This window comes from Streptomyces sp. NK08204 (assembly GCF_020400585.1).
GTDB lineage: Bacteria > Actinomycetota > Actinomycetes > Streptomycetales > Streptomycetaceae > Streptomyces.
Map to the genome: position 1 here is coordinate 115344 of NZ_JAINVF010000008.1, position 55737 is coordinate 171080.

General features: G+C 71.1%; 58 protein-coding genes and 2 pseudogenes (1 of these 60 cut by a window edge). 29 read left to right on the forward strand and 31 right to left on the reverse strand.

Features of this window, described 5'->3' with window-relative positions; all coding sequences use genetic code 11:
- Both K7G59_RS15235 and K7G59_RS15240 read right to left on the reverse strand, forming a co-directional pair.
- Positions 1-151, reverse strand: partial view of a CAP domain-containing protein gene (locus tag K7G59_RS15235; RefSeq protein WP_225834410.1) — the 5' end (the start) only. It extends 635 nt beyond the left edge of the window; only the first 151 of its 786 coding nucleotides appear in the window; the start codon lies at positions 149-151; the stop codon falls past the left edge of the window.
- Positions 152-574: 423 nt separating this feature from the next.
- A complete protein-coding gene (locus tag K7G59_RS15240; protein ID WP_225834411.1) occupies positions 575-2095 on the reverse strand; it encodes an MFS transporter in 1521 nt (506 codons plus the stop codon).
- A 622-nt stretch (positions 2096-2717) separates the two neighbouring features.
- Here K7G59_RS15240 and K7G59_RS15245 point away from each other — a divergent pair.
- The 3 genes from K7G59_RS15245 to K7G59_RS15255 all read left to right on the forward strand — a co-directional run bounded on the left by K7G59_RS15245 (position 2718) and on the right by K7G59_RS15255 (position 4079).
- A complete protein-coding gene (locus K7G59_RS15245; RefSeq protein ID WP_225834413.1) occupies positions 2718-2936 on the forward strand; it encodes a cytochrome P450 in 219 nt (72 codons plus the stop codon).
- A gap of 5 nt (positions 2937-2941) precedes the next feature.
- Positions 2942-3499, forward strand: a complete 558-nt coding sequence (locus tag K7G59_RS15250) for an NADPH-dependent FMN reductase (protein WP_225834415.1) — start codon at positions 2942-2944, stop codon at positions 3497-3499.
- A gap of 109 nt (positions 3500-3608) precedes the next feature.
- On the forward strand, positions 3609-4079 hold the full coding sequence (locus K7G59_RS15255) for a DIP1984 family protein (RefSeq protein ID WP_225834417.1): 471 nt from the start codon (positions 3609-3611) through the stop codon (positions 4077-4079).
- A 278-nt stretch (positions 4080-4357) separates the two neighbouring features.
- Here K7G59_RS15255 and K7G59_RS15260 read toward each other — a convergent pair whose 3' ends face one another.
- Positions 4358-5008, reverse strand: a complete 651-nt coding sequence (locus K7G59_RS15260) for an HAD family phosphatase (RefSeq protein WP_225834419.1) — start codon at positions 5006-5008, stop codon at positions 4358-4360.
- Between the two features lie 243 nt (positions 5009-5251).
- Here K7G59_RS15260 and K7G59_RS15265 point away from each other — a divergent pair, with 243 nt between their 5' ends.
- Both K7G59_RS15265 and K7G59_RS15270 read left to right on the forward strand, forming a co-directional pair.
- On the forward strand, positions 5252-5629 hold the full coding sequence (locus K7G59_RS15265) for a hypothetical protein (protein ID WP_225834421.1): 378 nt from the start codon (positions 5252-5254) through the stop codon (positions 5627-5629).
- A gap of 450 nt (positions 5630-6079) precedes the next feature.
- Positions 6080-6565: a 2'-5' RNA ligase family protein gene (locus K7G59_RS15270; RefSeq protein WP_225834423.1), complete on the forward strand. Its 486-nt coding sequence runs from the start codon at positions 6080-6082 to the stop codon at positions 6563-6565.
- Positions 6566-6749: 184 nt separating this feature from the next.
- Here K7G59_RS15270 and K7G59_RS15275 read toward each other — a convergent pair whose 3' ends face one another.
- From K7G59_RS15275 to K7G59_RS15285, 3 genes are all read right to left on the reverse strand, one after another.
- Positions 6750-9128, reverse strand: coding sequence for a lamin tail domain-containing protein (locus K7G59_RS15275; RefSeq protein WP_225834424.1), 2379 nt, complete (start codon positions 9126-9128; stop codon positions 6750-6752).
- A 135-nt stretch (positions 9129-9263) separates the two neighbouring features.
- Complete coding sequence (locus K7G59_RS15280; RefSeq protein ID WP_225834426.1) at positions 9264-9482, reverse strand: hypothetical protein; 219 nt, start codon at positions 9480-9482, stop codon at positions 9264-9266.
- Positions 9483-9865: 383 nt separating this feature from the next.
- The gene (locus K7G59_RS15285; protein WP_225834428.1) at positions 9866-10333 is read right to left on the reverse strand and encodes a MerR family transcriptional regulator; all 468 of its coding nucleotides are present in this window, start codon (positions 10331-10333) and stop codon (positions 9866-9868) included.
- A 90-nt stretch (positions 10334-10423) separates the two neighbouring features.
- Here K7G59_RS15285 and K7G59_RS15290 point away from each other — a divergent pair, with 90 nt between their 5' ends.
- Positions 10424-11941 (forward strand): MFS transporter, encoded by a 1518-nt coding sequence (locus K7G59_RS15290; RefSeq protein ID WP_225834431.1) that lies wholly within the window; start codon positions 10424-10426, stop codon positions 11939-11941.
- A gap of 75 nt (positions 11942-12016) precedes the next feature.
- A pseudogene (locus K7G59_RS15295) lies at positions 12017-12277 on the forward strand (GNAT family N-acetyltransferase); the annotation flags it as partial.
- 46 nt (positions 12278-12323) lie between these two features.
- Here the strand turns inward: K7G59_RS15295 and K7G59_RS15300 are convergent.
- Positions 12324-12522 (reverse strand): annotated as a pseudogene (locus K7G59_RS15300) (IS630 family transposase); the annotation flags it as partial.
- Between the two features lie 172 nt (positions 12523-12694).
- On the opposite strand from K7G59_RS15300, the gene K7G59_RS15305 reads away from it, so the two are divergent.
- A complete protein-coding gene (locus tag K7G59_RS15305) occupies positions 12695-13597 on the forward strand; it encodes an aminoglycoside phosphotransferase family protein (protein ID WP_225834434.1) in 903 nt (300 codons plus the stop codon).
- 226 nt (positions 13598-13823) lie between these two features.
- On the opposite strand, the gene K7G59_RS15310 is transcribed toward K7G59_RS15305, so the two are convergent.
- Positions 13824-14198 carry a hypothetical protein gene (locus K7G59_RS15310; RefSeq protein WP_225834436.1) on the reverse strand — a complete coding sequence of 125 codons (375 nt, stop codon included), beginning with the start codon at positions 14196-14198 and terminating at the stop codon, positions 13824-13826.
- Between the two features lie 31 nt (positions 14199-14229).
- Positions 14230-14859: a TetR/AcrR family transcriptional regulator gene (locus K7G59_RS15315; RefSeq protein WP_225834438.1), complete on the reverse strand. Its 630-nt coding sequence runs from the start codon at positions 14857-14859 to the stop codon at positions 14230-14232.
- Positions 14860-14905: 46 nt separating this feature from the next.
- Between K7G59_RS15315 and K7G59_RS15320 the strand changes: the two genes are divergently transcribed.
- On the forward strand, positions 14906-15370 hold the full coding sequence (locus tag K7G59_RS15320; RefSeq protein ID WP_225834440.1) for an SRPBCC family protein: 465 nt from the start codon (positions 14906-14908) through the stop codon (positions 15368-15370).
- Between the two features lie 160 nt (positions 15371-15530).
- Here K7G59_RS15320 and K7G59_RS15325 read toward each other — a convergent pair whose 3' ends face one another.
- Positions 15531-16790: an MFS transporter gene (locus tag K7G59_RS15325; protein WP_225834441.1), complete on the reverse strand. Its 1260-nt coding sequence runs from the start codon at positions 16788-16790 to the stop codon at positions 15531-15533.
- A gap of 48 nt (positions 16791-16838) precedes the next feature.
- Entirely contained in the window at positions 16839-17597 is a 759-nt protein-coding gene (locus K7G59_RS15330) for a GntR family transcriptional regulator (protein ID WP_225834443.1), read from the reverse strand.
- A 372-nt stretch (positions 17598-17969) separates the two neighbouring features.
- Here K7G59_RS15330 and K7G59_RS15335 point away from each other — a divergent pair, with 372 nt between their 5' ends.
- The 9 genes from K7G59_RS15335 to K7G59_RS15375 are packed head-to-tail and all read left to right on the forward strand — an operon-like array spanning position 17970 to position 24791.
- Positions 17970-19460 carry a hypothetical protein gene (locus K7G59_RS15335; RefSeq protein ID WP_225834445.1) on the forward strand — a complete coding sequence of 497 codons (1491 nt, stop codon included), beginning with the start codon at positions 17970-17972 and terminating at the stop codon, positions 19458-19460.
- On the forward strand, positions 19447-19992 hold the full coding sequence (locus K7G59_RS15340) for a hemerythrin domain-containing protein (RefSeq protein WP_225834447.1): 546 nt from the start codon (positions 19447-19449) through the stop codon (positions 19990-19992). The genes K7G59_RS15335 and K7G59_RS15340 overlap by 14 nt, the downstream gene beginning before the upstream one ends.
- Entirely contained in the window at positions 19989-21077 is a 1089-nt protein-coding gene (locus K7G59_RS15345) for a hydrogenase expression protein HypE (RefSeq protein WP_225834449.1), read from the forward strand. Before K7G59_RS15340 ends, K7G59_RS15345 begins: the two co-directional genes overlap by 4 nt.
- Before the next feature lie 37 nt (positions 21078-21114).
- Positions 21115-22917 (forward strand): nickel-dependent hydrogenase large subunit, encoded by a 1803-nt coding sequence (locus K7G59_RS15350; RefSeq protein WP_225834450.1) that lies wholly within the window; start codon positions 21115-21117, stop codon positions 22915-22917.
- Positions 22910-23458, forward strand: a complete 549-nt coding sequence (locus tag K7G59_RS15355; RefSeq protein WP_225834451.1) for a NifU family protein — start codon at positions 22910-22912, stop codon at positions 23456-23458. The genes K7G59_RS15350 and K7G59_RS15355 overlap by 8 nt, the downstream gene beginning before the upstream one ends.
- On the forward strand, positions 23455-24054 hold the full coding sequence (locus K7G59_RS15360; protein WP_225834452.1) for a DUF5947 family protein: 600 nt from the start codon (positions 23455-23457) through the stop codon (positions 24052-24054). Before K7G59_RS15355 ends, K7G59_RS15360 begins: the two co-directional genes overlap by 4 nt.
- Positions 24054-24260 carry a hypothetical protein gene (locus tag K7G59_RS15365; protein WP_225834453.1) on the forward strand — a complete coding sequence of 69 codons (207 nt, stop codon included), beginning with the start codon at positions 24054-24056 and terminating at the stop codon, positions 24258-24260. Before K7G59_RS15360 ends, K7G59_RS15365 begins: the two co-directional genes overlap by 1 nt.
- A gap of 10 nt (positions 24261-24270) precedes the next feature.
- Positions 24271-24429: a hypothetical protein gene (locus tag K7G59_RS15370; RefSeq protein WP_225834454.1), complete on the forward strand. Its 159-nt coding sequence runs from the start codon at positions 24271-24273 to the stop codon at positions 24427-24429.
- A gap of 5 nt (positions 24430-24434) precedes the next feature.
- A complete protein-coding gene (locus K7G59_RS15375) occupies positions 24435-24791 on the forward strand; it encodes a hydrogenase maturation nickel metallochaperone HypA (protein WP_225834456.1) in 357 nt (118 codons plus the stop codon).
- A gap of 24 nt (positions 24792-24815) precedes the next feature.
- Here K7G59_RS15375 and hypE read toward each other — a convergent pair whose 3' ends face one another.
- The 8 genes from hypE to K7G59_RS15415 all read right to left on the reverse strand — a co-directional run bounded on the left by hypE (position 24816) and on the right by K7G59_RS15415 (position 33354).
- Positions 24816-25889, reverse strand: coding sequence for a hydrogenase expression/formation protein HypE (gene hypE, locus K7G59_RS15380; RefSeq protein ID WP_308295043.1), 1074 nt, complete (start codon positions 25887-25889; stop codon positions 24816-24818).
- Positions 25882-27003, reverse strand: a complete 1122-nt coding sequence (gene hypD / locus K7G59_RS15385; protein ID WP_225834458.1) for a hydrogenase formation protein HypD — start codon at positions 27001-27003, stop codon at positions 25882-25884. Before hypD ends, hypE begins: the two co-directional genes overlap by 8 nt.
- Positions 27000-27329 carry a HypC/HybG/HupF family hydrogenase formation chaperone gene (locus K7G59_RS15390; protein ID WP_225834461.1) on the reverse strand — a complete coding sequence of 110 codons (330 nt, stop codon included), beginning with the start codon at positions 27327-27329 and terminating at the stop codon, positions 27000-27002. Before K7G59_RS15390 ends, hypD begins: the two co-directional genes overlap by 4 nt.
- Positions 27330-27332: 3 nt before the next feature.
- On the reverse strand, positions 27333-29678 hold the full coding sequence (gene hypF, locus K7G59_RS15395) for a carbamoyltransferase HypF (RefSeq protein ID WP_225834464.1): 2346 nt from the start codon (positions 29676-29678) through the stop codon (positions 27333-27335).
- Complete coding sequence (gene hypB / locus K7G59_RS15400) at positions 29675-30385, reverse strand: hydrogenase nickel incorporation protein HypB (protein WP_225834648.1); 711 nt, start codon at positions 30383-30385, stop codon at positions 29675-29677. Before hypB ends, hypF begins: the two co-directional genes overlap by 4 nt.
- The gene (locus K7G59_RS15405; protein ID WP_225834466.1) at positions 30385-31002 is read right to left on the reverse strand and encodes a hydrogenase maturation protease; all 618 of its coding nucleotides are present in this window, start codon (positions 31000-31002) and stop codon (positions 30385-30387) included. Before K7G59_RS15405 ends, hypB begins: the two co-directional genes overlap by 1 nt.
- Positions 31003-31122: 120 nt before the next feature.
- Positions 31123-32820 carry an enoyl-CoA hydratase-related protein gene (locus K7G59_RS15410; protein WP_225834468.1) on the reverse strand — a complete coding sequence of 566 codons (1698 nt, stop codon included), beginning with the start codon at positions 32818-32820 and terminating at the stop codon, positions 31123-31125.
- Positions 32821-32982: 162 nt separating this feature from the next.
- Positions 32983-33354, reverse strand: coding sequence for a low affinity iron permease family protein (locus K7G59_RS15415; protein WP_225834471.1), 372 nt, complete (start codon positions 33352-33354; stop codon positions 32983-32985).
- Positions 33355-33854: 500 nt separating this feature from the next.
- Between K7G59_RS15415 and K7G59_RS34730 the strand changes: the two genes are divergently transcribed.
- Complete coding sequence (locus K7G59_RS34730) at positions 33855-33977, forward strand: hypothetical protein (RefSeq protein WP_263976331.1); 123 nt, start codon at positions 33855-33857, stop codon at positions 33975-33977.
- A 320-nt stretch (positions 33978-34297) separates the two neighbouring features.
- Here K7G59_RS34730 and K7G59_RS15420 read toward each other — a convergent pair whose 3' ends face one another.
- A complete protein-coding gene (locus tag K7G59_RS15420) occupies positions 34298-34777 on the reverse strand; it encodes a carboxymuconolactone decarboxylase family protein (protein WP_225834472.1) in 480 nt (159 codons plus the stop codon).
- 205 nt (positions 34778-34982) lie between these two features.
- On the opposite strand from K7G59_RS15420, the gene K7G59_RS15425 reads away from it, so the two are divergent.
- Complete coding sequence (locus tag K7G59_RS15425) at positions 34983-35918, forward strand: RNA polymerase sigma-70 factor (RefSeq protein WP_225834473.1); 936 nt, start codon at positions 34983-34985, stop codon at positions 35916-35918.
- Between the two features lie 127 nt (positions 35919-36045).
- Here K7G59_RS15425 and K7G59_RS15430 read toward each other — a convergent pair whose 3' ends face one another.
- Complete coding sequence (locus tag K7G59_RS15430; RefSeq protein ID WP_225834672.1) at positions 36046-36207, reverse strand: hypothetical protein; 162 nt, start codon at positions 36205-36207, stop codon at positions 36046-36048.
- Here K7G59_RS15430 and K7G59_RS15435 point away from each other — a divergent pair.
- Positions 36161-37516 carry a phosphatase PAP2 family protein gene (locus K7G59_RS15435; protein WP_374114235.1) on the forward strand — a complete coding sequence of 452 codons (1356 nt, stop codon included), beginning with the start codon at positions 36161-36163 and terminating at the stop codon, positions 37514-37516. The two genes, K7G59_RS15430 and K7G59_RS15435, sit on opposite strands and share 47 nt — an antisense overlap.
- Positions 37517-37614: 98 nt before the next feature.
- Here the strand turns inward: K7G59_RS15435 and K7G59_RS15440 are convergent, their stop codons facing one another.
- Positions 37615-39699 (reverse strand): SpoIIE family protein phosphatase, encoded by a 2085-nt coding sequence (locus K7G59_RS15440; protein ID WP_225834650.1) that lies wholly within the window; start codon positions 39697-39699, stop codon positions 37615-37617.
- 751 nt (positions 39700-40450) lie between these two features.
- On the opposite strand from K7G59_RS15440, the gene K7G59_RS15445 reads away from it, so the two are divergent.
- From K7G59_RS15445 to K7G59_RS15455, 3 genes are all read left to right on the forward strand, one after another.
- Positions 40451-41653 carry a polysaccharide pyruvyl transferase family protein gene (locus K7G59_RS15445; RefSeq protein WP_225834475.1) on the forward strand — a complete coding sequence of 401 codons (1203 nt, stop codon included), beginning with the start codon at positions 40451-40453 and terminating at the stop codon, positions 41651-41653.
- A 3-nt stretch (positions 41654-41656) separates the two neighbouring features.
- Positions 41657-43066, forward strand: coding sequence for an FAD-dependent oxidoreductase (locus K7G59_RS15450; RefSeq protein ID WP_374114232.1), 1410 nt, complete (start codon positions 41657-41659; stop codon positions 43064-43066).
- 147 nt (positions 43067-43213) lie between these two features.
- On the forward strand, positions 43214-43834 hold the full coding sequence (locus K7G59_RS15455; protein ID WP_225834477.1) for a hemerythrin domain-containing protein: 621 nt from the start codon (positions 43214-43216) through the stop codon (positions 43832-43834).
- Between the two features lie 57 nt (positions 43835-43891).
- Here the strand turns inward: K7G59_RS15455 and K7G59_RS15460 are convergent, their stop codons facing one another.
- From K7G59_RS15460 to K7G59_RS15475, 4 genes are all read right to left on the reverse strand, one after another.
- Positions 43892-44578 carry a hypothetical protein gene (locus tag K7G59_RS15460; RefSeq protein ID WP_225834479.1) on the reverse strand — a complete coding sequence of 229 codons (687 nt, stop codon included), beginning with the start codon at positions 44576-44578 and terminating at the stop codon, positions 43892-43894.
- Complete coding sequence (locus K7G59_RS15465) at positions 44578-44982, reverse strand: hypothetical protein (protein ID WP_225834481.1); 405 nt, start codon at positions 44980-44982, stop codon at positions 44578-44580. Before K7G59_RS15465 ends, K7G59_RS15460 begins: the two co-directional genes overlap by 1 nt.
- Positions 44979-45698 carry a YqjF family protein gene (locus tag K7G59_RS15470; protein WP_225834483.1) on the reverse strand — a complete coding sequence of 240 codons (720 nt, stop codon included), beginning with the start codon at positions 45696-45698 and terminating at the stop codon, positions 44979-44981. Before K7G59_RS15470 ends, K7G59_RS15465 begins: the two co-directional genes overlap by 4 nt.
- 209 nt (positions 45699-45907) lie before the next feature.
- Complete coding sequence (locus tag K7G59_RS15475) at positions 45908-47299, reverse strand: MFS transporter (RefSeq protein ID WP_225834487.1); 1392 nt, start codon at positions 47297-47299, stop codon at positions 45908-45910.
- A gap of 125 nt (positions 47300-47424) precedes the next feature.
- Here K7G59_RS15475 and K7G59_RS15480 point away from each other — a divergent pair, with 125 nt between their 5' ends.
- Positions 47425-48018: a helix-turn-helix domain-containing protein gene (locus tag K7G59_RS15480; RefSeq protein WP_225834652.1), complete on the forward strand. Its 594-nt coding sequence runs from the start codon at positions 47425-47427 to the stop codon at positions 48016-48018.
- 11 nt (positions 48019-48029) lie between these two features.
- Here K7G59_RS15480 and K7G59_RS15485 read toward each other — a convergent pair whose 3' ends face one another.
- Both K7G59_RS15485 and msrA read right to left on the reverse strand, forming a co-directional pair.
- Entirely contained in the window at positions 48030-48437 is a 408-nt protein-coding gene (locus tag K7G59_RS15485) for a GMC oxidoreductase (protein ID WP_225834655.1), read from the reverse strand.
- Between the two features lie 523 nt (positions 48438-48960).
- On the reverse strand, positions 48961-49470 hold the full coding sequence (gene msrA / locus K7G59_RS15490; protein WP_225834490.1) for a peptide-methionine (S)-S-oxide reductase MsrA: 510 nt from the start codon (positions 49468-49470) through the stop codon (positions 48961-48963).
- A 171-nt stretch (positions 49471-49641) separates the two neighbouring features.
- Between msrA and K7G59_RS15495 the strand changes: the two genes are divergently transcribed.
- On the forward strand, positions 49642-50442 hold the full coding sequence (locus tag K7G59_RS15495) for a thioesterase family protein (protein ID WP_225834492.1): 801 nt from the start codon (positions 49642-49644) through the stop codon (positions 50440-50442).
- 135 nt (positions 50443-50577) lie between these two features.
- Here K7G59_RS15495 and K7G59_RS15500 read toward each other — a convergent pair whose 3' ends face one another.
- A complete protein-coding gene (locus K7G59_RS15500; RefSeq protein WP_225834494.1) occupies positions 50578-51585 on the reverse strand; it encodes a GlxA family transcriptional regulator in 1008 nt (335 codons plus the stop codon).
- A gap of 97 nt (positions 51586-51682) precedes the next feature.
- Here K7G59_RS15500 and K7G59_RS15505 point away from each other — a divergent pair, with 97 nt between their 5' ends.
- The 3 genes from K7G59_RS15505 (at position 51683) to K7G59_RS15515 (ending at position 53579) form a co-directional block, all read left to right on the forward strand.
- On the forward strand, positions 51683-52501 hold the full coding sequence (locus tag K7G59_RS15505) for a dienelactone hydrolase family protein (protein ID WP_225834496.1): 819 nt from the start codon (positions 51683-51685) through the stop codon (positions 52499-52501).
- Positions 52502-52531: 30 nt separating this feature from the next.
- Positions 52532-52678 (forward strand): hypothetical protein, encoded by a 147-nt coding sequence (locus K7G59_RS15510; protein ID WP_225834498.1) that lies wholly within the window; start codon positions 52532-52534, stop codon positions 52676-52678.
- 337 nt (positions 52679-53015) lie between these two features.
- Positions 53016-53579: a 2'-5' RNA ligase family protein gene (locus K7G59_RS15515; RefSeq protein WP_225834500.1), complete on the forward strand. Its 564-nt coding sequence runs from the start codon at positions 53016-53018 to the stop codon at positions 53577-53579.
- Between the two features lie 22 nt (positions 53580-53601).
- Here the strand turns inward: K7G59_RS15515 and K7G59_RS15520 are convergent, their stop codons facing one another.
- Positions 53602-54225, reverse strand: a complete 624-nt coding sequence (locus K7G59_RS15520) for a phosphatase PAP2 family protein (protein ID WP_374114233.1) — start codon at positions 54223-54225, stop codon at positions 53602-53604.
- Positions 54218-55570: a diacylglycerol kinase family protein gene (locus K7G59_RS15525; protein WP_225834503.1), complete on the reverse strand. Its 1353-nt coding sequence runs from the start codon at positions 55568-55570 to the stop codon at positions 54218-54220. The genes K7G59_RS15520 and K7G59_RS15525 overlap by 8 nt, the downstream gene beginning before the upstream one ends.
- Between the last annotated feature and the right edge of the window lie 167 nt (positions 55571-55737).

Consider the following 55737-nt stretch of genomic DNA (forward strand, 5'->3'; position numbering starts at 1 on the left):
CCGTGTTCCCGGCAGCGCTGTAGTGACGGTCCCCGCCGTTGTCCGGCCAGGCGCCACAGGCCATGGCAGCCGTGGGCACGCCGACGACGCCCATGGCTACGGCCGCGACGATTATTCGCCGGTGGTGTTGCTTCTGGCGGTGCTTCCCCATTGCGTGACCTCACTCCATGATCGCGAGCGCCCCTCGTGCCGCGGGCCCTGCGCAGAATCGGCTGCTGAACTGCGGAGACGTTCTGCGGGTCGCCATTCTTAGAAAGGACTCGCAAAGAGTGCAACGCCCCTTCGTGCCGCCTCGCCGCCCAGTTTTGGCAGGGTCATGCAGGGGGCTGGGTGTACGCGCCCCGGCTCATATTTCCTTTCGCGAACCCTGCGGTCCCATCAGAAGCCCCTGAACGCCGGGGACATGAGCGGGACGTCCGGGCGTGCGGAGCGCCGCCGGCCGCGACGCCGCCCACCCGTGGACCAAACCGGACATATCCCGTTTATTCTGAGAGTGTTATCCCGTATTCGGCGCGCCGAGTAGTGCGGCCGGTGTGACGGAACTCACGGAACCATTTCTTCCGATTGTGTCCGGTCAGCCGGCCGCCATGGCCGCCGCCTTGCGCAGGGGAGAGACGAAGGCCAGGGCGAGCAGGGACAGTGCGAGGTTGAGCACCAGGGTCACCGTGAAGGCGTGCGCGTAGGCGTGCTGGGAGTCGGAGTCCCCGAGGGTGGTGAAGTAGACCAGCCCGACCAGCGTGACGCCGACGGACATGCCCAGCTGCCCCACGGTCTCCAGGACACCCGCCGCGCTGCCGGCGTCCTGCGGTGGAACCTCGGTCAGCGCGGTGCCGAGCAGCGGACTGACACCGAGGCCCTGTCCCAGGCCGATGACGAGCAGGGCCGGGACGAGCATCGGCCCGGACAGCGAGTCTCCCGCGATCAGTGCTGTGAGCAGCAGCAGCAGATAGCCGACGGCGTTGAGCCCGTACCCGGCGGTCAGGACGTGCAGACCCAGCCGCGGCATGATCTTGGGCAGTGCCATGGTGGTCGCCGTGAAGGCGACCCCGAGGCACGTGAACAGCAGCCCGGACTTCAGGGCCGAGTAGCCAAGGCCGCTCTGGAGCTGGATGGCGAGCACGAAGAACAGGCCGGCGTTGCAGGCGAAGAACGCCAGGAACAGCGCATTGCCCGAGCGGAAGCCGCGCAGCCGGAGCAGCGGCGGGCTGACCAGAGGCTGGCCGCCGCTCGCGGACAGCCGGCGCTGCCACCATCCGAACGCGACGAAGCACGGCACGGACAGCGCCATCAGCAGGAGACACCACAGGGGCCATCCGGCTGTGCGGCCTTCGGCGAGCGGGAAGGACCACAGCAGCAGGGCCAGCGTGAGCAGGGCGACGCCCGGCAGGTCCAGACGAGGACGGCGGACACCCCGGAAACCGGGCATGGTCAGCGCGGCGCCCGCGATGGCGACCAGACCCAGGGGGATGTTGACGAGGAAGATGGGGCGCCAGCCCCAGCCGAAGAGGTCCAGGTGGACCAGTACCCCACCGATCAACTGGCCGGTGATCGCGGCGAGTCCGATCGTCACGCCGAACAGCGCGAGCGCGCGGTCGCGCCGGGAGCCTTCGAACGAGGTCTGGATGATGGAAAGCGTCTGGGGAAAGAACAGCGCCGCGGCGAAGCCCTGGACGCAGCGGAAAGCGATCAGGACCTCCGGACCCGGCGCGATGCCGCAGCACAGGGATGCGGCGGTGAAGAGTCCGAGGCCGGTGAGGAACATCCGCTTGTAGCCCACGATGTCGCCGAGCCGGCCGCCGGTGACCAGGAACAGGCCGTACACCATGATGTAGCCGCCGACCGTCATCTCGGCGGCGGAGACGGAAGCGTCGAGGTCGTCACGGATGGACGGTATGGCGACGTTGACGATGTAGGAGTCCATTGCCGCCATGAACGTGGCGGCCATCGCCACCGCGAGCATCGCCTTCAGCCGGGCGGGCGGCGTCGCCGGTGGCCCGGCGGTGGCGTCCGCCGCCGTTGCGGTGCCCGCGCCTGTCCTGGTGTCCGATGCGTTCTGCAGCGGGTCGGTGACGGACATCGACTTCTCATCCTGCATGAGCTGTCCTGCTCTCGTGAGGGGCGGGCCTGACGGTGCCGCACTCCGAACGGGCCAGAGGGAGATGTGTCCCCAGGAATAAGGACTTCTTGTGCCTGACTGCAGGGTTCCTCGATCACATCGAATGCAGCCTGCCGTGCGAGCTTCGAAACACCGGAGATCAAAGAGGTCTTGCGGAACCGCGGGGGCCGGGAAGAGAAAGCAGGCCGTTGCACCCTTCTGAATCCGGTGCAGCTGTCACCGTATTACCCGTTGTCTGTGAGTGCGACCGTAAGAATTCACTTCTCCCCCCTGTCCGCCTGCCGGGCCTGCAGGTCACGGGTCACTCTAACGCCATCACGTAAAAGGAGCGCCGAATGGGCTGTTGGTACCCGGTCGAGCCTTGCTCGAGAGCCGATGCGTTCGAATGCTGCCGACCTCATCCACTTAAGTGAGCGCGATACCGCACACCTTCAGGGCAGTCAACTACTCGACCAAGTAGTGAATGGTGTAGAAATTCTCTTGCAGGTTTCAATGGCCCGCGGAGAACTCCCCGATGGACGCAAATCGATGAGCCCCGGGGAGAGAAGCCGCACGCCGATCGGGGCGCACGTCTGCGGTTGACCGCCGCGCAGGAGCGCGTGTGGGCGGCCCAGAGGCTGAACCCGGCCAACCCCCGCTGGGGGTGGACGTGGTGGAGGAGGTGGGCGCGCGGTTGGGCCGCCTGGAGGCGCGGATCGCCCTGCCGCTGGTGTTCGCGAAGCTGTCCGGCCCGGCACTGGACGGCGGGCCGGTCTACCGCCCCTCCACCGTCTCTCGGGGGCCGGCGCCCCTGCCGGTGACCTTCGAGCACGTAGGCTGATCGGCATGAAGATCCTTGGCCTGTGCGGAAGTCTGCGAGCGCAGTCGCTCAACGCGGCGGTGCTGCGCGCAGCCGTGGAGTTGACGCTCCTTCCGCGTGAGATCGTCGTGGAGCCCGATCTGGGCCGCCTTCCCTTCTTCAACGCCGACGTCGAGATGACCGCGCTGCCGGAGGTCGTGGCGGAGCTCAGGGCCGCGGTCGGCGCGGCGGACGGCCTGCTCATCGTGACGCCGGAATACGCCCACGGCACCTCCGGGGTGCTGAAGAACGCACTGGAATGGATGGTGGGCGGCGGCGAGATCACCGAGAAGCCGGTGGCCCTGGCGAGCGCGTCCACCACGAACGGCGGCGGCGACAACGCCCGCGCCTGGCTCAGGCAGACCCTCACCGTGATGGGAGCCCGTGTCCTTGACCAGGACCTGCGCATCCCCCAGGCCGGCATCAAGATCACGAACGGCAGGCTGACGGACGAGCCGACCCGGAGCGAACTCAGCGACCTCCTGGACGCCCTCGCCCTGGCAGGCACGCCGGCCCGGGAGGACGGGGCCACGCTCACGGCATGACGTCCCCGTCCAGAACCCGTGCAGAGCCCCGGGTGCCGGTGCGGTGTCCGGGGCCCGCCACCGGTTCGTATACTCGGCCGGGATCCACGACGGACGGGACAGCGAGACAGTGAAGCTTGCCGAGGCGCTGGCCGAAAGGGCCGAAGCGTCGCGCCGCGTAGAGCAACTACGGGCACGTATCGTCAGCAGCGCGCGCCACCAGGAAGGTGAGACGCCCGCCGAGGACGCGGCCGAGCTGCTGGCCGAGGCCGACGGCGTACTGGACACCCTTGAGACGCTGATCCGGCGGATCAACAAGACCAACGCCCTCACGGACATGGGCCACGACGGCACCCTCACCGATGCCCTCGCACGCCGGGACACACTGCGGTTGCGCCACTCGGTGATCACCGCCGCGGCGGACGCGGCAGCGGGCACCGGCGAGCGGGGCTACGGCCGCCAGCTTCGCTCGGAACTGATGATGCTCCCCGCACTCCCGGTCGCCGACCTCCGCCGTCAGGCGGACGCCCTCGCACGGGAGATCCGGGAGATCGACATGCGCATCCAGCGCGCCAACTGGGAGGTCGATCTGCTGGACTGAGCGGCTGCGGCAGATCACGACGATGTGGAGCAGGTAGCCGTTTCGGAGGCGTGCACACACCGAGGGCCGGCGGTTTTCCGGCTCCCTCCTGGCGCGTGAAGAGCAACGCGGGGTTCGACTCCCCATCAGACAGCGCAGCTCAGCACCGCGTACAGGTCATGGTGCACAACGCACGGCACATCACCACGTGCAGATCCGAAGCGGCGAGGGCGGGTTCGGGGTTTCCACATCACAAAGCCGACGAGGGTGCAGAGGCACCCCCCGTTCGCCTCAGACGGTCACAGCCCGGCGATGAGGCCAGGCAGTTCGCGCATGTCGTGGAAGACGACCGTGTCGCGGCCTTCGAGGCGTTCGGCCCGGGTGAGCCCGCCGGCGTAGCCGAAGGCGCGCATGCCTGCCGCGCGAGCGGCGTCGACGCCGGGCCGGCTGTCCTCGACCACCACGCAGGCCGAGGGATCGACGCCCATCTGCCGGGCGGCGTGCAGGAACAGGTCGGGGGCCGGCTTGCCGCGGGAAACCTCCGTGGCGCTGTAGATACGGCCGGCGAAGCGTTCGTAGAGTCCGGTGCGGCCGAGCGTGTGCCGCATCTTGTCGTGGGAGCCGCTGGAGGCGACACAGGTCGGAGGGGTGAGCGCGTCGAGCGCTTCCGGCAGGCCGTCGACCGGAGCGAGCCCGGAATCCACCGCCTCACGGTGGAGTTGCTCGAACCTCTGCGACCAGGTCGCCGCCGTCTCCTCGCCGAGCCGGGCGGCTACCTGGTCGCGGATGGCGGCGTGCGAGCGCCCGATGAAGCGCTCCACCACCTCGTCCTCGGTCAGCGGCCAGCCCAACTCGGCGCCGAGGACGACCTGCACACGTGCGGCGATGCGTTCGCTGTCGACGAGCACGCCGTCGCAGTCGAATATGACGAGTTCGATGGGCTTGATCATTGGCGCAGCATAGGGCGCCGGGGCCGGGCCGGGTCGGGGCGGTCACGGTGAGGACCGAGGCCAGGGGCTCCCGCGGTCGTTGTCGTCGGCGGGGTCCATGCGGGTGAGTGTGGCGATGCAGGCGCGGTGGCACGGGTCCGCGATCCCGGAACGGGGCACCACGCACCGACTGAGTACGCCGACAGGTCCGACATGAGTATCCGGGCCGGTGTGTCCGGGGGCCCGCGCCGCTTCACTGTCGGCATGACGACACAGCACACCGCGATGATTCCGGGCCGGGCGGCGACGGGGGAGCGGGACAACCGGGCCTGGGTGGCACCGGCGATCGCGACGGCCCTGCTGGCCGTGCTGGGCCCGGCCGCCGTCGTATTTGGAGGCCTTTCCGCCATGGCCACGGACAGTTGCGGCCCCGACGACTGCTCGCAGGCGCTGGAGACGTCACTCACCTGGATCTACGGCATGCTCTTCTACGGCGGCCCGCTCACGGCCGCGGCGTGGCTCACGGCCTGGCTGCTCCCCTGGAAGCGCCGCTGGTCGGCCGTGCGCTGCTGGGCGGCACTGTTCGCGCTGGTGCCGCCGACGATCGTGCTCGTCCTGGTGTGCACGCTCCCCGCACCGTGAGACGGCGCCCGGGATCTCGTGAACGCCGACGCCGAGCCCCGCCCGCATCACGGTCCACCGACCGCCCGACAGTCGCATCACCGGGCCCGGCACGGTCGGCACCGGTCGTGGTTCGAACCGTGGGCCGGAGGGAGCCCGCCGCCTCGGCGTCACGCCTGCGGGCGACGGACGGACGAGGCCCCCGATCTGCATCGACTCGATCGACCACGCCCACCGGGAGTTCCTCGGCTGACACCGACATCGAGGTCATGTCTCACCGGCCGGACCCCGCGATCGCATCGCCGGGACGGCACGCATCCTGGCCACCCGCTTCGAGTGGTGAGTCGTCTTCAGGGGTTCACTCGCCGACGGGCAGAAATCGGGTCGCCGCTTCTTCGGCACAGTTGGTAGACATGCGGAGTGGCAGGGAATCATTCCAGTGGCTTTCACGCAGGGCAGTCGGGACTCGTCGTGAGGATCGCGGAGGCGGAACCCGCTGTCCGTGCGTGGCGTGACCGGTTGGACCCCTCCGCGCGTGCGGGTGTCCCGGCCCACGTCACTGTCCTCTTCCCGTTCCTCGACGAAAGCCGCATCGACGGCGTCGTCCGCGCCGCCATCACCGGGATCGTCGGACGTCACCGGTCCTTCGAGGTCCGGTTCGAGCACTGCGGGCGCTTCCCGGGGGTCCTGTATCTCGTCCCCGATCCCGACACGCCGTTTCGCCGGCTGACGCAGGCGGTCACGCAACAGTGGCCGCAATGTCCCCCTTTCGCGGGGCAGTTCGACGACATCGTCCCGCACCTGACCGTCGCGCAGGGGCAGGAGAGCGCAGTCCTGGACGAGGTCGCGGCCGACCTTCGGGACCGCCTTCCCGTCGTCGCCCGCGTTTCGTCGGTCGATCTCATGGTCCACAGCGGCGTGAGATGGCAGCGGCGGGCATCGTTCCCGCTCGGGTGACACCACTTCGGGGGCCCGGACCCGCTGCCGGACGGACAGGGCGGAGGAGAGCGGGATGGAGGAGAGCGGGGCCGGTCAGTGAGAGCGCGCGCGGAGCCGGTGCGCCCCGCGTGCGCGGACGGGTGGCGCGTCGGGGACGACGTCCGCAGTGGGCGGAGGTGTCCCCGACGGCCGGGTCCGAGGGTCAGGGCAGCGGGATGCGGACGACCTGCGGATCGTGGTCGCTGAGCTGGCCGGCGAACTCGGAGTTGATGTGGACGACGTCATAGCTGTAGGCCTTGGCGGCCAGGCTGGACGACAGCAGGATGTGGTCGAGCACCTGGGAGTTGCCCTCGTAGTCGTAGGTGTAGCGCTCCGCGTCGGGCAGTGTGCGGGGCAGGTCCGTGAGGGCGCTGTTCGCGGTGAGAATGTCAGCGGTCCCTGAGAACTCGAAGTCGTTCAGGTCGCCCAGGACGATCACCGAGGCGTTCGAGTCGACGGTCAGGATCTGGTCGACGAAGTTCTTCACCACGGTGGCCTGGTTGTGCCGCTGCGTCTCCGAGGAACGGGCCGGCGGCTGGAAGTGACCGGACAGGGGCTGGTCGCCGCCCTTGGAGTTGAAGTGGTTGGCGATGACGAAGACCGTCTTGCCGTTCCAGGTGAACTCACCGGCCAGCGGCTTGCGGCTGGAAGAGAAGGCCGAGTTCGTCGGGTCGATACGGCCGGGCGAGTACTTCAGCGACGGCACGCCACCGGTGTTGACGACCGCGTTCGCGGCGGTGGCCGTCCCGCCGGGGCGGTCGACGAAGGCCAGTCCACGGTCGGTGCGGAACATGAACACCTGGCGGATGTTGCCGCCGGGCTCGCCGCCGTCTGTGTCGTTCTGCGGGTCGATCTGCCGGTAGCTGTAGCTCGGGCCGCCCGCCGCGGTGATCGCGGCGATCAGCTTGCTCATCGTCTGGTCACAGGCGACCGTGCCGTTGTCCGTGGGACCGTTGTTGTCCTGGATCTCCTCCAGGGCGAGCAGGTCGGGCGACTTGAGGTTCCCCACGATCTGCCCGGCGAGTCCGTCGAACTTCGACTGAGGGTCGGAGGGGTCGAGGTTCTCGACGTTGAAGGTGGCGGTGGACAGCTCTCCGGCGGCAGGCGTCGCGGTGGTCTCGGGCGCGAGGTTGCCGCTGGTCACCGCGGGGGTGCTGGTGGGAAGCAACTTGAAGTTGCCGAAGGAGTAGTCGAGTACGCCGGTGGTGGCGCCGGACAGGGTGTCGCCGACGTTCACGGTCGGGGTGGGAGCGAGCACGTCGTCCAACAGCACCCGCTCCGGATTGGCGTCGTCGGCCTTCAGCACGATGCCGCCGCGGTTGGTGCGGGTCGTGCTGCCCGGCGGGACGACCGGGATCTCGCCGTACGTGCTGCGCGGGCCGACCACGGCGGCGTTGTCGATCTCGACGCGCATGCCCTCCATCGACTCCCAGAAGTCGATGCCGTCGCTCGCCGGGTCGAAGACGCCGCTGTTCTCCACGTCCCCGGTGGCGTCGTCCTCGATCACATTGGCCGGAGGTACACGACCGCCGGAGCCGACCAGGGTCGGGGCGGGCAGCGCGGCACCGCTCGAGACGACCGTGACCGTCGGGGCGGTGATCTCGGTCGTGGTCAGGTTGGTGGTGCCGGTGGTTCCACCCGGGCGGAACTCGCTGACCGTCCCGTCGACCGTCACAGCGTCGGCGACCGCGACCCTCGGGGCGGTGCTGGTGTAGACGAAGATGCCCTCGCTGGTGGCGGGGTCGGCGTCGGGCTGTGGGTCCTGCATCCAGAAGCCGGTGGTCGATTTGGCGGTCACCACGCCGGATATGCCGCTGATCTGCCGGCCGTTGAGCGGGGAGATGTGAGCGGCGCCCTGGATGTCGTGGATGCGGGTGCCACCGCCACCGCCGCCTGAGCTTGAGTTGCGGGGGCTGGGCGTGGTGACGGCGAGGTCCGCGGCGTTGTTGTCGGTGTCGGTCGCGCCGCCACCGGCTCGCACCGCGGCGGTCGTGTTGGACAGGTTGCCGGTGGGCGAGCCCTCGTACGAGCTGGCGCTGCTGCCGTAGCCCACGAAGTCCCGCAGCCCGGCCTGGTTGGCGCAGCCGGTGGAGCAGGTCAGGGCGGTGGTGTTGGTGACCAGGGCCACCTTCGCGGAGGTCGCGCTCATCGCCATGGTGCCGGTGGCGTCCGGGGTGGGCAGCGACGCGCCGGTGCCGGCACCGGCGCCTTCCTGGACGAGGTAGTAGTGGCCGGGCGCGATGGTGCCCGACAGGGCGGTCTTCGACCAGGTGGACGCGGACGCCGAGGCGTACTGCACGGTCCAGCCGGACAGGGACACCGTGCTCGTACCGCGGTTGTACAGCTCGATGTAGTCATTGGTGAACGGGGCCCCCGAGTTGCCTCCGCCGCCGTAGACCTGGCTGATCACGATGTCCGGGGAGACCGCGTACGCGGCGCCCTGGGACGGCGTCAGCAGACCGGCGACCGCGATCGCGGTGGCCGTTGCCGCCGCACATCGGCGCGCGGCACTTCTTCCTGACTGTCTGTTGCCTGACTGCACTGGATCCCTCCCGACGGCAGGTGACACTGACGCCGGGAACATTGGCAGCGGAAGACGCACCTACGCGCGTCAACCGGTCAACATCCAGTGAAAAAAATGGAAGCGGAAGGCTCCGACCGCGGTGCGGTTCTCGGGCTAGTGGCTGCTCTCGCGGTCGAGGACGCGGCGAGCCGCTTCGGCTTCTGCGGCTGGTGGGGACAGTTCGTCGAGGGTGTCGAGTTCGTCGTCTGCTTCCAGTTCCCGTTCCCAGGCGGCGGCGAGCCGTTCCTGTTCGTCGCGAGGCTTGGCGCCGATGGTCTCCCGGTGGTCCGGGTCCAGGGCCGCCAGGAATCGTCGAACCGGGTCGGTCGGCATGCGGTGCTCCTTGTCGCGGGGAAGGGATGCCGCTTCGGCTCAGCATGGCCAACCGGCCGTGGGCGGGCGGCCCGACACGGCCTGACACCACTCTGATGGCCGAGCCGCCCGCCGTCCCCCACGGCCAGGTCGGGCGTCCTCGGCGCTCGAGGCGGGTGCGGGGCCGTCCCGGGCGAGGCCGGTGTCGATGAGTCGGTCCGTCGCCGGACCGGTGACCTTGTCGGACACCTCGTCGCCGGTGGCAGCCGACATGAGACGGGCCGCGCCGGCGTCGTCGGTGACATCAGCCACCATGGACGGTATCCGGCCGGCGGCCGTCGGAAGCCGGTTGCACAGAGCGCGGCGACGGGGCGCGATCCCAGGCGCCGCCGACGGCGGCGGGTTCAGTGAGCACCCGGCGAGCGGATGGGAGCCCACAGCCGGTCGGCGTCGCCGGCGGCGAGGCGGCCCCGGTAGACGTCGATCTTGTGGCCGATGAGTCTCAGGTTCTCCTGGAGTTCGGCGATCCTGGCCAACACCTCGTCGCGGTGCGACTCGAGCAAGTCCAGTCGCTCTTCTTCGTTGCCCTGGCCCGCCGCGACGAGCTCTGCGTAGCGGCGGATGCCCCTGATGGACATGCCGGTCGCCCGCAGCCTGGTGCAGACGGTGATCCACTCGAGGTCGAGTCGGTGGTAGCGCCGTCGGCCGGCGTCGGTGCGGTCGACGGGGGTGACGACCAGACCGACACGTTCGTAATAGCGGAGGGTATGCACGCTGACGCCGGTACGGCGGGCGGCCTCTCCGATGCTCAGGCCCGCCTGCGGAACTGACGGACGGTGTTCGGATTCCGGCTGCGGATTGACCTCGACCACGCTCTAGATCCTAGCGTCGATGTCATTCGCCGTTCAGGCCTTCACCCCCCTGCCGGTCGTCGGCAGTGCCTCATGACAGGACACCTCCGCATGCCCGAACTCAGCCGACGCCGCAGGCTCCTGGTGCTGGCGATCTGCTGCGCCAGCGTGATCGTCGTGGTGATGGACATCTCCATCGTCAACGTCGCCCTGCCGTCCATCCGTCGCGATCTGCACGCCTCGGTGTCCGGCCTGCAGTGGACGGTCGACGCGTACACGCTGGTGCTGGCCGGCTTCCTGGTGCTGGCCGGCTCCACCGCCGACCGGGTCGGCCGTCGGCGCGTCTTCCAGCTCGGCCTTGCCGCCTTCGGAACCGGCTCGCTGCTGTGCGGCCTGGCGCCGAGCCTCGACTGGCTGATCGCGGCGCGGGCGCTGCAGGCCGTCGGCGGCACCATGCTCAACCCGGTGGCGATGGCCATCGTCGCCACCACGTTCCCTGAACCGGTCGAACGGGCCCGGGCCATCGGCGCGTTCGGCTCGATGACCGGCCTGTCGCTGGTGCTCGGACCGATCCTCGGGGGCGCCCTGGTCGATGGCTTCGGCTGGCGGTCCGTCTTCTGGATCAATGTGCCGATCGTGGTCACGGCGATCGTGTGCACGGCACTGTTCGTACCCGAGTCCCGCGCTGCCCGGGCACGCCGGTTCGATCCCGTGGGCCAGATCCTGGTGATCCTGGTACTGGGCGGCGTGGTCTTCTCGGTCATCGAGTCGAGGAGCATGGGCTGGGCCTCGCCGGTCATCCTGGGTCTGCTCGCCGTGGCTGCGCTCGGTGTGCTGGGCATCCTCGGCTACGAACCACGCCGCGCCGACCCGCTGTTGGAGCTGCGCCTGTTTCGCAGCGTGCCGTTCGCCTCGGCGATCCTGATGGCGCTCTTCGCTCTGTGCGGGTTCGGCGCGTTCCTGTTCATGACCACTGAGTACCTGCAGGACGTACGCGGCCTGTCGGCGCTGGTGACCGGAGTGTGCCTGCTCCCGGTCGGCGTCCCGGTCGTGGTGCTCTCCCCGGCCACCGGCCGGCTGGTCGGCGCGCGCGGCCCCAGGCTGCCGCTGCTGATCGCCGGGGCAGCGCTGGCCCTGGGCGGCGGCGCGTCGCTCCTGCTCGGACCGGCCACCCCACTGCCGACCGTGCTCGCGACCTACCTGTTGTTCGGCATCTTCCTGAGCACGGTGAACCCGCCGGTCACCAACACAGCGGTCTCAGGCATGCCCCGCTCGATGGCGGGGGTGGCCACCTCGCTGGCGTCCGCAGGCCGGCAGACCGGGACCACCCTGGGCGTCGCGGTCTCCGGAACGATCGTGGGACCCGCACTGCCCGGCGGCGGGACGGTGTTCATCACTGCGGAACACCGCGTGTGGTGGATGGTGCTCGGCCTGGGGACGGGCATCGTGGTGCTGGGGCTGCTCAGCACGGGGCGGTGGGCCTTGGACACCGCGGCGGGAGCGGCGGCATTGTTCGAGGAGGTGGATCGCGGTGTGGACGTTCCGACCGCCACGAGGGCCACCGTTGATCGGCAGCGCCCCCACGGCCCACGCCAGGACCACCATGGACGATGCGTTGACCTCCACTGACGTGCTGGCAGCGCACCTGACCGTCTCGGCAGCCCGACGTGCATCGCCGCACCCCGCACCATGTCCGGCTAGTGCCTCGGTTGGATCTTCGACCCTCGGTGCGCCGGACGGGGCTACGCCACCGAAGCGGCGCGCGCCCTCGCCTCGCCGGCTTTTGACCAGTTGGGAGTCCACCGGGTCTTCGCCCGACTCGATGTCCTCAACACCGCATCGGTACGCGTGTGCGAGCGCCTTGGAATGCGCCGCGAGGCGCATCTGGTCGACAACGACCTCGACGGGGACCGTCGGGGCAGTGAGTACGTCTACGCGGTGCTTGCCCACGAGCGGAAGAACTGAGCGTCAGCCTTGCCGGTGTTGACCGTTCACGCGGCTTTCGCCGAACGCCGCCCCAACGGATGCCCTTCTCGCCACGGATGCGGGCGGGCGCTCGCACCGTTGGGCGGCCAGCACGCCGGGATGGCGGGCGTTCTCGTTCCGCCGGCGTAAAGAGGCGTGCAGGGTGGGCGTCTGCGCGGTGTGGTTGCCGTGGTGGGAGGTGGGGCGGCGGTGAACGGCCACAGCGGTCCGAAGTGGGCCTCGATCCGCGGGTGACGTACATCCGTCCGTACGGCGTGCGGCACTTGGTCGGTCCGGAGTTCTTCCCTCCACCCGCCCACGATGCGGTTCGCGATCGTGCTCGACAACCTCTCCCCGTACCTGACGAGGAAAGAAGGAGCGAGAGCCGTTTCGGCTGCCCCAGTAATGTGGCTTCGCATGACCGACTCCGCGATCGAGATCACCGCAGACCTGGTCCACAACCTGCTGCAGGAGCAGCATCCGGACCTTGCAGGGCCGGCCATCCGTGAGGTGGTGGGCGGCTGGGACAACCAAATGTGGCGCCTGGGGGACGACTTGGCGGTGCGCATGCCGCGTACAGAACGTGCCCCGGAACTTCAGCGCAAGGAGTGCCGGTGGCTGCCCGTACTGGCTCCACGCCTGCCTCTGCCGGTTCCGAACCCTGTACGGATCGGTGAACCGTCCGCGCGTTTCCCGAAGCCCTGGACCATCATGACGTGGGTTCCCGGCGAGCCGCTGGACTGCTCCACCATCAGCCGCGGCGACCACGCGGCCGACGCACTGGCGGGCTTCCTCAGAGCGCTCCATGTGGAGGCGCCCGCTGACGCGCCGATCAGTGAGGACCGCGGCGACCACCCCAAGAAGTGCACGGACGGCTTCGACCACTTCTTCCACGCCGTCGTCCCCGACGACCTCGCCGGCGAGGTCCGGGCCGTCTGGGAGGATGCCGTCGCGGCGCCCGAGTGGGAGGGCTCGCCGGTCTGGGTGCACGGTGACCTTCATCCCGCGAACGTCGTCGTCTCGGACGGGACGCTCTCGGGCGTGATCGACTTCGGTGACGTGTTCGCCGGCGATCCGGCGTGGGACCTCGCGGCCGCATGGGTGATTCTTCCCGCGGGCGCCGCGTCACGCTTCTTCGACGTGTACGCCCAGGCGGACGAGGGGACGATCCGGCGCGCCCGCGGGCTGGCCGCTCTGAAAAGCCTGTTCCTCATGCTGATGGGCCAGAACGGAGACCGGGGTCTTCCCGGCGGCAAGCCGACATGGGGACCCGCAGGCCGGGCAGCGCTCGATCGTGTTCTGAGAGGCAGTCCGATGTAGGCACGCAGCGACGCGCTCATCCCGTACCCGCTTGCCGGAGCGACTCCGGCGCCGCGACGTCGTTCTCACATCGTTCACGAGGCCGTCCTCGTGAAAACGAACGGGCCTCTGCCTGCTGCCAGCCGTTCGGTCCCGCGCGACTCGGTGCTCGACCTTCGGTGAGAACACTCGGCCTTCGCTGAGACAGGTCACCGTCCGTGCGCGGCAACCGTCCGCCTCGCCGCGGTCAGGGGTTGGCTGCGGTGAGTCCCTGGTCGTCGGGCTCCACCGCGCACCCCGGAGAGAGGATCACGGACCGCAACTCCTCGAACCGGATACGACGTGTGAAGCCCCCGTACTCGCGTACCAGGGACGGCGGCACGCAATGACCGTGAATCAACCGGTGCACCTGCACACTGATCCCGAAGCAGGACATGGGACCGTCGGCGTCCGAGATGGAGACCTCCACCAGCCCGTAGTCCCGGCGCAGCACCTGGTCACCGGGATCGTCCAGGTAATCCGGCCCCACGGTGGCTCCCCATGCACCGGGCCCGGATCCGACTCCGGCCCCGAGGACGTCGCAGTGCGTGGCGACGTGGGCGTAGAAGTCAAGGCCGGACACCCGCTGATCTCCTTGGTCGGGGGCGACTGCGTCACTGCGAGCCGTAGTACAGCCGGAGGAACTCCTCCATCGCCGCGTCGACGCCGGCGCGGTCACCGGTGGCCAGCAGGTCGAGCAGCAGACCGCGGACGGTGGCAAGTCCCAGCCTGGCGCGACTGCGGGCCGTGGCAGGATCCGCCCCTGCGCCGACCTCGGCGGTCACCAGCGGCTCCAGCCAGTCCGTCACGAGCCCGTCGAGGATCGGGGCGGCCTCGGGGCGGCCACGCAGCGCGTGCCCGCAGATCTCGAAGAAGAGTCGCTCCTGACCGGCCAGTTGAGGATCCGTCAGCTGCCGCCACAGTCGCCGCGCGACATCGGCGGGTGAAAGACCGGGCTCCGTGCGGAGCCGGACCAGCAGATCGCGCTGGCGTCGCTCCGACGTCCGGACGATCTCGACGAGCAGCTGTTCCTTGGAGCCGAAGTAGTGGAGCAGCATGCGGTGACTGACGCCGATCGCGGTGCCCAGGCGGCGCAGGCTCAGGTTCGCGATGCCGTGCGCTGCGACGTGGTCGACGGCCGCGTCCACCAGTTGTGTGCGCCGGTCCACGTCCGTGCCGTGCGTCGCCTCGCCCCCGGGATGCGGGCCGTCGGTGTCCAGCACATCACGTTCCTCATTCACCACATCGCGAGTGTACCCATGGGCACACGCTGCATGTACCGTCTGGTACATGAAGTCTGTCACCGTGTCGATCGACGTGCCGCAGACCCCCGAGCAGGTCTACGGCTTCCTCGATGTCCTGGCCCACCACGAGCGGTTCACCGACCACTACCTGACCGACTGGCGCCGCAGCGGCCCCGACCGCGGCATAGGATCGTGCGCCACTGTCACCGCCGCGCTGGGCGGAGTGAAGACCGACGTCACCATCGAGGTCGTCGAGGCCGACGCACCGCGGCGCATCGTCGAACGCAACGTCAGCGCGGCCGGCCGGCGCCTGGCTCACGGCGTCTACACCATCGAGCCGCTGCGAACCGGTGGGAGCCACGTGTCGTTCACGTACGCCTGGGTGCGTGCTCCGCTCTCCGAGCGCCTGCTGGCACCCCTTGTCCGGGCGGTGATGCGGCGCGCCAACCGCACGGTCATGGGACGCCTGGCCACCGAACTGGCTCGCCACGTCGGCGTCGGCGGATCCTGACCGCGGTGCCTGCTGTCGGTCCGGGCACGGGGCTGGGCCCGTGGGCAGCGGCCGGCGGCGGCGAGACGGGCTGGGCAGGACTGCACCTGGGGCCGGCAGGCCGGCGTTGCGATGGCCCGGACAGCTCGGTCGGCGCTGGTCCGGGGTCATCGCTGAAGCGTCAGCGCACGAACTCGGGGGTCGTTTCGGTGGGCACCGTGCGCATGGTCCGAAGAGGCGAAAGGAAGTTGGGCAGGGCACTCGCCGTCATGCCGGCTGCACCGATCCACAAGGTGGCTGTCGCTCCGAACACGGAGCCAGCGGCTCCCCCCAGAAGGCCACCCAGAGGAATGCCGCCCCAGGACACGAAACGGGTTGTCGCGCTCATCCGGCCCAGGAGCGGGTCCGGTGTGAGGCTCTGTTGCAGGCTCGCTTGCGTCACGACGCGGACGACTCCGCCCAGGGAAAGAGCCACCAGTCCGGTCGCCGCTGCGTACACGCTCCAACCTGGTTGCGCCAGCGGCATCAGGCAGGCCAACGGGCAGGTGACCAGCGTGGCGAGCCAGATGACGGGACCTTGCCCGACCCGCTTCGAGACCCTGGTTGCCAGCAGTGAGCCCAGCAGGGCACCACAGCCCATTCCCGACAGGATGAGGCCGACTCCGAAGGGCCGGAGGCCTGTCTCCCTCTCCAGGAAGACCAGCAGCATGGTCTGGTACACGACCAGGAAGAGGTTGAATATCGCATCCCCCAGCATGATGGCCCGCAGGGTGGGGTGCCTGAGCACGAACTCCAGCCCCTGTCTGATGTCGCGGCCCAGACGTCGGCGCTCACTCGGCCCTGGCGTTCGTTCCCGTTTGCGGATGGTGATCGCGAGCAGGCCCGACAGGGTCATCCCGGCCGAACTCGCCACAAGCGTTGCAGGGGCTCCCACCAGGCCGACCAGCGGACCTGCCACCGCCGGCCCGCTGATACTGGTCACCGAACGTATCGCCGAGAGCCTCGAGTTGCCCTCCACGAGATTGCCGCGTCCTACCAAGTGCGGGAGATAACTGACGTACGCGACATCGAAGAAGACAGTCAGTACTCCGTGAGCCAATGCGACGGCGTACAGCCACCAGATGCTCAGAAGGCCCGTCCACCACGCCATCGGCACCGTCAGGAGGACCAGCGCCCTGACGAGATCGGTGCTGATCATCACCGACCGCTTCCGCATGCGATCCACCCATGCTCCGGCCGGCAGTCCGACCAGGAGCGAACCCGCCGTGGTCATCGCTGTCAGGAAGCCGACCTGGAACTCGTCGGCGTGCAGCGCCGCGATCCCCACCAGCGGCAGCGCCAGGAAGATGATGCGATCGCCCAGCTGGCCGAGCGCGGTGGCGGCAAACAGACGTCTGAAGTCCGGATCTCGCAGGAGTCCTGATCGGTCGCGTGTCGGCATGGAGTCACCTACTGTCGGATGTGGAGGATCGGTCGACCGGCCTCAGCGTCACGGCTGATCGACGCCGAACTCGTAGGCCACTTCCCGGCGCCCGTCCGGAATGACGATGTCAGCGGTTTCCACCGGTCGCCCGTCGATGTCGTAGAGGGTCCGTTCGATGTGAAGCACCAGGTCCCCGACGCCGATCCCCAGCAGGTTCGCCTGTGCCTGGGTGGCGCGAGCCGGGCGTGGTGACTCGACCACGGTCTCGATGACCACGCCGATGGAACGCATGCGCTCGACCACCCCCTTTCCCGCCAGTGGGCCCATTTCGGGCAGTACGACCGGCGTTCCGTCCGTGATGGCCATCGGTTCCCAGGAGTCGGAGAGCTGGACGGGCTGCCCGTCGGCGAGGAACTCGTAGTGCGTGGTGACGCAGAGGTCTCGGGGGGCGATGGCGAGCCGCTCGGCGATCGGGTCAGGAGCGGGGACGCGCACCTGGCTGTGGGAGTCCCAAGCGGTCGCCCTGCCCCGCTCCCTCATGCCGACGCGGGAGAGGGAACCGCCCCGGCGATCGCGGTGCCGCGACCTGACCATCCGCAGGCGCTCGCGCGGCAGGCGGACATAGGTGCCCGAGCCCGCGCGTCCTTCGAGGAGGCCTCTGGTGATGAGGCATTCCACGGCTCTTTGCGTGACGTTGCGCCCGACTCCGTACTCCTCGGCGAGCCGTGCCCGGGACGGCAGGCGGTCCCCGACTTCCCACTCGCCTTCGAGGATTCGGGCACGCAGCGCGTCTGCGACTGCCAGATACGGCGCGTCTCGGGGCATGATGCGACTCTCCGGTCGGTCCACTGCCCGGGGGCAGCTGTGTTTCCAGGCGGCGTTCGCAAGCTACTGCACCAGGGGAAAGCTACTGGAGTAGAAATACGCTCGGTGCTCAGGCCGGATTCGTGGAGTTCTGCGCCGCATCGGGCCCCGGTCCAGCCGTACGCCGTCCGGGGGATCCGGACGTACCGCCGTACGAGTGAGCGCGTCAGGGGTGACGCCGACGAATTCCTCGTGTTCACCGCAGCCGTCGGGCGAGCCGTCGGTCCGGCCGCCGCATTCGGGTGCGCCATAAGAGGCGCCGCGGTGTGAACCGTGTGAGCGTGGTGGAACGGATGGTGAGCCGATGCCGTGACAGCCGTACGAGGAGGCGAGATGGCCGTCGTTGCCGGAGAGGGAAGCGCCAGTTCGGCGACGTCCTGCGCCGACGCCTTCCAGCAGCTGCGTGCGGTGGCCGATGCCGTTCTCTACGAGGGCTACCTTCTCTACCCGTACCGCAGGTCTTCGCCCAAGAACCGGGTGCGCTGGCAGTTCGGCGTCCTCGCCCCCCGCGAGTGGGCGGAACGGGACGGCCCGGTGCCGGCGGTGCTGTCGGGGGCGGTGGACTCCTGGTACCAGCAGACGGAGTGCCTGGTGCGAGCTGCCCCCGGGGCTCTGCTGCGCGTGCGGGTGCGTTACCTGCAACTCCAGCGCAAACAGGTCGAGGAGCGGCTGCCCGACGGCGGTTACCGGCAGGTCGAGTCGCTGGACGACGGCGATGCCGTCCACCTGACCTTCGACGAAGCCGTCCCCCGCGAGGAGGTCGCCGCCTTCCCGCTGGACCAGTTGCTCGTGTGCGACCAGCGCCTGTGGGCCGGGTCCGCGGGTGGGGAGGAGAGCGAGATCGTCGCGGGCGGGGCCGGGCGGGTGGTGCGGCGGCGGGAGCAACTGGACGCGGTGACGACCCTGCGGGCCGAGCCCGTGGCGGACGGCCGGCCAGCCGCCGCCGGGGTCTACCGGCTCCGGGTGCGGACGGAGAACACCGGATCCCTGGACCGCGGCACCGAGGCATCGCGCGCCGAGGCTCTCGCCCACGCCCTCATGGCCACCCACACACTCATCGGCGGGGACGGCGTCGAGTTCCTGTCCCTCACCGATCCGCCGGGCCCGTACGAGCAGCACGCCCGCGCCTGCCGTAACGTGCACACCTTCCCCGTGCTCGGCGGCGAACCCGGCCGCGAGGCGTTGCTGTCGTCACCGATCCTCCTGCCCGACCACCCGCAGGTGGCCCCGGAGAGCCCGGGCGATCTCCACGACGCCGCCGAGATCGACGAGATCCTGACCCTGCGCACGCTGCTGCTGACCGACGAGGAGAAACGCGAGGCCCGTGCCACCGACCGGCGCGCGGCGGACATCCTCGACCGCGTCGAGACGATGCCGCCGGAGGTCTTCGCCCGGCTGCACGGAGCCATCCGTTCCCTGAAGCCATCCGCTCCGTCCGCTCCGGCCGGTCCGTCCCCCCGGCCGACCGCACCGGGCAGGACCTCATCAGGGGTTCCCTGGTGGCAGGACGGCGGCGACGACGGACTGTCGCCCACGACCGACAGCGTGCTCGTCGACGGCGTGCCGGTGGCGGCCGGCAGCGCCGTGCGGCTGAACCCGGCCGGGCGCGGCGCCGACGCCCAGGACATGTTCCTGGCCGGACGCACCGCCCGGGTGGCGGCCGTTCTGCACGACGTGGACGGCAGCATGCATGTCGCCGTCACCCTCGACGACGACCCCGCGGCCGAACTCAACGGCTGGTACGGCCGCTTCCACTACTTCCGCCCGCATGAACTGACCCCCCTGACCGCCACTGACGAGGGAGGGCGCAATGGACGCCCTTGAGGTACTGGTCCACGACCACCGCATGGTGGAACAGCTGTTCCGCAACTATCACGCCGCCGCCTCCGACAAGCAGCGCCGGGCCGTGGTGGAACTGATGGTGCGTGAGCTGTCCAAGCACGCCGCGCTGGAGGAGATGTTCGTCTACCCGCTGGCGAGGAACGCCTTCCCCGACGGCGCGGAGGAGATCGACGAGCAGCTCGAGGAGCACAGGGCCGTGAAGAGGACCCTCCTCGCCCTCGACAGGCTCTCCGAGGGCGACGAGCGCACCGACGACCTCGTCGAGCAGCTGCGCCAGGAGGTCGAGGAGCATGTCCGCGAGGAGGAGCAGCAGTTCCTGCCCCGGCTGCGCGAATGGGTGTCCCAGCGGGAGCTGGACCGGCTGGGGGAGCTGCTGACGAAGGCGAAGCAGACCGCGCCGACCCGTCCCCATCCGCACGCCCCCGACCATCCGCCCGGCCTCACCCTGGCCGCGCCGGTGGCAGCGGCGTACGACCGCTTCCGAGACCGACTCCAGCAAAGGCCCAGGACATGACGATCGACAGCGGCACCACCGAAGTCAGTCAGGAGACCAGCCGGCCGACGCCGCGGAAGGGGTTCGACGAGATCCACATCCTCTGGATCTCCGAGGGCATGAGCTGTGACGGCGACACCGTCTCGCTCACCGCCGCCGGACAGCCGTCGATCGAGGACGTCGTCCAGGGCCTGATCCCCGGCCTGCCGACGGTACACCTGTACAACAAGGTGCTCTCGCCCACCCAGGGCGGCGAGGACTTCCTCGCCCCCTACCGGGCGGCGGCGCGCGGCGAACTCGCGCCGTTCATCCTGGTGATCGAAGGATCGATCCCCAACCAGGACATCATCGAGGGCGACGGCTACTGGACGTCCTTCGGCAACGACCCGGAGACCGGTGAGCCCCTCACCCTCAACTGGTGGATCGACCAGCTCGCCCCGAAGGCCTGGGCGATCGTGGCGGCCGGCACCTGTGCGACGTACGGCGGCATCCACGCGATGGCGGGCAACCCGACCGGCAGCATGGGCCTGTCGGACTACCTGGGCTGGGACTTCACGTCACAGGGCGCGCTGCCCGTCGTCAACGTCCCCGGCTGCCCCATCCAGCCGGAGAACTTCATGGAGACCCTGGTCTGGGTCCTCCAGCACGCGGCGGGCGCGGCCCCGCCGCCCCCGCTGGACCACATGCTGCGCCCGCAGTGGCTGTTCGGGAAGACCGTCCACGAGGGCTGCGACCGCGCCGCCTACTACGAGCAGGCCGACTTCGCCAAGGACTACAACGCCCCCAAGTGCCAGGTGAAGGTGGGCTGTTGGGGACCCGTGGTCAACTGCAACGTGCCCAAGCGGGGTTGGATGAACGGGGTCGGCGGCTGCCCGAACGTCGGCGGCATCTGCATCGGCTGCACCATGCCCGGCTTCCCCGACGCCTTCATGCCGTTCATGGACGAGCCGCCCGGCGGCAGCCTGTCGTCGCTGCTCGTCAAGCCCTATGGCGCCTTCATCCGCCGGATGCGCGGCATCACGTCCATGGCCGTCAACCGGGAGCCGAAGTGGCGGCACAGAGGCACGGAGCTGACGAGCGGTTACGACCCCCACTGGCGCCCCTGACACAGCGAGACACCCCACCAGCGAGGGCAGGAAACACATGACAACGACCGAGGACCGGGCCGGGACCACCGGGCGTCAGCCCGCACAGATCGTGGACATGTCCTGGGACCCGATCACCCGGATCATCGGCAACCTGGGCATCTACACGAAGATCGACTTCGCCAACCGCGAAGTGGTCGAGTGCCACAGCACGTCGTCCCTCTTCCGCGGCTACTCCGTGTTCATGAAGGGCAAGGACCCGCGCGACGCCGGTTTCATCACGTCCCGCATCTGCGGTATCTGCGGGGACAACCACACCACCTGCTCCAACTACGCCCAGCAGATGGCGTACGGCATCAAACCGCCGGAACTGGCCGACCACATCGTCAACCTCGGTGAAGCGGCCGAGTACATGTTCGACCACACGATCTTCCAGGACAACCTGGTCTTCGTGGACTTCTGCGAGGCGATGGTCAAGGCCACCAACCCGGGTGTGCTGGCCCGGGCCGAGCGCACCGAGGCGCCCCGTGGCGACATCCACGGCCACCGGACCATTGCCGACATTATGCGCTCGTACAACCCCTTCGAGGGGGAGACGTACAAGGAGGCGCTGAAGATCAGCCGGGTCACCCGGGAGATGTTCTGCAAGATGGAGGGCCGGCACGTCCACCCGTCGACGTTGTACCCCGGCGGGGTGGGCACCGTCGCCACCCCGACCACCTTCACCGACTACCTCTCCCGGCTGATGACGACGCTCGACTTCGTCAAGAAGTCCGTCGCGATGAACGACGACGTCTTCGACTTCTTCTACGAGGCCCTGCCCGGCTACGAGGAGGTCGGCCGCCGCCGCGTCCTGCTCGGCTGCTGGGGCGCCTTCCAGAACCCCGAGGTCTGCGACTACCGTTACGAGACGATGAACGACTGGGGCAAGGCGATGTTCGTCACCCCCGGCATCATCGTCGACGGCCAACTGGTCACCAACAACCTCGTCGACATCAACCTCGGCATGCGGATCCTGCTGGGCAGCTCCTACTACGACGACTGGACGGCCGAGGAGCCGTTCGTCACCAAGGACCCGCTCGGCAACCCGGTGGACATGCGCCACCCGTGGAACCAGACAACCGTCCCGGTGCCGCAGAAGCGGCAGTTCGACGGCAACTACAGCTGGGTGATGAGCCCGCGCTGGTACCACCAGCAGAGCGACCAGCACCTGGCCCTGGACACCGGCGGCGGCCCGCTGGCGAGGCTGTGGTCGACGGCGCTGAGCGGACTGGTCGACACCCCGTACGTGAAGGCCACCGGCCACAGCGTGCGCATCACGCTGCCGAAGAGCGAGAAGCTCCCCGAGCAGACGCTGGAGTGGAAGATCCCCCAGTGGAGCAACACCATCGAACGGGACCGCGCCCGCCCCTACTTCGTGGCCTACGCCGCCGCGATGGCCTTCGAGTTCCTGGAGAAGGCGATGGCCCTGGTACGGGCCGGCGAGATCAAGGTATTCGAGAACTTCGAGGTGCCCGACGAGGCGATCGGCTGCGGGTTCCACGAGGCCGTCCGCGGGGTCCTCTCCCACCACCTGGTGATCAAGGACAAGAAGATCGCCAACTACCACCCGTATCCGCCCACCCCCTGGAACGCCAGCCCCCGCGACAGCTACGGCACTCCGGGGCCGTACGAGGACGCCGTCCAGGGACAGCCGATCTTCGAGGAGAACGGGCCCGACGACTTCAAGGGCGTCGACATCATGCGCACCGTGCGCAGCTTCGACCCCTGCCTGCCCTGCGGCGTGCACATGTACCTGGGCAAGGGCAAGGAGCTGACCACGGTGCACACACCGACCTACGGAGCCGGCGGCCATGGCTGAGGCGGACCGGCTCGGCGACAGTGCGGTGACGGCCCGTCTGGCCCGCATCGACGAGCTGCTGGAACGACTGGAGAACGCCGCGGGACCGACGGCCCGCGACGCCCTGGAGGCGGTGCGCGCCCTGACAGAGGTCTACGGCGAGGCCCTCGCCCGGGTCCTGGACCGCGCCGACGCGTCGCTGGCCGCAGCCCTCGCGGACGACGAGCTCCTCGGGCATCTGATGGTGCTGCACGACGTCCACCCCGAGCATGTGCTTCCCCGGCTGAACCGTGCCGTCGAGCAGCTGCGCGGCAGCCTGCGCGAACGCGGCGGCGATCTGGAGCTGGTCGCCGTCGACGACGGAGTGGCCCGGGTCCGCCTGCGGTCCGGCGGATGCGGCTCGACGGCCGCCGGGCTGATGGACGCCGTCCGTGAGTCCCTGCTCGCGGTCGCCCCCGAGCTGCGGGGCGTCGAACGGGAAGCGGATCCCGGCCCCGGCTCCGCGTTCGTACCGCTGGACGCGGTGTCCCTCCGGCTCGCGCAGCCCCAGGGGACGCCATGACCACCGGCGGGGCCCTGGCCCGGGTCGTCCGCTCGGCCACCGACCGGCGGACGGCGGCCCGGGAGAGCTGCGACCTGTGCGCGGCGCCCGTGTCCGACGGGCACCGCCATCTGTACGACGGCGAGCGGCAGGAGGTGCTGTGCGCCTGCCGGCCCTGCGCCCTGCTGTTCGTCAGGGACGAGGCGGGCGCCGGGCACTACCGGCTGATCCCGGAGCGTCACCTCGAGCTCCCGCCGGTGGACACCGCGCCGCTGGGCGTGCCCGTGGGCCTGGCCTTCTTCGTCCCGCGTGCGGACGGCACGGTCGTGGCGCACTACCCGGGCCCCGCAGGCGCGGTCCGCTGGGACGTGGAGGCCGCCGCCTGGCGGGAGGTGGTCGCCGGGTGTGCACTGGTGGGGAACGTGGCACCCGATGTCGAGGCGCTGCTGGTCAACACCGCCCGGGGCGCGTGCCGGCACTGGATCGTCCCGGTCGACGTGTGCTTCCGCCTGGTAGCCCTCGTTCGGCACGAGTGGCGCGGGCTGTCGGGCGGCGCACGCGTGTGGCCCGCCGTCGAGCGGTTCTTCGCTGATCTGACGAACACAGGGAGCACATGATGGGAACGATCAGGGTCGGCAGACCTGTCGTGAAGCCGGACACGCCCACCCATGTCCTCGGTCTCCACCAGGGCAACAAGGGGCCGTACGGACACCAGGCCGGGCACCACAAGGACGGTACCGCCGACGCGCGCCGTTCCACCGGCATCCACTGGAAGAAGCACAACGCGATCATGAAGGTCATGCCGAACCTTCCCCCGGGATGAGGAGCACACCATGGCACAGCTGACGGCCCGGCGCGTACTGACCGCACAGGCGGTGTTCGTGACAGGAGCGGCCCTTGCCCTGCTGATCATGGAGATTCCCGGGATCGTGCGCGAGATCAGGATCTTGCGGATGGTCGGCTTCCCGTCCGGCTCCCGCCGCCCGCGGTGACGCCCGTGCACGAGTTGTCGATCGCCACGGCCATCGTGGAACAGGCGGACGAGGTGGCGCGGGCCCATGGCTCGGGCGCCGTGTCCGTGGTCAATGTGCGGGTCGGAGAGTTGTCCGGGGTCGTCCCCGCAGCGCTGGCCTTCGCCTTCGAGGTGGCCCGGAACGGGACCGCGCTGGCGGCGGCCGAACTCGTCGTCGAGGAGGTCGCCGCCGTCGCCCACTGCGGGCCCTGCGACGAGGACTTCCCCGTGGGAGTACCGCCGTTCCTCTGGTGCCCGCGCTGCGACCGCCCCTGCGAAGGGCTGCTCAGCGGGCGGGAGCTGGAGATCACCGGCCTGGATCTCGCCGGGGCGCCGGGCTGACCCCGGCGCCCCGCCGACGCTGCCTCAGCAGATCCGCGGCAACTGCTCCCCGAGCGGCAGGTCGACCACCCGGGTGCCGCCGAGACCGGTCGACACCACCACCATGCCGGGGTGTTCGGCCACGCACTCACCGATGAGCGCGGCCTGCGCCCCCTGCGGATGCGCCCGCATCGCCGCCAGCACCGCATCGGCGTGCTCGCGGGGGACGAACGCCACCAGACGGCCCTCGTTGGCGACGTACAGCGGGTCCAGGCCCAGGAATGCGCAGGCGTTGGCGACGGCGTCCGGCACCGGGATCGCCCGCTCCGTCAGCCGCACCCCGGTGCCCGAGGCCCGGGCGATCTCGTTCAGCGACGCTGCGAGCCCGCCCCGCGTGGGATCGCGCAGCACGTGAAGGTCGGACGTGACCTCCAGCATCGCCGCGACCAGAGCGGCCAGCGGCGCGGTGTCGCTCGCGACCTCCACGCCGAACTCCAGCCCGTCGCGCACGCTCATGATGGCCACGCCGTGCAGGCCGATCGGCCCGCTGACCAGGACGGCGTCGCCGGGCCTCGCCCGCTGCGGCCGGATGTCCACGCCGTCGGCGACCAGGCCGATGCCGGAGGTGGTGAGGTACACGCCGTCCCCGTGCCCGGCCTCGACGACCTTGGTGTCCCCGGTGGCGACGGTGACGCCGGCCGCCTGTGCGGCGGCACCGACGGCGCGGGCGACCCGGTCGACGACGTCCATCGCCACGCCCTCCTCCAGTACGAAGGCCGTCGACAGGAACGCCGGCACCGCACCGCTCATGGCGAGGTCGTTGACGGTGCCGTTCACGGCCAGGTCGCCGATGCAGCCGCCGGGGAAGAACAGCGGCCGTACCACGTAGGAGTCGGTGGAGAAGGCCAGCCGGGCCCCGCCGAGGCGGACCACCGCCGAGTCGGCGAGCCCGGCCAGCACCGGATTGCCGTAGGCCGGGGCGAAAACCCCGTCCACGAGCTCCGCCGACAGGGCGCCGCCGCCCCCGTGGCCCATGACGACGACCGGCTGGTCGCGCAGCGGAGCGGGGCAGGACCAGTTCGACGGGTCGACGACTGCGGTGGCGGACGTGTCAGCCAACGGGGCTCATCTCCTTGTGCGGGGTGGTGTCCATCCGCCGGTAGAGGTAGTAGGCGGCACAGGCGCCCTCGTTGGAGACCATCGTGGCGCCCAGCGGGGTGCGTGGTGTGCAGGTCGTGCCGAAGGCCGGGCACTCGGTCGGCTTGATCAGGCCCTGGAGCACCTCGCCGCTGCGGCAGACGCCGGACTCCTCGGTACGGATGCCGCCGACGTCGAAGCGGTGCTCGGCGTCGTGGTCGCGGAACGCCTCCGTCAGCCGCCAGCCGCTGCCCGGGATGCGTCCGATACCGCGCCAGGAGCGGTCGGTGACCTCGAACACCTCTTCGATCATGCGCAGGGCGGCCGGGTTGCCGGTCTCCCGTACGGCACGGGCGTAGGCGTTCTCCACGCGGTGCTCGCCGCGCTCCAGCTGGTGCACGGCGCGCCGGATGCCCTCCAGGATGTCCAGCGGCTCGAACCCGGTCACCACGATGGGGACGCGGTGCCGCTCGGCAAGGTCCGGATACTCGGCGGTGCCCATCACGCTGCACACGTGGCCGGCCGCGAGGAATCCCTGCACCCGACAGGAGGGGGCGGTCATGATGGCCTCGACCGCCGGCGGCACCCGCACGTGCGACACCAGCAGGCTGAAGTTGGCAAGGCCCAGGCGGCGCGCCTGGTGCACGGCCATGGCGTTGGCGGGCGCCGTGGTCTCGAAGCCGATGCCGAAGAACACGACCTCGCGGTCCGGGTGACGGCGGGCCAGCTCCAGCGCGTCCATGGGGGAGTAGACCACGCGGACGTCGCCGCCCTCGCTCTTGACCCGGAACAGGTCCCGGTCCGTGCCCGGCACCCGCAGCATGTCCCCGAAGGAGCAGAAGATCACCTCGGGCCGGGCGGCGATCGCCAGCGCCTTGTCGATGACCTCCAGCGGCGTCACACACACCGGACAGCCGGGTCCATGGATCAACTCGACTTTTTCGGGGAGGAGTTGGTCGATCCCGTGTCGGATGATGGAGTGGGTCTGACCGCCGCAGACCTCCATCAGTGCCCACGGCCGGGTGACCGTGGCGTGGATCTCGTCGAGCAGCCTGCGCGCCAGCTCGGGGTCGTTGAACTCGTCGATGTACTTCATCGGGCTCCTTCCTCGGCGCCGGACGTGGCCGCCGGGCCTGCGGGCTTCGGCACCCCCGCCTCCTGTGCCGCCCGCCCCCAGGCGTCACCGAACTCCTCCTCCAGCAGCCCCAGTTCCTCGAAGAGCCGCAGGGAGGCCTGCGCCGACTCCTCGTCCAGCCGCTGCAGCGCGAATCCGACGTGGACGATGACGTACTCCCCGACCCGCACATCGGGGACGTACTCGAGGCAGACGCGTTTGTGCACGCCGCCGAAGTCGATCAGCCCCGTCAGGGGATCGGTGCCGTCCTCGACGGCCAGGACGCGGCCGGGCACTGCCAGACACATGGGTCACTCCGGGTTGTCGGCGGGGAATGGTCGGCGGGCCGCGACCACGAGCTGGCCCAGAGCGAGCCCGCCGTCACCCGGCGGGACCTCCCCGTGCCGCAGCACCGTGAACCCGTCCACCGTCAGCAGGGCCGTGCAGGCCTCCTCCAGCAGCGTGTTGGCGAACACCCCGCCGGTCAGGGCCACCGTGGCGATGCCGGTGTCGCGGCGCGCCCGGCGGCACACGTCCGCGACCGTCACCGCGACACCCCGGTGGAAGCGGGCCGCCAGCACGGGGCGGGGTGCGCCACGGCGCAGGTCCGCGACGAGCGAGCGCAGGACGGGGGCCGGATCGAGCCGCAGCGCCGCGGCGTCGCCGGGTGCCGTGCGCAGGGTGTACGCGCAGTTGTCGGCGGTCCACCCCTGCACGGCCTCCGCCTCCAGCTCCAGCGCCGCCTGTGCCTCGTAGCCCGCCCGGTGGCACACGCCCAACAGCGACGAGACGGCGTCGAACAGGCGCCCCATGCTGGAGGTCGGCACACAGGCCACGTCCCGCTCCAACTGGCGTGCCAGCAAGGTGCGTTCCTCGGGCGGGCAGGCGGCCGTGCACGGCAGGTCCGGGTCCCAGGCCAGACCGGCCGCGTGGAGCCGGGCCAGGGCCAGACGGCAGGGGTTGGCCACCCCGGCGTCCCCGCCGGGCAGCGCAGCGGGGGACAGATGGGCGTAGCGGCGGAAGCCGTCGTAGTCGGCGATCAGTACCTCGCCGCCCCAGACGGTGCGGTCGTCGCCGTATCCGGTGCCGTCGAAGGCGATGCCGATGACGGGGGCGGTACCGGTGAGACCGTGCTCGGCCATGGCGGAGGCGACGTGCGCGTGGTGGTGCTGCACCAGCCGCACCTCCCGCCCGTCGGCCCGGGCGCGCGCCCAGCGCGCCGAGTGGTAGCCGGGGTGCCGGTCGGCCGCGACCACCTCGGGCCGGATGCCGGTCAGGCACCGCAGGTTCGCCTCGGCCCGCTCCAGGGCGCCTAGCGATGCCAGGTCGCCCAGGTCGCCGATGTGCGGCCCGAACCAGGCCTGATCGTCCGCCCCGAGGCAGGACGCGTTCTTCAGGTCGCCGCCCACCGCGAGAACCGGGCGCACCGTGAACGGCAGGGCCAGCGGCCGGGGCACGTACCCGCGGGAGCGGCGCAGCACCTGCTCGGTGCCGTCGGGCCGCACCCGCAGCACGGAGTCGTCGCACGGCGAGGTGATGGCACGGTCGTGGGCCAGCCAGGCGTCGGCCAGTCCGGACAGCCGCGTCAGAGCCTCGGCGTCGTCGGTGACGATGGGCTCGCCGGAACGGTTGCCGCTGGTCATCACCAGCAGGCGCGGGCCGGGCGGGTCGCCCGGCAGTCCGAACAACAGCGTGTGCACGGGCGTGTAGGGCAGCATGACGCCGACGTGCGGGCTGCCGGTGCACACGCCGTCGGCGAGCGGTCCGCCACGCGGACGCAGCAGCACGACCGGGCGGTGCGGCCCGGTCAGCGCGGCCCGTTCGGCCTCCCCGACCTCGGCGATCCGCGTGACGTCCGTCAGGTCCGCCGCCATCACCGCGAACGGTTTCCCGCCGCGCTGCTTGCGGGCCCGCAGCCGCGCCACGGCGTCCGCGTCGCTCGCGTCACAGGCCAGGTGGTAGCCCCCGACGCCCTTGACGGCGACGATCCGCCCCGCCGCGAGCAGGGCCCGTGCCGCGGCGAGGGCCTCGGCGTCCCGCGCGGGCCGCAACCCGGTCCCGGGAGCGGGCACGAGACGCAGGCCGGGACCGCAGGCGTGGCAGGCGACCGGCTGCGCGTGGAAGCGCCGGTCGCCGGGGTCGCCGTACTCCGCGGCGCACGCCCCGCACATCGCAAAAGCGTCCATGGTGGTGGTCGCCCGGTCGTACGGCAGCGCCCTCGCGATCGTGAAGCGGGGGCCGCAGTGCGTGCAGGTGATGAACGGATGCCGGTGCCGACGGTCGGCGGGGTCGGCCAGCTCCCGCAAACAGTCCGCGCACGTGGCGGTGTCCGGCGGCAGCACCGTGCGCCCGCTGCCGGTCTCGGAGGCGCGGATGGTGAAGCCGTCCGCAGCACCCGTCGTGGGTACGTCGGTGCAGTCGACGCCGGTCACGGTGGCCAGGGCGGGAGTCTCCCGGGGGAGCCGGGCACAGAACCGCTCCACCCCGTCGGGCGGGCCCTCCACCTCGATCAGGACGCCGCCGGAGTGGTTGGTGACGAACCCGGTCAGCGCCTCCTCGGTGGCCAGGCGGTGCACGAACGGCCGGAACCCGACGCCCTGCACCACACCGCGCACGCCGATCCGGCGCCGTACCGTGGCGGTGGCCGGGGCCGTCATGACGCGGTGTGCTGGTGCGCGGGTGCGGTCAGCGCCGGGCGGTGCGGCGGCGCACCGTTGCGGACGGCGAGGACCCGGTCCAGCAGGACATCGACGCCCTCGCCCCGTCGGGCGCTGGTGCGGACGACGTCCACGCCCGGGTTCACCCGCTCGACGTTGCCGGTGAAGGCGGCCTCGTCGAAGCCGGCGGCCTCGGCCAGGTCGGTCTTGGTGACCACCACCAGGTGGGCGGAGCCGAAGGCGGTGGGGTACTTCAGCGGCTTGTCCTCGCCCTCGGTCACCGCCATCAGAACCACGCGCAGCGTCTCGCCGAGGTCGTAGGCCGCCGGACAGACGAGATTGCCCACGTTCTCCACGAACAGCAGCGCGGTGTCCACAGGCAGCCACCCCTCCAGGTGTCCGCGCACCTGCCGCGCCTCCAGGTGGCACAGCCCGCCCGTCAGCAACTGCTTGACCGGGGCGCCCGAGCGTGCCAGACGGCGGGCGTCGTTCTCCGTCGCCAGGTCCGCGGTCAGCGCGGCCACCGCGAGGCCACGCCGTACGGACAGGCCCAGCACATGCGTCAGCAGCTCCGTCTTACCGCTGCCGGGGCTGGAGAGCAGGTTGACCGTGGTGACGCCCTGACGGTCCAGGTCGGTGCGCAGGGCCGCCGCCAGGTCGTCGTTCTTCGCCATGACAGCCTGTTTCACGTCCACGGACCGGCACATCACGCGTGCTCCTTGCTGACGGAGGGGCGAACGTGGTGATCCTCTTCCGGCCGGGCGGCGATCCCGCAAGGACCGGCCGGTACACACCCCCCGGATTCCTCCGGCCGGCCGAACGCGAGCGGCGCGGAGGGGTCGGACAGCAGCCGCCGCACCACCGTGTGCAGCAGGGGCACCGCCGCCGCGACGGCCGCGCGCACCGGGGCGCTCAGACCGTCGATGACGTCGGTGTCGTCCCGCGGCAGCCGCTCGGGCTCGCACGCCAGCAGCACGACGCGGGGCAACGGCCTTTCGGCCAGGCGCGCGGCCAGTGCCAGCACCTTGACCGGGTCCATGCCGTGCGCCTCCGGCGCGCAGTCCGCGGCGTCGGGCAGCTCGGGCGCGATCAGGGACAGGGTGCCGGGGCGGTGGCCGCGCGCCGCGGCGTCGACGAGCACCACCGCGTCGTAGCCGTCCAGGAGCTGGTAGGCGAGGTCCAGGCCGCGGATGCCGAAGTCCCGCACATCGGCACCGGCGGGCAGCGGACGTTCCCGCAGGGCCGCGATCACTTCGGGGCCGAAGGCGTCGTCGGCGAGGAAGATGTTGCCGATGCCGGCCACGAGCAGACGGGTGGGGGCCAACGGAGTCTCCTGCCCAGAGGCCGGCGAAAAGTGCCGGCGGAGGGATGGTGCGGATGGAGAGTGCGGATGGAGAGTGCGGATGGAGGGTGACGCGCGACCGGGGGCAGCCGTCCGGTGTGCCTACGGCGCGGCCGGCGGCGCCAGCGGCCGAGAGGATCCGCTCGGCACCTTCCGTACGAAGGCGGACCGCAGCGCGTGGTACGGGGCCTCACGGTCGAAGAAGATGCGGCGCATGCGTGTCTGCTCGTCATTGCGGTACACCGCGAGCGGCTTCCGTGCCTCGTCCCGCTCCCGCGCGGCCCGCTTGGCGGCGATCCGCTCCGGCAGATCCGGTGCCAGGGCCAGCGCCGCGGCCAGGCGGTCGACCTCGTGGCAGAAGGCGCCCGGGGAGGCCGGGACGAGGCGATCGACCAGGCCGAGCTGCCCGGCCAGGACCGCGCTCACCGGCAGCGCCTCCCGCGTGAGCCGCTCGGCGGTCTGTTCCCCCGTCCTGCGGGGCAGGCTGTACGTCCAGAACTCCGACCCGTACAGGCCCATACGACGGTAGTGCGGGTTCAGCACGACCCCGGTACGGCACCACACCTCGTCCGCCGCCAGCGCAAGCATCACCCCGCCCGCCGCCGCGTTGCCGCCCAGCGCGGCGACCACCAGCCGGTCGGTCGTCCGCAGCACCGCCTCGACCAGGTCGTTCATGGCGTCGAGATTCGTCCACGACTCGTCGGCCGGGTCCGGTGCGGCCTCGATGACGTTGAGGTGGATGCCGTTGGAGAAGAAGCCGCGCCCGCCGTCCAGGACCAGCACCGAGGCCGGCCGGGCCAGCGCCTGGCGGTAGCCGGCGAGCAGCCGTCGGCACTGGTCGGAACTCATCGCTCCGCCGGGGAAGGAGAAGCTCAGGAAGCCGACGTCTCCGCGCTGCCGGTAGCGGACGTCGGCCCAGGTGCGCCGTTCGGCGGGCAGCTCCAGGGGCACGGGCACCTCCGGGACGTCCCGGAGCCGGTCGCCCAGCACCGTGGTCGCCGGGCGGCGGAAGGGATGGGGGTCGCCCAAGGAGCGGCGTGGCCTCAGCTCCGGGATCCACACCGCCCCGTCCCGGGTGGCCCGGCACACCGCGCCGTGGCGTGTGGCCAGCACCTCCCCGGGACGGCCCCGCAGGGTGTCCTCGGGATGGCCGCCGTGCAGGAACACCTCCCGGCCGAGCAGTTCGTCGAGGACCCCCGGCTGCGAGTCGGCACCGCGCAGCTTGCGCAGGACTGCTTCCGTGCCGTCCGCCTGCCAGTCGATGCGGCGCGATTCCTGTCGGAAGGCGTCGCGCCACACGACGCCGATCGAGGGGTCGCCCTGCGATTGCGGCTTGAAGGAGCTGTCGGCATGACGCTGCACCGCCAGCAGTACGGCGGCCACGGCGGCGTCGGACACCTCACCCCGGTACAGGTCGCTCTTGCCGACGGGCGGCACGGCGCACGGCACCGAGGCCCAGATGTCACCCGCGTCCAGAACGGCCTCGGCCTGCAGGACGGTCACGCCCCAGCGGGGTGCTCCGCCGGCGACGGCCCAGTCCAGGGCGGACGGACCGCGGTCGCCCGGCGGGCCCGGGTGGACGATCAGACAGGTGTGCTCACGCCACACGTCCTCGGGCAGCGCTGTCCTCAGCATCGGCGCGATGATCAGCTCCGGGCCGGTCTCCCGCACGGCGGCGCGGACCGCGTCGTCACCGTGCGAGGCCAGCACCGCCTCCACCCGGTGCCCGCGGTCGGAGAGCTCGGCGTACACCCTTTGGGACAGGCTGTTGAAAGCACTGGCGACGAGGAGGATGTCCATACGGCCCCTTCACGGCGGCGAAGCGGAGGGCGCGCGGTGCCCCGGACGAGACAGCAGGATCGTCCCGTCGGCGGTGTGGGCGGCGCAGCGCAACGGCCGCCGCCCGGAAGTTCCACCGGATGGTGGCGCCGCGGACGGGACCACCGGGCGGCGCCGCGGACCCTACGTCTCCTCCTCCATCCGGATCGACTCCTGCAGCTTCTTGCGGGCGTCCGTCTCCTCGCGGTCCTCGCCCATTTCGAGCAGTGCCTCCGCGATGGCGTCGAGCTTGCGCTGGATGGCGTGCTCGGCACGCATCTCGGAGTTCTTCAGCAGGGCCAGGAGCAACAGGGTGACCGCGGTCATCGCCTCGCCCGCGAGCAGCAGCCATCTGAGGGGCAGTTCCGCGGCGTGACTGGCGACGAAGAAGCCGACCAGTCCCAGGCAGATCACGAAGAAGAGCGGGGAACTCGTCAGGTTCGAGGCGTTCTCGGCGAGCCGCTCGAACCGGCCCGGCTCGGGTCCACCGCGTTGGACAGGGCTCGGAAACCTCATGGCGCAACCCCTACCCGCTTCCCCGCCGCAATCGGCGCACCTGCGGCCGACCGGGCGTGGCCCGGGGGCCGAAACGGGTGATGCGCGCCGCCGTCGACGCGCAGTGCGGCGACAGAGGCCGATTCCCGGCTTCCACCGGCACCGCTGCGCGCCCTTGGCCGCGAGGGGGAGCGGCACGTGACGTCCGCGTCGCGGCCGGCATCGTGAAGGTTCTGCGGCGTCAGCGCCGGTGTGCAGCTTGACGGGGTCCCTGGCGATGCCACCGGCGGGCGAAGTCCGGGCCGGGGACCCGCAGCGGCACTGACCGAGGACCGTCACAGCGGCCAGATCTACCAGCTGACCGGAGCACGGGCGATCGGTTTCGGTGAAGCGGCGAACCTCATCGGCGAGGCGACCGGGCGCACGATCCGGCACGTCGACACCGACCCGATGCCTTCGTCCAGCAGCAGGTCGCGGCAGGCGTCTCACCCGATGTCGCGCGACTGCTCACCGAGCTCCTCGTGGCCGCGGGCGGCGGCTCGGGCGCCGTGCTCCGCGACGGCGTGCAACGAGCACTCGGCCGGCCGCCCCGGCCCTTCGAGAACTTCGTCGCCGAGGCTGCCGCCGCCGGCCACTGGGCCTGACCCCTTCGTCGAACCGTCGAGGCTCAGCCCGGCCCGGACGCGCAGGTCCGCGCACTCGGTGGGCCTCCTCCTTCCCACGGTCAGCGGGCGTCGCCCCAGGTCATGACCTGCCGCCCGGCAGCGCAAGCACTCCCGCCCGGGGTGAGGCGCAGGCGGGAGTGCTTGGTGTCGGCTGTCGGCCTCCCGTGCAGGCGAGGCTCCCGGCCTGCCCGAGCACCCGGACTTCCCCCTGTGTCCACGTCCTCGTCAGCCGGGTCGCCGGCATGACCGGCCCGCCCCGGATCGAACGGGTCCGGGCTGGGCGGTCCTTCGTCCGGCGATCAGTTCGCCATGTTGGCGAACATGCCGGGCTCGTACGAACCCCCGGCGTTGTGCACGATCACGTTCATCCGGGTGGCCGCGTTGATCAGGCTGATCAGGCAGACCAGCGCACCGACCTCGTCGTCGTCGAAGTGCTTGCGCACCTCGGCCCAGGTCTCGTCGGTCACGCCGTGGTCGCCGAGCCGGGTGCCCTCCTCGGCGAGTGCCAGCGCGGCCCGCTCGGCCTCGGTGAACACGGTGCTGTGGCGCCAGGCGGCCACCAGGTGCAGTCGCAGCGCGCTCTCACCGGCGGCGGCCGCCTCCTTGGTGTGGATGTCGACACAGAACCCGCAGCCGTTGATCTGGCTGACCCGCAGCTCCACAAGCTCCCGCAGGGTCTTCGGCAGCGTCGAGTCCTCAAGAGCCAACGAGACGTTGTAGAACCGCTTGGCGACCTTCGCGGCGGTCGGGCTGTCGAACAGGTTGAAACGAGGTTCCATGACTTCTTCCTCACTCGTGGTGTTGCGGTGTTGCGTACCGCGCGGATCGTTCGCACGGCGTCATGACGACATGGAGATGCCGCTGCCCCGGTCCTTGTGACAGCCACGTCATGTGACGTGCGCCACCGATCATGGGTGTCACAAAGTGCGGGGCAGCGACGTCTTGTGTGGGTCACGGTCGACAGCGAAAGGGCAGGAGCCAGCCATGGGTGAGCGCAGCGCGGGAACGAGGGGCACGGCCGAGCCGCTCGCTCAAGGCGGTCGTACGGACGTGGCCACCGAGGCGTTCGTCGCCCACCGCAACCTGCTCTTCACGGTCGCCTACGAGATGCTCGGCTCGGCCGCCGACGCGGAGGACGTCCTGCAGGAGACCTGGATGCGATGGGCGGGCGTCGCACTCGACACCGTGCAGGACCAGCGCGCCTACCTGGTCCGCATCACCACCCGCCAGGCGCTGAACCGGCTGCGTGCACTCCGCCGGCGCAAGGAGTCCTACGTCGGCCCCTGGCTGCCGGAGCCACTGCTCACCACACCCGACGTGGCCGAGGACATCGAGCTGGCCGACAGCGTGTCGATGGCGATGCTGCTGGTTCTGGAGACACTCACCCCTACCGAGCGGGCGGTCTTCGTGCTGCGCGAGGTGTTCGACCTGGCCTATGGCGAGATCGCGGAAGCCGTCGACAAGACCCCGGGCACGGTCCGCCAGATCGCGCACCGGGCGCGGGCTCACGTTGCGGCGCGGCGACCGCGCGGCGTCGTCTCCCCGGCCGAGACCCGAGAGGCCCTCGAAGCGTTCCAACGGGCGATCGAGACGGGTGATCTGCAGAGCCTGCTCGACATCCTCGCGCCCGATGTCGTCCTCGTGGGTGACGGTGGCGGAGTCGTGCAGGCCGTACTGGACCCCGTGGTGGGTGCCGGCCCGGTGGCTGAGCTGGTCGCCGGGATGGGCAGGTTCGGCGCCGCGGCGTCGCTGCAGCTGGCACAGGTCAACGGCTACCCGGCGCTGATTCTCCGGCTCAACGGGGAGATCGACACCATGGTGGCGGTGCGCATCGACGACGGCCTCATCACCGGGCTCTACGCCGTGCGCAATCCCGTGAAGCTGTCACGAGTGGAGCAGCCGACCAGCCTGCGCCGCTAGAAAGCGGTCGGGGCGAGGCGGACCCAGCGATCGACTGACCTTCTTGGAACTTGTGACGAGTGAAATCCACTCGTACGGCTCCGCTAACATGATCGAACTCATGACGGGCGCCCTCGTCGCCCGTCCTTCACCGGAAAACCATGATGTCCGGCACGAAGAGTGACGTGTAATTAATATCTAGCAAATCGGCCAAACAATTGATATCTAGAGCATCACGGGCGTTTTCACGAATAACCTGCAGAATCGACTTCGCCGCGTGGCGTCGGCCACGGGCGGTGCTGTGGGCCACGGCGGGTGTCGTGGCCCTCGTGTTCCTCGTCGTGCTGGAGGTCGCCGCGCGTCACTACGGCCTGCCGGGGCCGATCACCAACCAGGCGCGAGAGGTGATATTCCCACCCAAATCAGGTTTCCTCCTGTACGCCAGTATGGGATTGATGATGGTGGTGCTCACCTGGCGGGAAAGATTCATCGCCGCTGGTGTCGCGATCGGCATCGACATCGCCTTCGTGCTGGTGCGGTGGGCGGCGGACGTCAAGGTGACCGACGGGCACCCCTTCGGCAACGGCGCGTTGTGGGTGATGCTGGGCTGTGCGGTCATCGCCGTCACACGCCGCACGGGCCGGGAACGCGTCCTGCTGCTGAAGGGCGTCGGGCTGGGCCTGCTGCTGGTGGCCGGACGCAAGACCGGCGACACCTGGCTGCTCATCACCTCGAAGACCCGCCCCGCGGTGTTCGACCAGTACGTGGCGACCGCCGATCACGCGCTGGGCAACCCGTCGTGGCTGGCAGGCCGGCTTGTCGAGGCCACCGGCCCGATCGGCGCCCATGTTCTCGACTACGTCTACGTGCAGCTTGCGGTGGCCGCGGTCGTCGTCGCGCTGTACCAGTTGCGGAACGTGGCGGTCGAGCGACGCTTCCCGCGCCATCATCTGGTGCGCACCTTTCTGGTGATCGGCCTCCTCGGACCGGGCATCTACATGCTCTTCCCGGTGGTCGGACCGGTCTTCGCCTACGGGCCGGGCGCCTCCGGCACCGGTGGCCTGCACTGGGCGGTGGCCAACCTGTGGCCGGACACACCGCCGCCGATCCACGCCCCGCACCCGATGCCGTACGACGGGATCACCCCCCGCAACTGCATGCCCAGCCTGCACACCGCATGGGCCACCACAATTTTCGTCCATTCCCGCAAGGGCCCCCGGATACTGCGGTACGCAGGCGCTTTCTGGCTGATCGCCACGCTCGGCGCAACGCTGGGATTCGGCTACCACTACGGTGCGGATCTCGTGGCCGGCGTGGTGTTCGCGCTGACGATCGAGGCAGCGCTGCGCTCACTCGAACGTGGCTGGGACCGTTCGGGAACGCAGCTGGTCGCTCACGGCGCGACGGTCTTCGCCGCGCTGCTGATGTCATATCGCTATCTTCCGTTGGAGATGGCCGAACATCCGTGGGTGTTCGGACCACTCCTCATTCTGGCGATGACCTCAGTGATCCACGGCTACATACGCACCACGAAACTGTGGGAGCCGGAGGCCGCACCTGTGCGGCAACCCGAACCGGGACCCGAACCACAACCCGAACCGCAACCCGAACCTGCTTGAGCACGTCGCCGGCGAGGCCGACGGCGACGAGCCCGACGAGCCGTGCTGCGTCCGAGAAGCCGCCGGGGAAGGGGGAGCCGGTGCCGGACGGGATGGTGTCAGCCGGCTTCCCGCGGGGAGTGGATGAGGAGCAGGGCGATGTCGTCTCTGCGGGCCTGGGACTGCTGGGCGTGTGCGATGAAGCTGTCGGCGATGGTGCCGATGTCCTCGTTGCGGGCCTGCGCGAGCTGCTCGGCGAGAGTGGTGATCGCGTCTCCGACGTCGGTGCCGGGGGCCTCGACGAGTCCGTCGGTGTACAGGGCGAGCACGGAACCGGGTGCCAGGACGATCTCGGTCATGGGGTAGTCGGCGGCGGCGTCGATGCCGAGCAGGAGTCCGGGCGGCAGGTCGAGGACCTCGGTGTGGCCGTCGGGGTGGCGCAGGATCGGCGGGGGGTGTCCGGCGGTGGCCAGGCAGGCCCGGTGCCGGGCGAGATCGAGGTCCATGTAGAGGCAGCTGGTGAACAGACCGGGGTTGAGGTCGGTGAGCAGGCGGTTGGTGCGGGCGAGCACCTCGCCGGGGGATGCGCCGGCGGTGGCGTGGACGGCGGTGCGGACCTGCCCCATGAGGGTGGCGGCCTGCACGTTGTGGCCCTGGACGTCGCCGATGGCTGCGGCGGCCTTTGCCTCGTTGAGGTGGATGAGGTCGTAGAAGTCGCCTCCGATGTCCATGCCGTGACTGGCGGGCAGGTATCGGGCGGCCGTGTCCAGGCCGGGGATGCTGGGCAGGCTGCGAGGCAGCAGGCCGGCCTGGAGATTGTGGGCGAGCTGCTGTTTGGCGTCGTAGAGACGGGCGCGGTCGAGTGCTTGGGCGATGAGTCCGGCGGTGGAGGTGAGGACGGAGCGTTCCTCGGGGGGAAAGGACCGCGGCCGGTCGTACGAGAGGACCAGCGAGCCGACGGGGCTCTTGGAGCTGATCAGGGGGAGGAACACCCAGGCGGCCATGTCGTCCTGCGGGACGGCGGCAGGATGGGCCTGTTTGAGGTCGGCGAAGTCGGCGAAGAAGCTGGGGACGCCTGTCGTGAGGACCTGCGCCGCGGGGGTGTCCGTAGTCAGCGGGACCGCGTCGAAGCGGGCTATGAGCTCGGCCGGGTAGCCGTTGTGGCCGACGATCCGCAGCCGGCCCTCCTCGGCGGCCATCAGGGCGAAGGCCTGAGCCCCGAAGGCGGGCAGCACCTGGTCGGCGACCCTTGCGACCACATCCTGCACACCGACGGCTTCGGTGAGCGTCGCAGCGAGATGCATCAGGTGGTAGAGGGATGTGGCCCGGCCGGGTCCGGCGGGGGGCGCCGGATACAGCAGCTGTGGAGGGGGGCCGGCATCGGGTGAGGGGGTGGGGACGATGCGCACGCTGATGCCCGAGGCGTCCGGGTAGAGGTGGAAGGACAGCCAGTGGTCCGGTGGGCGCCGGGCGGTGAAGGACGTCGGCTGGCGGCTGAGCGCCGTGGCCCGGTAGCGGTCTTCGGCGACGGGGTTGTCCAGCCAGGGCAGTGCCTCCCAGGGCCGGGCGCCCAGCAGGTCGCCGATGCCGGTGCCGAGGAGGTCTGCCGCAGCAGTGGTGATGAAGGTGAGACGGCCGTCCGGGTCGAGCGCACAGCAGCCTCCGGGAAGGCGCTCGGCGAAGCCGACCGCGGCCTGCGCCTCGGCCGTCGAGGCGGTGCGGACCGGCGGAGTGGGCAGGACCCGGGGCTCGGGCCCGGCCAGAACGGGGCGGCCGCTGTCGGCGGCCTGCTGCAAGATCAGCCCCAGGCGGTGGCAGATGCCGGCGAGCGCCTGTCGTTCATGTTCCCTCAGCGCGGGCGGGTGCGTGCTGGACCAGTGCACCACCAGGCCACCCCAGGTGCTCGGGCCTGCCGTGATCGGGGCGGCGGCCATGGTGAAGGGGTGGGGCAGGACCAGCGCGAGCTGCGGATAGCGGCGGGCCAGTTCCTCCTCGCTGTTGATCCACACCAGACGTTGCTCCCGTACGGCGTCGCTCACGGGCGTCGCCGCCGCCAGGGCGACCCGGGTCCAGGGCGAGGCGATCCGCCACGAGACGCCGCTCAGGACGGCGAGCTGCAGCGCCGATCCGTCCTGGGACAGCAGATAGACGGCGGTGACATAGGCGCCGGTCTCCCGCGTGAACCGGCTCAGGAGAGGGCCCATCGCTTCGGGACCGAAGTCCTCGCAGGGAGCGCCGGAGGCGGTGTCGGACACGCTTCACCTCCCCGCGTGCCGGTCGCCGGTTCCCGCGTCCGTCCGAAGCGGCTGCGAGCGGTGTCCGGGGTGAGGCCCAGAGCGGCGCCGATCTGGGCCCAGGTGGCCCCGGCCCGCCGGTCGGCCAGCACCGCGCAGTGCACCAGTTGTCCGGCCAGCTCCGGCACCTGCGCCACAGCAGCGCAGTGACAGGCCCCGGCAGACGCCCCCGGCACCGGACCGGTGCCCTGCTGCAGTGCCACCGCTTGTACGTGGGGAAGCAACTCGGTTCCGGCGACCACCATCGCCTGCCGCTCCTGCTGCGCCGCCCGCCACCGGCGTCTGGCCCGCCACGCCGCCTGCCGGTGCGCCGGAGTGCAGTACCGGCGGCCATGGCCGGCCGGCTCCGGCAGCGCTGCACCGCACCAGCCGCACAGAGCGTCACCCATACAGGGACAATACGCCCGCTCTGAGGTGACGGCACTGCGGTGCCGGCCATCCCGCGGGAAGCGTGGGACGGCGTCCTGCTGCGGACTTCGTGCCCGGAGGAAGGGTGACCGGCTGAGCGCCGTGCCGTAAGGGCGGGTGCCGTGAGGCATCTACATCCGTAGATTTGCGGCATTCTGGTACGAACGTCATGAAATGGGGCACACCGCAGATGGTCGTCTTCCCGCACTCAAGTCGTCGGAGCACTTCTGGTGAACGTCGTTCGGGAGCGGTCATGAACCGGGCAGACAGCATGACCGTGGGCGTACTGGGCTCCTACGGGGGCCGGAACGTGGGCGACGAGGCCATCCTCACCGCCCTGCTGGAGCGCGTTCGGGCCGGGCGGCCTCAGACTCGCTTCGTGGTCTTCTCCCGCGATCCCGCACACACCCGACGCGTCCATCCGGATGTCGAGGTCGTCGGTTGGGAAGGTGTGTGCAGGGAGGACATCTCAGGGCATCTGCGCAGGCTGAACCTGCTCGTGCTCGGTGGCGGCGGAATTCTTTACAACACCGAGGCACGTCGGTATCTGCGGATGGCCCGCACCGCCCAGGATCTCGGCGTACCCGTCTTCGCCTATGCGGTGGGAGCCGGGCCGCTGACCGACGAGGCGGACTGTGCATGGGTGCGCACGGTGCTCTCCGACGCGGTCGAGGTGACGGTCCGTGACGAGGAGTCGAAGCTCGTCCTCGAGGAGGCCGGGCTCACCGGGCCCGTGACCGTCACCGCCGATCCGGCGCTGCTGCTGGTACCCGGCGATCGCGGTCAGGCGCTGCTGCGGGCGGAGGCGGTGCCGAGCGGGGTGCGCCTGGTCGGCATGAGCGTGCGGGAGCCCGGGCGCGCGGCCGAGCATCTCGACGAGGAGGGCTATCACCAGCTCCTGGCGAGCGTCGGCGATTTCCTCGTCCACCGCCTGGACGCTCATGTCGTCTTCGTCTCGATGGAACGCGGCGACATCCGGCACGCGCACGCCGTGGTGTCCCGCATGGCCACTGCGGACCGCTGCACGGTGCTGCGCGGTGATCACGGGCCGCAGCAGGTCCTCGACATCGTCACGCAGCTGGACCTGGCCGTCGGCATGCGGCTGCACTTTCTGATCTTCGCCGCGCTCGCGGGCATCCCCCTGCTGCCCCTGCCCTACGCGGGCAAGGTCTTCGACTTCGCCCAGCAGGTCGGCGCACCCGCCTTGCGGGGTGTGATCAGGGAGACGACGGGGCTGCTGCTGGCGGAGGTGGACCGCCTGTGGGACGAGCGGCCCGCCCGGACGGCCGACACGGCCGTTCGCGTGGCGTCGCTGCGGGCACGGGCGGCCCGCACCGCTGACCGGCTGCTTGCCTATCTGGATGTGATCGCCGCACGCGACCTCGTCCAGGACAGCACGCCGATGCCCGCTGTCGCTGCGGCTGAAGCCGACAGCCACCGGTTTCCGAGGGAGTAGACCGTGACCCACCTGATGCCTCCCCGCGTACCCAGGAGGGTGGATCTCCCTCCTCGTCAGGCCCTGCACGCCGGAACCACCCAGGTGCTGGTGATCGGCGGTGGACCGGCCGGCATCGGCGCGGCCCTCGGTGCCTCGAACGCCGGCGCCGAGGTGATCCTCGTCGAGCGCTACGGGTTCCTCGGGGGCAACGCCACCGCTGCACTGGTGATGCCGCTGATGAGTTTCCACAACGAGGTGAAGCAGGCCGTGGCAGGGGACACCGCCCGCCTGCTGCCGCCCGACCACGGCGAGGGCGAGCCGGTCGTCGGCGGGGTGCTGTGGGTGCTGCTCAACCAGCTCGTCCGCACGGGCGCGGCGATCGAGCCCTCACTGGAGACCGGATACACCGTGCCCTTCGACCCGGAGCTGTTCAAGCTGGCGGTGTACGACCTGCTGGAAGTGCACGAGGTCCGTACGCTCCTGCACGCCTTCGCCTCCGACGTCCTCAGCATGCCCGACCGCGCACGCGCGGTGCTCGAGACCAAGTCCGGTCCCCTCGTGATCGACGCGGACGTGATCGTCGACTGCACCGGCGACGGCGACATCGCCGCAGCGGCGGGCGCGGGGTACGAGATCGGCCGACCGGAGGACGGCTGGACCCAGCCCATGTCGCTGATGTTCCGCATGGTCCGCTTCGCCCACGAGGACTTCACCGCCTACACCCGCGCCCACCCGGACCAGTGGCGGGGCGTGCACGGACTGTGGGACCTGGTCCGCGCCGCGACGGACGCCGGGGAACTGGACCTGCCGCGTGAGGACGTGCTCTTCTTCGCCACCCCGAACGCCGGAGAGGTGGCCGTCAACTCCACCCGCATCACCGAGGTCCTCGGCACGAGCGTCTGGGACCTCACCCGCGCGGAGTTCACCGCGCACCGCCAGATGGCACAGATCGCCCGTTTCCTGCGCGAGCACGTGCCGGGCTTCTCCGACTCCTACATCGTGCAGAGCGGTGTCCAGGTGGGCGTCCGGGAGACGCGCCGGATCATGGGCGAGTACAAGCTGACCGGCGAAGACGTACTGACGGCCCGCACGTTCGACGACGCGATCGCGCGCGGCGCCTACCCGGTGGACATCCACAACCCGAGCGGCCGTGGCACCGTCCTCAAACGGGTGCCGCGCGGCAAGTCCTACGACATCCCCCTGCGCTGTCTCTTCCCCCGCGACCTGGACCGGATCCTCGTCGCGGGCCGCTGCATCTCCGGCGACCACGTGGCCCACTCCTCCTACCGGGTCATGCCGATCTCCATGGCCACCGGACAGGCGGCAGGTGTCTGCGCGGCCCTCGCGGCGACCCAGGGCCGACAGCCCCGGGACATCCCGGCGAGCGTGGTCCAGCGGGAACTGCGCGCACAGGGCGCGAGCCTCAACTGACCCGGTTCACCGCGCTGCGCATGCATCGACACGACCGTGCGGGAAACCCGGCGACCGAGGAAGCCCGGGGGGAAGCCGGTCGAGCCGGAGGCGGTCCAGCCGACGGCGACGCGACAGAGTGAAGGCCTAGAGACGAAGGGGTCTGCCATGGCTGGCGATGTCATCACGATGCTGACCACCGACCACCGAGAGCTGCAGCGCCTGTTCGACATGATGAGCAAGGACAGGGACTCCCGGCCCCTGGCCCTCCCGCTGGCGGTGGCCATGCTGGAGGCCCACAGCGAGGCGGAGGAGGAGCAGGTGTACCCCGCCCTGGCCCGCGAGGCCGGTCAGAAGGCGGAGGCCGAGCACGCCGCCGAAGAGCACCACGAGGCCGAGCACCTCGGCAAGCACCTGCTGGAGATGGACTGGAGCAGCGAGGAGTTCGACCGCTCCCTGGAGGAGTGGATGGGCAACGTCCTCCACCACGTCGAGGAGGAGGAGAACGACATCCTGCCCGCACTGAGCGAGTCTCTGGATCGCGACCGACTGCAGGAACTGGGCCTTGCGTTCGCGCGGCGCCGGTCTCAGACCCTGACGGGCCAGCGCCTCCAGGCCGCGGGCGCCGAGCCCGGCACCGGCGGACAGCAGGAGACCGGCGCGGAGGAGACCCGGGCGCAGCTGTACCAGAAGGCCCGCGACCTCGACATCGAGGGACGGTCCTCGATGAAGAAGGAGGAGCTGGCCGCGGAGGTCCACCGCGCCGAGGCCGAGAAGGGCGGCAGCTGAGCACCCGCGCCGCCGACACGTGATGCCCGGCAGCGCCACGGTGCGGTGGGCGGTTCGTCAGGAGCCGCTTCCCGGTGTACAGGGGAGTGCCCCCGGCGTCGGGACCACGCGGTGTCCGGGCGCCTGCGGTACGTCGACCGTCGTCGTGACGGCTACGAGGCTCGGCCTTCGGGGCGTGGAGCCGAAGCCGAACCGTACGGCCGGTTCCACCGCGGTGAGGGCGCCCAGGTACCGCCCCTCCAGGGTGGTGGTCGCCGAGAGGACCCGCCGTAGGTCGCGTGCGCCGTACCACTCGTACCGTCCGCCGCCGGCGGTGCCGCGGGTGCGCACACCGAGCAGCAGACGAGCCGGCGGGTCCGTCACCACCGTCCAGAAGGGCCGGGAGGCCAGCACACCGGGGACCGTCCGCAGCACGAGCCCCAGCAGGCCGCGCCGTGCCGTGGTGAACCGCATGTCGAGCAGCGGGCCCGCGGTGACAGCCCACGTGTCGCCCCTGACGCGGACCCGCACGGGTACGACCCGAACCTCGTCGAAGGCGTAGGTGGCGGCGATGAAGTCGGCCGTCCGCCGGGTGGGGGCCAGCAACAGACGGTGCCCGTCGCCTCGTTCCACCATCACGTCGCTGAACGGTCCGAAGGGCGAGCGGGGCCAGTGGCCGAGGACCAGGCGGGTGCCGGACGCGGTGCCGATGCCCGCGATCCAGCCGTCGAAGCGCAGCCGGGCGGCCCGTGCGGACCGGCGCATCAGCGGGCCGCGGTCGCGGCGGGGCCGTTCGTCCCCATGTGCTCGCGGGGGAGCCCGAGCCGTCCGCAGCGACACCATGCCAGCAGCCATCCTGCCTGCATCACCGCGTCCAGCAGATAGGTCGGGCGGATCCGGCCCCGCGGTACGTACACCAGGTCCACGGCCAACAGGGTCACCGCCGTCCCGAGTCCGGTGCGGCGGGCCTGGCGCACTGCGCCGCAGGTGGCCGGCGTGAGCAGCATGCTCCAGCCGGCGGTGGCGAGCAGACCGGCCGTCGTACGCTGGAGCCACCTTTCGCGCTTGGGTCCGAAGACCCCTTCGAAGCTGCGCAGGTGCAGCAGCGGCCAGCCGCCGCCGACCAGGTTGAACAGCCCCTGGGACCGGGCGACCAGTACCGGGTTCATCCCTTCCTCCTCGCTTGCCGCCCCACCGGGTGCGAGATGCCGAGGCGCACCTTGTGGACCCCGTCCGAGAAGTGCACGAGCGGCTCCTGGGTGAGCGGAGGCAGCCCCGCCGCGCGGGTGAGGGTCTCCTCGAGGCCGTCGAGGCGGGCCGCGCGCAGCGGCCAGGGCTCGTGCTCGACCGGCGTCTCCCACAGCATGCCGAAACTTCGGGTGAATGCCCGCCACCGCGACGTCAGCCACACGTCCCGCCGAGTGGGCGGGACCGGCTCGCCCACCCGCACGGCCACACGGTACGACGGCCCACCGCGCCCCCGGGATCCCGTGTAGGCCAGGACGTCACTGCCGTGCGACAGCTCCAGGCGGCCGAGGTGGTACGGCGCCCCGATCGTGCGCGCGGCCAGCATCACCGGGGAGCCCACCTCGATGGACAGGAACCACAGGCCGTCCCGGCCGTCCCGGCCGCGTACGTAGGTGCGCAGATTCGTCTCCGGGAAGGAGGGCAGAGCGGCAGGGAAGCCCGGCGGGCGTACATCGGCCATCACGAACGGCGTGAGACTCACCCACGCCCATCCGTCGCAGACGTCCACCGTCAGCCCTTCGGGCAGCAGGCGCTGTACCTGATCGGCCGGGCAGGCCCAGTGCACGAACGTCTGGGTCAGCCAGTGGGCACGCAGCGCCGGAACAGGCACCCGCTGCTCCGGTCCGTACGACACCACGCGCACCGACTCCCCGGACCACCCGCTTCGAAACCCGCCGCCGACCCGACGACAGTCACGTGCTCCTCCCTCCGCGACGTGTCGGAAGTCGCGGTCGAAGCCCGCGCGGGTGCCAGGTCCCGGCCGGTGATGCGCGGCACTGCCGGCGGGCGCTGCGGCGAACGTTCCTCGGCCGGTCCGTACGGGAGAGGCCGCCCGGGAACTCGGGCTCATCGACGGACGCGCCGCGACAACTGGGCCATGAGGAGCAGCACGAGGCCGCAGGCGGCCACCAGGACCCACCCGGGCCGCGACGCGCGGGCCAGACCGGCCGGGGTGCTGTGGGCCACCAGGCTGCCGGCGAGGGCGACGCCGAGGGCGGAGCCGAGCTGTCGTGCGGTGGACGTGATCGCTCCTGCCACGGCCGCGCGTGCGGGAGGCAGCCCGCTGACCGCGGTGTTGGTGATCGGCGCGTTGGCGAACCCGAACCCGATGCCGATCAGCAGGTAGGCAAGGAGAAGGAGGGACAGGTCCGTGTGCCGGTCGAGTCCCACCAGGCACAGTCCGCCGGCCGTGATGAAGGCGCCGGCCAGGGTCAGGGGCGTCCGCGGACCGGCACGACCCACCAGACGGCCGGACCAGGGTGCGCAGAGGGTCGCTCCCACGGCCATGGGCAGGGTCGCCATCCCGGCGGCCAGGGGGGTGAAGCCCCGGCTGTGCTGGAGGTAGAGAGTGTTGAGCAGCAGCGTCACGTTCAGGGTGACGAAGACCGCCACGGCACCCAGGACGGCACCGCTGAACACAGGGCTGCGAAAGAGCCGCAGGTCCATCAGCGGCTCGGGCCGGCGGCACTCCACCCACCCGAACGCGACCGCCACCACAGCGGCGCAACCGTAGGCGGCCAGCGCCACCGGCGACGTCCAGCCGATGCGTGGTCCTTCGATGAGCACGCCGACCCAGACAGCGATGAGTACGGTCAGCAGAGCCTGCCCCGGAGCGTCGAGCCGCCGCGCCCGCGGCCCCCGGGACTCGGGCACGAACACCGCGCTGAGCACCAGGGCCGCCGCGATGACCGGGGCGTTGATCCAGAACAGGGCCCGCCAGCCGAGCCCCGCGACGAGGGCACCGCCCGTGACCGGACCGACGGCCATGCTGAGTCCGAACACGGACGCCCAGACACCGATCGCCTGCGCCCTCTCCCGCGGATCCGGCATCGCGTTCACCACGATCGCCAGAGCCACCGGGCTGAGCATCGAAGCGCCGACCCCCTGCAGCGCGCGGGCCGCGACGAGCGCGCCCACCGAGCCGGCCGTCGCACAGAGCAGTGAGGCCGCGCCGAACACGGCCAGGCCCGACTGGAACACCCGCCGGCGCCCGAACCGGTCCGCCAGCGCGCCCGAGGAGATCAGCAGACCGGCCAGGACGATGGTGTAGGCGTCCACGGTCCACTCGAGACTGCGCGTCCCGACGCCCAGGCCATGCCCGATGGCGGGCAGACCCACATTGACGACGGTGGTGTCCAGGCCCACCAGAAACATGCTCAGGCAGCAGACGGCCAGCACCGTCCAGCGTCTGCGCGCGCTCGGAACGGGCTGAACGGGAAGGGTCGTTGTGGCGGTCATGGCCTGCCTCTCGCCTCGGGGAGTCGTGCCCGGCCAGGCTCGGGCAGTGCGACGACCGCCGCCGAGCATCTTTGCGAAGAGCGCAAAATATCCGACACTGAACCGTGGACACGGAACTCCAGCAGATGCTCGATGCCATCGGGCCGAGGCTGCGCACACTGCGACGGGACCGCGGACTGACGCTGGAGGCGCTCGCAGCCGCCACCGGGCTTTCGGTGAGCACGCTGTCCCGTCTCGAATCGGGCAAGCGCCGCCCGACCCTGGACCTGCTCGTTCCGCTGGCGCGTGCGCACCGCGTCGCACTCGACCAACTGGTGGACGCACCGGCCACGGGTGACCCCCGGGTGCATCTCACGCCCCTGCGCAAAGGCCACGGCAGCGTCCTGGTCCCGCTGACGCAGTACCCGGGCCGCGTACAGGTCTTCAAGCACGTACTCGCTCCCCGCGAGCAGAAACTGGTGACGCACGAAGGCTATGAGTGGCTCTACGTCCTCGCGGGCGAGCTACGCCTCGTTCTCGGGGACCGCGCATGCACTCTCCGCCCCGGCGAAGTCGCCGAGTTCGACACCAGACAGCCGCACTGGTTCGGCCCGGCCGACACACAACCGGTGGAGATCCTGCACCTGTTCGGACCGCGAGGCGACCAAGCCGTCGTCCGCACGGGACAGTCGTCGCCGGCCCCAGCACCACCACCGGACGGCGCCGCCGCCCCGGCGTGACACCCGCGGACTCATCCGCGCGGATACGCCTCCGCGATCGCCGGGGCCGCCGCAGATGCTCGGTCGGGGGGCGACCTGCGGGCAGCCGGGAGCACCGAGGCATCGGCGATCACTACTCCGTGGACTCCGCGGAGCCGGCCCCGCGGCTCGGTGGGAAAGCCCTGTGCGCTCGCACCCGCGGCAACGGTCCCGGTGCGGTGGCAGGCCGACGGACGGAGGCGCCACGCCCTCTGCGAGGCTGCCTGCGCGGGGTGCGGTGGGGATGCCGGTGAGCCCTTCCTCGGTGCCCGCCGCGAACAGCGGCTCGCCCGTTGCACGGACGGCCGTATCAGGCGGCCCGCGCCGCGGCGGCCCGGGTCGTGACGGACGAGCGGGCGGTCGCGGCCGAGGGGACGAACGGAGGGACGGTCGGCGGTCATCGCGCCGAACGTGGCGAGCCGGCCGGTGTGTTCCGGTTCGCGGCGCAGTTCGTCGCCCAGTCCGGGGAGGACGAGAGAGCCCGTGCCGGGTGGGCCGGCGGTGGCCTCGATGAGGACGCCGTCCGCGAGATACCGCGCCACCGGGGGGAGGAGGCCGGCCGGGGCCGGAGCGGCGTGCGGCGGCGGTCCCCTTCCTGCGCGCCCCCGCCGCCCGTGGGCCTCCCGGCCGGTCCGGGTCGACCACGATGCGCTGCGCCCGCGCCCGCGCTCCGGTGCCGATGCCGGCCCCGGCGGCGCAGGCGTCGGGCAGCAGGAGGCTGCACGCTCTGTTCGGCACCGGCCGGGCAGCCGACCGCGCACGGGCAGGAGCCTTGGCAGCCGGGCGGGTTGCGGCGCAGGCGGGCGGCGAGGGTGGACCCGAGGCCGTTGCGCCAGTGGGGTCCGCCGTCCACCGCACCTGTGAGCACGGTCGGATGAACTTCAGCAGGGCTGCCCTGACCGGTGGCCGGGGAAGGCCCCCGGCTCAGGCGGCTCGACGCGGTAGCTTCCAGTTGGGACGCGGGAAATGGCAGGTGTAGCCGTTCGGGTAGCGCTCCAGGTAGTCCTGGTGCTCGGGCTCGGCTTCCCAGAAGTCGCCCACCGGCTCGACCTCCGTGACCACCTTCCCCGGCCACAGCCCGCTCGCCTCGACGTCCGCGATCGTGTCGACAGCGACACGGTGCTGATCCTCGTCGGTGTAGTAGATGGCGGACCGGTAGCTACGGCCGATGTCGTTGCCCTGCCGGTCCCTCGTCGTCGGATCGTGGATCTGGAAGAAGAACTCCAGGATGTCGCGGTAGCTCGTGGCCGCGGGATCGAAGAGGATCTCGATGGCTTCGGCGTGGTCGCCGTGGTCACGATAGGTGGCGTTGGGTGTGTCCCCGCCGGTGTACCCGACACGGGTGGACACCACCCCCGGCTGCTTGCGGATCAGGTCCTGCATGCCCCAGAAACAACCGCCCGCAAGGACGGCTCGTTCGGTTCCCGCTGTCATCGTTCGCTCCCTCGCGTTCGGGTCAGCACGGTCGTCGACGTGCCCGCCGCACATTCACCCACCCTATGGCCGGCTCGGCCCCGGGGTCGCACCACCGGCCCCGTAGAATAAGCAAGCGCTTAGTAATATGGTGATCCGGGCGGAGGGTCCGCCCTACAGGAGGGGGCAGCGATGACGATGTCGCAAGCCGAGGCCTTTTACGAGCGGGAGGCCTCCGACCGGTTCTTGCCCACCGCTTACACCCGGGGTCCCTGGGCCGCCGACTCCCAGCACGCCGGGCCGCCGGCCGCACTGCTCGCTCTGGCCGTCGAGCAACGGCCGGGTGCCCGGCCGGACATGCGGGTCACCCGGCTCACGTACGAGATCATGCGCCCGGTTCCGATACGGCCGCTGACCGTGACCACGCGGGTGCTGCGCGCCGGGCGCAGCGTCGAGCTGGTGGAGGCCGCCCTGACACCGGACGGCGGCCAGGAGGTGATGCGGGCGACGGCTTTGCTGATGAAGGCCGCGCCGGGGTCGGTGCCGGAGGCGGCGCCGGGCCCGCAGGTGCCCGGGCCGGAGGCGGCGCCCACGAAGGCGTTCTTCCCGGTCCCGTGGGACCAGGGCTACCACACCGCGATGGAACTGCGCTTCGCCGCCGGTTCGTTCCTCGAGTCCGGCCCGGCCACGGCATGGATGCGCATGAGGGTTCCCCTGGTCGCGGGTGAGGAGATCACTCCGCTCAGCCGGGTTCTGACGGCTGCCGACTCGGGCAACGGCATCAGCGCCGAGCTGGACTTCCACCGCTACGTCTTCGTCAACGCCGACCTCACCGTCAGCCTGCACCGTCACCCCGTGGGCGAGTGGGTCTGCCTGGACGCCCGCACGATGGTGGACGGCGCCGGCATCGGCCTCGCCGAGTCCGCCCTGCACGACGAGAAGGGCCCGCTCGGCCGCAGCACCCAGAGCCTGTACGTGGCCGCGCGCGACTGAGGCGGCGGGCGCGCCCCCCTTCCGTACCTCCGCACAGGTCGCGGCGGCGCCGACCCGACCGGCGTGCCCTCGCCGCCCGATCAGGCGTCGGCGGCGAGGACGCGCACCACCTCACCGCGGCGCGACCGCCGGGCGTCAGCCGTGCGCGGTGGAGCGGCCCGCTTCGCGAACCGGCCGGCGGAACATGGCGCGGTAGTCCCGGGGCCCCTGGCCGGTGTGCCGGGCGAAGAGGGCGCTGAAGGTGCTCGTGTCCGCGTAACCCAGGTCGGCGGCGATGCGCTTGACGGTCCTGTCGGTCGTCTCCAGCAGATGACGAGCCCGGCGGACCCGAGCGGACTGCAGGTACGCCAGCGGGGTCTGGCCGGCCTCCTCACCGAAGCGGCGCAACATCGTTCGCGTGCTCACGTGGAACGCTTCGGCGAGGGCGGACAGGTCATAACGTGCCCCGAGATTCTGATCGAGCCACCGCTTCACACCGCGGGAGAACTCACGTCCGGCGGTGGGCATGAGCTCAAGGTCGACGTAGGGAGCCTGCGTGGAGCGCGCGTCGTCGACGAGCGCGATGCGTGCGGTGCTGCGGGCGACGAGGGGACCGTCGTGCTCACGGACCAGTTGGAGCGCGAAATCGTACATGGCACTGAAGGCGGCGGTGGTCGTCACACCGCGATCGGTGACCACCAGGTGGTCGGGGCGCACCTTGACGTCGGCGTACCGACGGGCCAACTGGTCCGCGAAGAGCCAGGACGTCGTCGCCTCGCGCCCGTCGAGCAGGCCGGCCTCGGCGACGAGGAAGGCGCCGACACATATCGACACGACGGCGACACCGGAGGCGGCCTGCGACCGGATCGACGCGACTTCGGGCGTCAGGCCGGCGAGTGTCGCATCGAGATCGAGCCCTGGCGAAAGCTCGAACCCCGGCACGATCAGGACGTCGACGGGGCGCAACGCCGAGACCTCGATCGCCGAGCCGCCGGATGCGACCACCCGCCGCCTGGGTGAGACGACGCACACCTCGTACGGCGGCCGATCCGAACCGTGCGCCGCCGCGATGTGATCGGCCATGGTGAGCAGGTCGGGGATGCCGAACACCTCCGAGGCGAAGCAGCCGGGGTACGCCAGCACGCCCAGGCGCAGCGCTTCCATCGTCCCTCCGGCTCCCCCCGCAGATGGCGACATCACCCCGCCATCTGGCGATGTCGCCGGTTCTCGTGGGAGACAGTCTCTCGCGACACTCTCGATCATGACAACGATGCGAACGCAGCGCGACGACCCCTTGGACGACTTCTCCCGGAGAGTCGTCACCGTCGACGGCGTCAGCAAGACCGTGTACGTCGCCGGGGCAGGACCCGGCGTCATCCTGATGCCCGAGATGCCGGGCATCAGCCCCGACGTCGCGCGGTTGGCCCGCTGGATACGGGATGCCGGCCTCTGCGTGTATCTGCCCTCCCTCTTCGGCGTCGACGGTGCCTACCCGACCGCCGAGGCAGGCGAGGCCGTCGTCCGGCGTGCTTGCGTCAGCGCCGAGTTCCGGGCGTTCGCCGGGGGCGGCACCAGCCCCGTCGTGGCGTGGCTGCGCGGCCTCGCGCGTCACGCGCACGAGGAGTGCGGCGGGCCGGGCGTCGGCGCGGTCGGGCTGTGTTTCACCGGCAACTTCGCCTTGACCATGGCGCTGGAACCGGCCGTCATCGCCCCGGTCGTCAATCACCCCTCGCTGCCGCTCGACGACCCCGGGGGCCTCGAGATCGGGGACGAGGACGCAGCGGCCCTGGCCGGACGCGTCGAACGAGACGGGTTGAAGGTGCTCGCCTACCGCTTCGACGACGACAGGTGGTGCACGGGCCGGCGGTTCGCGGCCTACCGAGCGCTGCTCGGCGAAGCGTTCGACGGCCGGGTGCTTCCCGCCGACGTGGCGAACAGGAACCCCCCGCCCTTCTTCCGCGAGGTCGTCGGGTGCGCCCACAGCGTCGTCACGGCACACCTCGTGGACGAGCACGGTCACCCGACGGCGCGTGCCCGCGATGAGATCATCGCCTTCCTCACGGAGCGGCTCAGAGGGTGACGGGCTCCGGCGTCCCGTGGCGGCGCACCCTTGCTGGTGCTGGTGCTGGTGCTGGTGCTGGTGCTGGTGCGTCACAGCGTCAGCGACGTCCCCTCCTTGCGGGCCAGGATCGTGCAGGCGGCCCACTGGCCCGCCCGTGCCGTGCTGAAGAGGTACGGGTCCACGGCCGGCCCCTGAAGCGTCGCCCCGCGACCAACAGGTCTGTCCCCGCCGCCCCTTCACCCCAGATCGAGGGTGCGGCGACGGCGGGCTGCCGTGCCTGTGGCCGGGCGGCGCCCCGGCCTCCTCGGCGTTGTCCTCCGGCCGGGCCGCGGTGCCGTCCTCGGCAGGAGGCCGTCCAGCGGATGGTCCGCCGGCGCGGACGGTTCGTCGTAAGGACTGCGGTCGGGCGGAGCCGCATGGCCAGGGCCATGATGGGGGTGTGCCCTGTCCTGCGACGCCCAGCCCGGCCGAGCGTCCTGGCCCCGCCACGGGCACTGGCCGCCTCGAGTCGGGGCCCACGCCCCGGACCGCTGTGGCGTGGCTTCCTCCGGCCCGGCTGTGGCCCGCCATCCAGGACATCCGCGCCGAGCACGACCCGCAGATCCGCCGCTGGCCGCCCCACGTGAACCTGCTCTTCGGCTTCGTACCGGAGGAGGACTTCCCAGCGGCGCTCGAGCTGCTGGCCGCCGCGGCTGCCGAGTGCCGGCCCTTCGACATCCGGCTCGGCGGCGTCCGCTTCTTCCGCCACCGCTCCTACGCGACCCTGTGGCTCGACCCCGCGGCGGCCGGCACCGCACCCTGGACGGAGCTGCGCAGCGCGCTGGCGGAGCCCTTCCCGTACTGCACGGACCGCTTCCCCCGCTTCACCCCGCACCTCTCGCTCGGGCGAACGCGCGTTCCGCGCATCCTGGCGGCGGAATGTGCCGCCCGGCTCGGCGTGTTGCACGCACGGGTGGCCGACATCGCGCTCCTCTCCCGCAGAGGTGACGGCCCCATGTGGACGCGCGCCACGGTCGACCTGGGCACCGGCGCGGTGCACCGCCACCTCGGACCCGAACCGGGCAGCGGCGGGTACGGGCCACCGCAGCCGCACTGACCGGGCAATCGGCACGACCGCGTCACAGACAGCGGTGCACCGGAACGTGTACGACGGCCAGAGAGGCCGCCGCGGCCGCGAAGCCGAGGACCGCACCGGCGGCGACGTCGCCGGGGTAGTGCACGCCCGTGTGGACCCGGGAGTAGCCGACGGCGACCGCCAGCGCTCCGAGCGGCACCGCCGCCGGGGGCAGCACGACGCCCACGGCGGTGGCGAACGCGGTCGCCGATGCCGTATGGCCGGACGGGAAGGACGCGGACTTCGGCATGGGCACATGCCGGTCCGCCACCACCCGGGCCGCTTCCCGATCGGGCCGCTGCCGACGGACCATCCGCTTGCCGAACAGGTTCGCCGCAGCCGACGCCAGCGCGACCGCGCAGACCCCGGCCAGCGCCGCGCGACGCGGACGGCCGGGCCGGAGGGCGAGGCCCGCCGCGACGGTCAGCGAGATCTTCGAGTGGTCGGCCGTGTGCGACAGCCGTCGCAGTGCGCGGTCCAGCGTGGGCGTGGGCGTGCCGGCCACGGCCGCGTACAGGGCCCCGTCGATCGCACGCAGGTCGCTGAGCACGGCCGCCGCGGCGGACCGGGCCGTGGCGACGGTCCGGCGGGCCGGTGCGGGGGGCGGGGCGGTGTTCCGGTCAGGCACGGAGGTCTCCTTGGGACGTTCGCTCGGTACGACCGAACGCGAGGTCGATGAGCCGCCGCCAGTTCAGCGGCGGCGCGGGAACCGGGACGCCCGGACGGTCACGCGGCACCAGTACGCGCAGTGCGCCGGCGCGCAGCGTGCACACGACCGGCGTGGGCATCTGCAGCGCCTCGCCGTCCACCGCCACGGGAATCTCGTGCGTCTCGCAGGTCACCTCGACCCGCTGCGCGGTCATGACGGTCAGCCCCGTGGACTGCGAGCCGCGCACGGCCAGCTCGGCGGCCTGGGCCGCACCCTCCACCCGGATACCCAGCACGCCCAGCTCGCCGCTGTCGAGCCGGGGCCGACGGGCGCCGCCGCTCAGGTCGTCGGGGGAGACGTACGGGTTGTTGCTGACCAGCAGCGCCTGCTGGGACACGAGCGTGGTGTCGTCGACCCGGGCGTCGAGCCGCCGCACGCCCTCGCCGACCAGCAGGTCCGGCATGAGGCTCAGCGCCGTACCCGCCTTGTCGTCGCGGTACTCGGGGCGCCGCACGACGTCCGCGTACACCCCGAACGACACGGTGTTGACGAAGGCCCGGCCCGCCACGTCGCCGAGATCGACCCGGAGTTCCTCGCCGTCGGTCAGCGCGTCGAGGCAGCTGGCCGGGTCGGACCGGTCGAGGCCGAGGTCCATGGCGAAGTGGTTGCGGGTGCCGGCGCACACCACCAGGAACGGCAGATCGTGCTCGGCGGCGACCGCCGCGACCAGCGCCTGGGTGCCGTCACCGCCCGCCACGCCGAGCAGGTCCGCACCCTCGGCGACGGCCTGGCGGGCCAGCGCGGCGACATCGGTTTCGGCGGAGGGATCGAGCAGGATCACCCGCGCGCCGAGTTCCTCCGCCTGCTCGACGAGCCCGAAGCGGCCGACCTTTCCGTCCCCCGACTTCGGATTCATGATGATGACCGGCCGCAGCACCCGGGGTGCGGGCCTCACCGGCTTCGCCCGCTGCGGACGCGACCTGCGCAGCGCTGCCCGGGCGCAGACAAGCGACGTGCCCCAGCACAGGCTCGAGGACAGTGCCGTCAGCCACAGGCCGCCCTGCGTGAAGAGGACCAGGAGGGTGACGGGTGCCGCGACCGCGATGAGCGCCCCGAACAGCCGCACCACGCCGTGGTGGGCCAGGAACCACCAGACACCGGCGGCGCAGACGATCAGCCCGAGGAGCCCGACCCCGATGATCAACAGCCCCCGGCCTCCCAGTGCGAGCAGCAGCACGACCACGGCGCCGACCGCCGCCAGCACGGCGCCGCAGGCGAGCAGCCGCGCGGCCGTGCTCCCGTCGGAGTTCCTCGTCCGCGTCACGTCCGTGTCGCCCTCCCCACGTCGTGTTCATCCCTTCGGCCCAGTCCGTGACACCAGCCTGCACGTTCCCTGAACGCGGAGCGTCCCGGCCGGGCCGTGTGGGTGAGCCCCGCGAGCGGGATCCGCCCATTTGACTGTGTCCAAGCTTGTTACCGCAGGCCAGGAGC

Coding starts and splice junctions, on each gene's coding strand:
- K7G59_RS15240 (WP_225834411.1), bottom strand. CDS start 2,095: ATGCAGGATGAGAAGTCGATGTCCGTCACCGACCCGCTGCAGAACGCA.
- K7G59_RS15250 (WP_225834415.1), top strand. CDS start 2,942: ATGAAGATCCTTGGCCTGTGCGGAAGTCTGCGAGCGCAGTCGCTCAAC.
- K7G59_RS15260 (WP_225834419.1), bottom strand. CDS start 5,008: ATGATCAAGCCCATCGAACTCGTCATATTCGACTGCGACGGCGTGCTC.
- K7G59_RS15265 (WP_225834421.1), top strand. CDS start 5,252: ATGACGACACAGCACACCGCGATGATTCCGGGCCGGGCGGCGACGGGG.
- K7G59_RS15280 (WP_225834426.1), bottom strand. CDS start 9,482: ATGCCGACCGACCCGGTTCGACGATTCCTGGCGGCCCTGGACCCGGAC.
- K7G59_RS15290 (WP_225834431.1), top strand. CDS start 10,424: ATGCCCGAACTCAGCCGACGCCGCAGGCTCCTGGTGCTGGCGATCTGC.
- K7G59_RS15305 (WP_225834434.1), top strand. CDS start 12,695: ATGACCGACTCCGCGATCGAGATCACCGCAGACCTGGTCCACAACCTG.
- K7G59_RS15320 (WP_225834440.1), top strand. CDS start 14,906: ATGAAGTCTGTCACCGTGTCGATCGACGTGCCGCAGACCCCCGAGCAG.
- K7G59_RS15325 (WP_225834441.1), bottom strand. CDS start 16,790: ATGCCGACACGCGACCGATCAGGACTCCTGCGAGATCCGGACTTCAGA.
- K7G59_RS15330 (WP_225834443.1), bottom strand. CDS start 17,597: ATGCCCCGAGACGCGCCGTATCTGGCAGTCGCAGACGCGCTGCGTGCC.
- K7G59_RS15335 (WP_225834445.1), top strand. CDS start 17,970: ATGGCCGTCGTTGCCGGAGAGGGAAGCGCCAGTTCGGCGACGTCCTGC.
- K7G59_RS15340 (WP_225834447.1), top strand. CDS start 19,447: ATGGACGCCCTTGAGGTACTGGTCCACGACCACCGCATGGTGGAACAG.
- K7G59_RS15345 (WP_225834449.1), top strand. CDS start 19,989: ATGACGATCGACAGCGGCACCACCGAAGTCAGTCAGGAGACCAGCCGG.
- K7G59_RS15350 (WP_225834450.1), top strand. CDS start 21,115: ATGACAACGACCGAGGACCGGGCCGGGACCACCGGGCGTCAGCCCGCA.
- K7G59_RS15355 (WP_225834451.1), top strand. CDS start 22,910: ATGGCTGAGGCGGACCGGCTCGGCGACAGTGCGGTGACGGCCCGTCTG.
- K7G59_RS15360 (WP_225834452.1), top strand. CDS start 23,455: ATGACCACCGGCGGGGCCCTGGCCCGGGTCGTCCGCTCGGCCACCGAC.
- K7G59_RS15365 (WP_225834453.1), top strand. CDS start 24,054: ATGGGAACGATCAGGGTCGGCAGACCTGTCGTGAAGCCGGACACGCCC.
- K7G59_RS15370 (WP_225834454.1), top strand. CDS start 24,271: ATGGCACAGCTGACGGCCCGGCGCGTACTGACCGCACAGGCGGTGTTC.
- hypD (WP_225834458.1), bottom strand. CDS start 27,003: ATGAAGTACATCGACGAGTTCAACGACCCCGAGCTGGCGCGCAGGCTG.
- K7G59_RS15390 (WP_225834461.1), bottom strand. CDS start 27,329: ATGTGTCTGGCAGTGCCCGGCCGCGTCCTGGCCGTCGAGGACGGCACC.
- hypF (WP_225834464.1), bottom strand. CDS start 29,678: ATGACGGCCCCGGCCACCGCCACGGTACGGCGCCGGATCGGCGTGCGC.
- hypB (WP_225834648.1), bottom strand. CDS start 30,385: ATGTGCCGGTCCGTGGACGTGAAACAGGCTGTCATGGCGAAGAACGAC.
- K7G59_RS15410 (WP_225834468.1), bottom strand. CDS start 32,820: ATGGACATCCTCCTCGTCGCCAGTGCTTTCAACAGCCTGTCCCAAAGG.
- K7G59_RS15415 (WP_225834471.1), bottom strand. CDS start 33,354: ATGAGGTTTCCGAGCCCTGTCCAACGCGGTGGACCCGAGCCGGGCCGG.
- K7G59_RS15420 (WP_225834472.1), bottom strand. CDS start 34,777: ATGGAACCTCGTTTCAACCTGTTCGACAGCCCGACCGCCGCGAAGGTC.
- K7G59_RS15425 (WP_225834473.1), top strand. CDS start 34,983: ATGGGTGAGCGCAGCGCGGGAACGAGGGGCACGGCCGAGCCGCTCGCT.
- K7G59_RS15440 (WP_225834650.1), bottom strand. CDS start 39,699: ATGGGCCCTCTCCTGAGCCGGTTCACGCGGGAGACCGGCGCCTATGTC.
- K7G59_RS15445 (WP_225834475.1), top strand. CDS start 40,451: ATGAACCGGGCAGACAGCATGACCGTGGGCGTACTGGGCTCCTACGGG.
- K7G59_RS15455 (WP_225834477.1), top strand. CDS start 43,214: ATGGCTGGCGATGTCATCACGATGCTGACCACCGACCACCGAGAGCTG.
- K7G59_RS15460 (WP_225834479.1), bottom strand. CDS start 44,578: ATGCGCCGGTCCGCACGGGCCGCCCGGCTGCGCTTCGACGGCTGGATC.
- K7G59_RS15465 (WP_225834481.1), bottom strand. CDS start 44,982: ATGAACCCGGTACTGGTCGCCCGGTCCCAGGGGCTGTTCAACCTGGTC.
- K7G59_RS15475 (WP_225834487.1), bottom strand. CDS start 47,299: ATGACCGCCACAACGACCCTTCCCGTTCAGCCCGTTCCGAGCGCGCGC.
- K7G59_RS15480 (WP_225834652.1), top strand. CDS start 47,425: ATGCTCGATGCCATCGGGCCGAGGCTGCGCACACTGCGACGGGACCGC.
- K7G59_RS15485 (WP_225834655.1), bottom strand. CDS start 48,437: ATGACCGCCGACCGTCCCTCCGTTCGTCCCCTCGGCCGCGACCGCCCG.
- msrA (WP_225834490.1), bottom strand. CDS start 49,470: ATGACAGCGGGAACCGAACGAGCCGTCCTTGCGGGCGGTTGTTTCTGG.
- K7G59_RS15495 (WP_225834492.1), top strand. CDS start 49,642: ATGACGATGTCGCAAGCCGAGGCCTTTTACGAGCGGGAGGCCTCCGAC.
- K7G59_RS15500 (WP_225834494.1), bottom strand. CDS start 51,585: ATGGAAGCGCTGCGCCTGGGCGTGCTGGCGTACCCCGGCTGCTTCGCC.
- K7G59_RS15505 (WP_225834496.1), top strand. CDS start 51,683: ATGACAACGATGCGAACGCAGCGCGACGACCCCTTGGACGACTTCTCC.